This is a genomic window from Abyssibius alkaniclasticus (genome assembly GCF_020447305.1).
Taxonomy (GTDB): Bacteria; Pseudomonadota; Alphaproteobacteria; order Rhodobacterales; family Rhodobacteraceae; genus Abyssibius; species Abyssibius alkaniclasticus.
This window is the reverse complement of record NZ_CP095732.1, coordinates 2,881,456-2,937,890: the sequence shown is the minus strand read 5'-3', so window position 1 is coordinate 2,937,890 and position 56,435 is coordinate 2,881,456. Positions and strand designations below refer to the sequence as shown.

At 62.1% G+C, this 56,435-nt stretch carries 54 protein-coding genes and 4 tRNA genes (1 of these 58 running past the window's edge); 40 read left to right on the top strand and 18 right to left on the bottom strand.

The window, feature by feature from the left end; all coding sequences use genetic code 11:
• Positions 1–66: 66 nt before the first annotated feature.
• Entirely contained in the window at positions 67–1,095 is a 1,029-nt protein-coding gene (gene cobT, locus LGT41_RS14620; RefSeq protein ID WP_274127653.1) for a nicotinate-nucleotide--dimethylbenzimidazole phosphoribosyltransferase, read from the top strand.
• 228 nt (positions 1,096–1,323) lie between these two features.
• Here cobT and LGT41_RS14615 read toward each other — a convergent pair.
• Positions 1,324–1,397: transfer RNA gene (locus LGT41_RS14615), tRNA-Cys, on the bottom strand.
• Between the two features lie 143 nt (positions 1,398–1,540).
• On the opposite strand from LGT41_RS14615, the gene LGT41_RS14610 reads away from it, so the two are divergent.
• From LGT41_RS14610 to oppF, 7 genes are all read left to right on the top strand, one after another.
• Complete coding sequence (locus LGT41_RS14610) at positions 1,541–2,194, top strand: protein-L-isoaspartate O-methyltransferase family protein (RefSeq protein ID WP_274127652.1); 654 nt, start codon at positions 1,541–1,543, stop codon at positions 2,192–2,194.
• 64 nt (positions 2,195–2,258) lie between these two features.
• Positions 2,259–3,626 carry a TolC family outer membrane protein gene (locus LGT41_RS14605; RefSeq protein ID WP_274127651.1) on the top strand — a complete coding sequence of 456 codons (1,368 nt, stop codon included), beginning with the start codon at positions 2,259–2,261 and terminating at the stop codon, positions 3,624–3,626.
• 304 nt (positions 3,627–3,930) lie between these two features.
• A complete protein-coding gene (locus tag LGT41_RS14600) occupies positions 3,931–5,559 on the top strand; it encodes a peptide ABC transporter substrate-binding protein (protein ID WP_274127650.1) in 1,629 nt (542 codons plus the stop codon).
• A gap of 67 nt (positions 5,560–5,626) precedes the next feature.
• Positions 5,627–6,550 carry an oligopeptide ABC transporter permease OppB gene (oppB, locus tag LGT41_RS14595; RefSeq protein ID WP_274127649.1) on the top strand — a complete coding sequence of 308 codons (924 nt, stop codon included), beginning with the start codon at positions 5,627–5,629 and terminating at the stop codon, positions 6,548–6,550.
• A gap of 9 nt (positions 6,551–6,559) precedes the next feature.
• Entirely contained in the window at positions 6,560–7,477 is a 918-nt protein-coding gene (locus tag LGT41_RS14590; protein WP_274127648.1) for an ABC transporter permease subunit, read from the top strand.
• Between the two features lie 9 nt (positions 7,478–7,486).
• Positions 7,487–8,452: an oligopeptide/dipeptide ABC transporter ATP-binding protein gene (locus tag LGT41_RS14585; protein WP_274127647.1), complete on the top strand. Its 966-nt coding sequence runs from the start codon at positions 7,487–7,489 to the stop codon at positions 8,450–8,452.
• Positions 8,449–9,438, top strand: coding sequence for a murein tripeptide/oligopeptide ABC transporter ATP binding protein OppF (gene oppF / locus LGT41_RS14580; protein WP_274127646.1), 990 nt, complete (start codon positions 8,449–8,451; stop codon positions 9,436–9,438). Before LGT41_RS14585 ends, oppF begins: the two co-directional genes overlap by 4 nt.
• Positions 9,439–9,602: 164 nt before the next feature.
• Here oppF and LGT41_RS14575 read toward each other — a convergent pair whose 3' ends face one another.
• From LGT41_RS14575 to moaA, 5 genes are all read right to left on the bottom strand, one after another.
• Positions 9,603–10,469, bottom strand: coding sequence for a glucosamine kinase nucleotide-binding domain-containing protein (locus LGT41_RS14575; protein WP_274127645.1), 867 nt, complete (start codon positions 10,467–10,469; stop codon positions 9,603–9,605).
• 131 nt (positions 10,470–10,600) lie between these two features.
• Positions 10,601–12,148 carry an ABC transporter substrate-binding protein gene (locus LGT41_RS14570; protein ID WP_274127644.1) on the bottom strand — a complete coding sequence of 516 codons (1,548 nt, stop codon included), beginning with the start codon at positions 12,146–12,148 and terminating at the stop codon, positions 10,601–10,603.
• A gap of 149 nt (positions 12,149–12,297) precedes the next feature.
• Positions 12,298–13,200 carry a c-type cytochrome gene (locus LGT41_RS14565; protein WP_274127643.1) on the bottom strand — a complete coding sequence of 301 codons (903 nt, stop codon included), beginning with the start codon at positions 13,198–13,200 and terminating at the stop codon, positions 12,298–12,300.
• A 6-nt stretch (positions 13,201–13,206) separates the two neighbouring features.
• On the bottom strand, positions 13,207–13,653 hold the full coding sequence (locus LGT41_RS14560) for a c-type cytochrome (protein WP_274127642.1): 447 nt from the start codon (positions 13,651–13,653) through the stop codon (positions 13,207–13,209).
• 121 nt (positions 13,654–13,774) lie between these two features.
• On the bottom strand, positions 13,775–14,794 hold the full coding sequence (gene moaA, locus LGT41_RS14555; RefSeq protein WP_274127640.1) for a GTP 3',8-cyclase MoaA: 1,020 nt from the start codon (positions 14,792–14,794) through the stop codon (positions 13,775–13,777).
• 95 nt (positions 14,795–14,889) lie between these two features.
• Between moaA and LGT41_RS14550 the strand changes: the two genes are divergently transcribed.
• A complete protein-coding gene (locus LGT41_RS14550; RefSeq protein WP_274127639.1) occupies positions 14,890–16,506 on the top strand; it encodes an AMP-binding protein in 1,617 nt (538 codons plus the stop codon).
• 3 nt (positions 16,507–16,509) lie between these two features.
• Positions 16,510–18,333, top strand: coding sequence for a cation:proton antiporter (locus LGT41_RS14545; RefSeq protein ID WP_274127638.1), 1,824 nt, complete (start codon positions 16,510–16,512; stop codon positions 18,331–18,333).
• Here the strand turns inward: LGT41_RS14545 and LGT41_RS14540 are convergent.
• Both LGT41_RS14540 and glmU read right to left on the bottom strand, forming a co-directional pair.
• Positions 18,330–19,001, bottom strand: coding sequence for a DNA alkylation repair protein (locus tag LGT41_RS14540; RefSeq protein ID WP_274127637.1), 672 nt, complete (start codon positions 18,999–19,001; stop codon positions 18,330–18,332). The two genes, LGT41_RS14545 and LGT41_RS14540, sit on opposite strands and share 4 nt — an antisense overlap.
• Positions 18,998–20,350, bottom strand: a complete 1,353-nt coding sequence (gene glmU, locus LGT41_RS14535) for a bifunctional UDP-N-acetylglucosamine diphosphorylase/glucosamine-1-phosphate N-acetyltransferase GlmU (RefSeq protein WP_274127636.1) — start codon at positions 20,348–20,350, stop codon at positions 18,998–19,000. The genes LGT41_RS14540 and glmU overlap by 4 nt, the downstream gene beginning before the upstream one ends.
• A gap of 80 nt (positions 20,351–20,430) precedes the next feature.
• On the opposite strand from glmU, the gene LGT41_RS14530 reads away from it, so the two are divergent.
• Positions 20,431–21,096 (top strand): HAD-IA family hydrolase, encoded by a 666-nt coding sequence (locus LGT41_RS14530; RefSeq protein WP_274127635.1) that lies wholly within the window; start codon positions 20,431–20,433, stop codon positions 21,094–21,096.
• Here the strand turns inward: LGT41_RS14530 and LGT41_RS14525 are convergent.
• Positions 21,093–21,761, bottom strand: a complete 669-nt coding sequence (locus LGT41_RS14525) for a hypothetical protein (protein WP_274127634.1) — start codon at positions 21,759–21,761, stop codon at positions 21,093–21,095. The genes LGT41_RS14530 and LGT41_RS14525 overlap by 4 nt on opposite strands.
• A 119-nt stretch (positions 21,762–21,880) precedes the next feature.
• On the opposite strand from LGT41_RS14525, the gene LGT41_RS14520 reads away from it, so the two are divergent.
• Positions 21,881–21,954 (top strand) — tRNA-Gly (locus LGT41_RS14520).
• A gap of 28 nt (positions 21,955–21,982) precedes the next feature.
• Positions 21,983–23,008: a DMT family transporter gene (locus LGT41_RS14515; RefSeq protein ID WP_274127633.1), complete on the top strand. Its 1,026-nt coding sequence runs from the start codon at positions 21,983–21,985 to the stop codon at positions 23,006–23,008.
• Here the strand turns inward: LGT41_RS14515 and LGT41_RS14510 are convergent.
• Entirely contained in the window at positions 23,005–23,466 is a 462-nt protein-coding gene (locus LGT41_RS14510; protein WP_274127632.1) for a hypothetical protein, read from the bottom strand. The genes LGT41_RS14515 and LGT41_RS14510 overlap by 4 nt on opposite strands.
• Before the next feature lie 134 nt (positions 23,467–23,600).
• On the opposite strand from LGT41_RS14510, the gene LGT41_RS14505 reads away from it, so the two are divergent.
• The 3 genes from LGT41_RS14505 (at position 23,601) to LGT41_RS14495 (ending at position 28,164) form a co-directional block, all read left to right on the top strand.
• Positions 23,601–24,329 (top strand): SDR family oxidoreductase, encoded by a 729-nt coding sequence (locus LGT41_RS14505; protein WP_274127631.1) that lies wholly within the window; start codon positions 23,601–23,603, stop codon positions 24,327–24,329.
• 85 nt (positions 24,330–24,414) lie between these two features.
• On the top strand, positions 24,415–26,187 hold the full coding sequence (locus LGT41_RS14500) for an ABC transporter transmembrane domain-containing protein (protein ID WP_274127630.1): 1,773 nt from the start codon (positions 24,415–24,417) through the stop codon (positions 26,185–26,187).
• 75 nt (positions 26,188–26,262) lie between these two features.
• Positions 26,263–28,164, top strand: coding sequence for an acyl-CoA synthetase (locus tag LGT41_RS14495; protein ID WP_274127629.1), 1,902 nt, complete (start codon positions 26,263–26,265; stop codon positions 28,162–28,164).
• 50 nt (positions 28,165–28,214) lie between these two features.
• Here the strand turns inward: LGT41_RS14495 and LGT41_RS14490 are convergent.
• Positions 28,215–28,289, bottom strand: a tRNA-Thr gene (locus tag LGT41_RS14490).
• Positions 28,290–28,456: 167 nt separating this feature from the next.
• On the opposite strand from LGT41_RS14490, the gene LGT41_RS14485 reads away from it, so the two are divergent.
• The 12 genes from LGT41_RS14485 to LGT41_RS14430 all read left to right on the top strand — a co-directional run bounded on the left by LGT41_RS14485 (position 28,457) and on the right by LGT41_RS14430 (position 36,270).
• A complete protein-coding gene (locus tag LGT41_RS14485) occupies positions 28,457–28,630 on the top strand; it encodes a hypothetical protein (RefSeq protein WP_274127628.1) in 174 nt (57 codons plus the stop codon).
• Positions 28,630–29,901: a UDP-N-acetylglucosamine 1-carboxyvinyltransferase gene (gene murA, locus LGT41_RS14480; protein WP_274127627.1), complete on the top strand. Its 1,272-nt coding sequence runs from the start codon at positions 28,630–28,632 to the stop codon at positions 29,899–29,901. Before LGT41_RS14485 ends, murA begins: the two co-directional genes overlap by 1 nt.
• Complete coding sequence (locus LGT41_RS14475; protein ID WP_274127626.1) at positions 29,898–30,371, top strand: DUF2948 family protein; 474 nt, start codon at positions 29,898–29,900, stop codon at positions 30,369–30,371. The genes murA and LGT41_RS14475 overlap by 4 nt, the downstream gene beginning before the upstream one ends.
• A 22-nt stretch (positions 30,372–30,393) precedes the next feature.
• Positions 30,394–31,707, top strand: coding sequence for a histidinol dehydrogenase (hisD, locus tag LGT41_RS14470; RefSeq protein ID WP_274127625.1), 1,314 nt, complete (start codon positions 30,394–30,396; stop codon positions 31,705–31,707).
• On the top strand, positions 31,700–32,188 hold the full coding sequence (locus LGT41_RS14465) for a UPF0262 family protein (RefSeq protein WP_274127624.1): 489 nt from the start codon (positions 31,700–31,702) through the stop codon (positions 32,186–32,188). Before hisD ends, LGT41_RS14465 begins: the two co-directional genes overlap by 8 nt.
• 3 nt (positions 32,189–32,191) lie before the next feature.
• Positions 32,192–32,656, top strand: a complete 465-nt coding sequence (locus LGT41_RS14460; protein ID WP_274127623.1) for an arsenate-mycothiol transferase ArsC — start codon at positions 32,192–32,194, stop codon at positions 32,654–32,656.
• 48 nt (positions 32,657–32,704) lie between these two features.
• Positions 32,705–33,946: a DUF3754 domain-containing protein gene (locus LGT41_RS14455; protein ID WP_274127622.1), complete on the top strand. Its 1,242-nt coding sequence runs from the start codon at positions 32,705–32,707 to the stop codon at positions 33,944–33,946.
• A 126-nt stretch (positions 33,947–34,072) separates the two neighbouring features.
• Positions 34,073–34,291 (top strand): translation initiation factor IF-1, encoded by a 219-nt coding sequence (gene infA / locus LGT41_RS14450; protein ID WP_274127621.1) that lies wholly within the window; start codon positions 34,073–34,075, stop codon positions 34,289–34,291.
• Complete coding sequence (locus LGT41_RS14445; protein WP_274127620.1) at positions 34,291–34,860, top strand: Maf family protein; 570 nt, start codon at positions 34,291–34,293, stop codon at positions 34,858–34,860. Before infA ends, LGT41_RS14445 begins: the two co-directional genes overlap by 1 nt.
• The gene (locus tag LGT41_RS14440; RefSeq protein WP_274127619.1) at positions 34,857–35,906 is read left to right on the top strand and encodes a ribonuclease E/G; all 1,050 of its coding nucleotides are present in this window, start codon (positions 34,857–34,859) and stop codon (positions 35,904–35,906) included. The genes LGT41_RS14445 and LGT41_RS14440 overlap by 4 nt, the downstream gene beginning before the upstream one ends.
• Positions 35,903–36,070, top strand: a complete 168-nt coding sequence (locus LGT41_RS14435) for a DNA gyrase inhibitor YacG (RefSeq protein WP_274127618.1) — start codon at positions 35,903–35,905, stop codon at positions 36,068–36,070. The genes LGT41_RS14440 and LGT41_RS14435 overlap by 4 nt, the downstream gene beginning before the upstream one ends.
• A 125-nt stretch (positions 36,071–36,195) precedes the next feature.
• Positions 36,196–36,270: transfer RNA gene (locus LGT41_RS14430), tRNA-Phe, on the top strand.
• 30 nt (positions 36,271–36,300) lie between these two features.
• Here the strand turns inward: LGT41_RS14430 and LGT41_RS14425 are convergent.
• From LGT41_RS14425 to LGT41_RS14405, 5 genes are read right to left on the bottom strand one after another with little or no spacing between them, the layout of a single operon-like run.
• Entirely contained in the window at positions 36,301–37,089 is a 789-nt protein-coding gene (locus tag LGT41_RS14425) for a dimethylarginine dimethylaminohydrolase family protein (protein WP_274127617.1), read from the bottom strand.
• 60 nt (positions 37,090–37,149) lie between these two features.
• Positions 37,150–37,926, bottom strand: coding sequence for an ABC transporter permease (locus tag LGT41_RS14420; RefSeq protein WP_274127616.1), 777 nt, complete (start codon positions 37,924–37,926; stop codon positions 37,150–37,152).
• On the bottom strand, positions 37,923–38,675 hold the full coding sequence (locus tag LGT41_RS14415; protein WP_274127615.1) for an ABC transporter permease: 753 nt from the start codon (positions 38,673–38,675) through the stop codon (positions 37,923–37,925). The genes LGT41_RS14420 and LGT41_RS14415 overlap by 4 nt, the downstream gene beginning before the upstream one ends.
• 11 nt (positions 38,676–38,686) lie before the next feature.
• Positions 38,687–39,457, bottom strand: coding sequence for a transporter substrate-binding domain-containing protein (locus tag LGT41_RS14410; RefSeq protein WP_274127614.1), 771 nt, complete (start codon positions 39,455–39,457; stop codon positions 38,687–38,689).
• Between the two features lie 19 nt (positions 39,458–39,476).
• Positions 39,477–40,256, bottom strand: coding sequence for an ABC transporter ATP-binding protein (locus tag LGT41_RS14405; RefSeq protein WP_274127613.1), 780 nt, complete (start codon positions 40,254–40,256; stop codon positions 39,477–39,479).
• A gap of 215 nt (positions 40,257–40,471) precedes the next feature.
• Here LGT41_RS14405 and LGT41_RS14400 point away from each other — a divergent pair, with 215 nt between their 5' ends.
• The 8 genes from LGT41_RS14400 (at position 40,472) to LGT41_RS14365 (ending at position 49,939) form a co-directional block, all read left to right on the top strand.
• On the top strand, positions 40,472–41,686 hold the full coding sequence (locus LGT41_RS14400; RefSeq protein WP_274127612.1) for an ROK family transcriptional regulator: 1,215 nt from the start codon (positions 40,472–40,474) through the stop codon (positions 41,684–41,686).
• Complete coding sequence (locus LGT41_RS14395) at positions 41,683–42,951, top strand: M20 family metallopeptidase (protein ID WP_274127611.1); 1,269 nt, start codon at positions 41,683–41,685, stop codon at positions 42,949–42,951. Before LGT41_RS14400 ends, LGT41_RS14395 begins: the two co-directional genes overlap by 4 nt.
• Positions 42,948–43,994, top strand: coding sequence for a substrate-binding domain-containing protein (locus tag LGT41_RS14390; RefSeq protein WP_274127610.1), 1,047 nt, complete (start codon positions 42,948–42,950; stop codon positions 43,992–43,994). The genes LGT41_RS14395 and LGT41_RS14390 overlap by 4 nt, the downstream gene beginning before the upstream one ends.
• Before the next feature lie 62 nt (positions 43,995–44,056).
• The gene (locus tag LGT41_RS14385) at positions 44,057–45,010 is read left to right on the top strand and encodes an ABC transporter permease (RefSeq protein WP_274127609.1); all 954 of its coding nucleotides are present in this window, start codon (positions 44,057–44,059) and stop codon (positions 45,008–45,010) included.
• A gap of 15 nt (positions 45,011–45,025) precedes the next feature.
• Positions 45,026–46,237: an alanine racemase gene (locus LGT41_RS14380; RefSeq protein WP_274127608.1), complete on the top strand. Its 1,212-nt coding sequence runs from the start codon at positions 45,026–45,028 to the stop codon at positions 46,235–46,237.
• A complete protein-coding gene (locus LGT41_RS14375) occupies positions 46,234–46,974 on the top strand; it encodes an ATP-binding cassette domain-containing protein (protein ID WP_274127607.1) in 741 nt (246 codons plus the stop codon). The genes LGT41_RS14380 and LGT41_RS14375 overlap by 4 nt, the downstream gene beginning before the upstream one ends.
• 151 nt (positions 46,975–47,125) lie before the next feature.
• Positions 47,126–48,442, top strand: a complete 1,317-nt coding sequence (locus LGT41_RS14370) for an acetylornithine deacetylase/succinyl-diaminopimelate desuccinylase family protein (protein ID WP_274127606.1) — start codon at positions 47,126–47,128, stop codon at positions 48,440–48,442.
• 12 nt (positions 48,443–48,454) lie between these two features.
• A complete protein-coding gene (locus tag LGT41_RS14365) occupies positions 48,455–49,939 on the top strand; it encodes an ABC transporter substrate-binding protein (protein ID WP_274127605.1) in 1,485 nt (494 codons plus the stop codon).
• A 107-nt stretch (positions 49,940–50,046) separates the two neighbouring features.
• Here the strand turns inward: LGT41_RS14365 and LGT41_RS14360 are convergent, their stop codons facing one another.
• Both LGT41_RS14360 and LGT41_RS14355 read right to left on the bottom strand, forming a co-directional pair.
• The gene (locus LGT41_RS14360; RefSeq protein ID WP_274127604.1) at positions 50,047–51,267 is read right to left on the bottom strand and encodes a bifunctional alpha/beta hydrolase/OsmC family protein; all 1,221 of its coding nucleotides are present in this window, start codon (positions 51,265–51,267) and stop codon (positions 50,047–50,049) included.
• 190 nt (positions 51,268–51,457) lie between these two features.
• Positions 51,458–52,666, bottom strand: coding sequence for an aminopeptidase P family protein (locus LGT41_RS14355; RefSeq protein WP_274127603.1), 1,209 nt, complete (start codon positions 52,664–52,666; stop codon positions 51,458–51,460).
• A 240-nt stretch (positions 52,667–52,906) separates the two neighbouring features.
• On the opposite strand from LGT41_RS14355, the gene LGT41_RS14350 reads away from it, so the two are divergent.
• The 4 genes in view from LGT41_RS14350 to LGT41_RS14335 are tightly spaced (each overlapping or abutting the next) and all read left to right on the top strand, a layout consistent with a single transcriptional unit that may run on beyond the window.
• Entirely contained in the window at positions 52,907–53,854 is a 948-nt protein-coding gene (locus LGT41_RS14350) for an ABC transporter permease (protein WP_274127602.1), read from the top strand.
• Positions 53,851–54,669 (top strand): ABC transporter permease, encoded by an 819-nt coding sequence (locus LGT41_RS14345; RefSeq protein WP_274127601.1) that lies wholly within the window; start codon positions 53,851–53,853, stop codon positions 54,667–54,669. Before LGT41_RS14350 ends, LGT41_RS14345 begins: the two co-directional genes overlap by 4 nt.
• Entirely contained in the window at positions 54,666–56,270 is a 1,605-nt protein-coding gene (locus LGT41_RS14340; protein WP_274127600.1) for an ABC transporter ATP-binding protein, read from the top strand. The genes LGT41_RS14345 and LGT41_RS14340 overlap by 4 nt, the downstream gene beginning before the upstream one ends.
• Positions 56,251–56,435, top strand: the beginning of a protein-coding gene (locus LGT41_RS14335) for an aldehyde dehydrogenase family protein (RefSeq protein ID WP_274127598.1). 1,264 nt of this gene lie beyond the right edge of the window; the window shows 185 of its 1,449 coding nt (coding positions 1–185); the start codon lies at positions 56,251–56,253; its stop codon lies off the right edge, out of view. The genes LGT41_RS14340 and LGT41_RS14335 overlap by 20 nt, the downstream gene beginning before the upstream one ends.

Genomic DNA, 56,435 nt, shown 5'->3' with positions numbered 1-56,435 from the left:
CGTTTTCAGGCTAAACTTTGTTCGGGTAATCCATTAGGTATTGGCCAACAGTATAAGGCAGGACCAATGCAAACAACGATATTTTCATCTCTTCAGCAATTTCGCGCCGCATTGGCGCAGCAACCCGGGCCGGATGCCGCCGCCAGCCAGGGCGCGGCAGACCGCAATGGCCAGCTTACCAAACCGCCCGGCGCGCTGGGGCGGCTTGAAGACATTGCCATTTGGTATGCTGGCTGGCGCGGCGAGGTGGCCCCACGCATCACGGCCCCGCACGCCGTTGTTTTTGCTGGCAATCACGGTGTAGTGGCGCAAGGCGTTTCGGCCTTTCCTGCCGAGGTGACGGCGCAGATGGTTGCGAATTTCGAACATGGCGGTGCGGCGATCAACCAGCTTTGCGAAAGTTTCGGCACGGTGCTGGATGTTGTCGCGCTGGACCTTGAAACACCGACCGAAGATTTTACCATTGCCCCGGCAATGGATGAGGCGGCGGTATGTGCGGCGCTGTCGGCTGGCTGGAATGCGGTCGACCCCAAGGCCGATTTGTTCCTGACCGGCGAAATGGGCATTGGCAACACCACCAGCGCGGCGGCGATATTTGCAGCCCTGTTCGGTGGCGGCGCTGCGGCCTGGGTCGGGCGCGGCACCGGGGTGGATGATGACGGGCTTGGCCGCAAGGCCGATGCCGTGGCCCGTGGCCTGGACCTGCACGCATACCATCTGGATGACCCGCTGATGGTTCTGGCCTGCCTTGGCGGGCGCGAACTTGCAGCAATGGCCGGGGCCATTGCGCGGGCGCGCAGCTTGCGCATACCGGTGATACTGGATGGCTTCATCTGCTGCGCCGCCGCGGCCGTGCTGGCCAAGGCGCAGCCCGGCGCGCTTGACCATTGCATCGCCGGGCATGTCTCGGCGGAATCGGCGCATGGCCCGGCGCTGAAACATTTGGGCCTGACGCCGCTAATGTCGCTCGACATGCGGTTGGGCGAAGGCTCGGGCGCGGCGCTTGCCGTTGGCATTCTGAAGGCCGCGCTTGCCTGTCATAGCGGCATGGCAACCTTTGCCGAGGCGGGCGTTTCGGCAGGCAGCGGCGCATGACTGAGACCCGGTCGTCGCGCAGTGCGTGACGATCGGTCGGGCGATGCGCGCAAGTTGGCGTGCGCAAAGCGGCGAAGGTCAAGCGCTGCGGTCAGCCAAAACCAAGGCCGCGCGCTTGTGGCCGTGTATATTGCTTGCAGGCGGCCGCCGGGAGGCAGGCAAAGCCCTGGCCCGGATTTGCGCACCGGCACAGGCTGTCGCCCCGATAAACCGAATTCATGGCGGATATGGAGGCGTCATCCGGAATCGAACCGGAGTTCACGGATTTGCAATCCGTTGCATCACCACTCTGCCATGACGCCCTGCGCGCCTTCAACCATAAGGCGGTGGAATCGTCAAGCTGTCTCATCGGGGGCAATTGACGCCGGTGCGGCAATTCCAGGCGTTGCCCCTGCTGCACGAATCTGGCATTAGTTCAACCTGTTCTATCACAAGGAATCTTCACATGACGGATTTTGTCGCAGCCCGCAAAGCTATGGTCGATTGTCAGGTGCGCCCCTCCGATGTGACAAGCTATCCGATCATTGCCGCCATGCTGGCCGTGCCGCGTGAAGAATTCGTGCCGCGCGGCGCGCGCGAAACCGCCTATCTGGGCGAGCATATCACGCTGGCGCCGGGCCGGGCTCTGCTGGATGCGCGCAGCTTTGGCAAAATGCTTGAAGCCCTGAACATCCAGCCCAGCGAAATGGTTCTGGATATTGGCTGCGGCTATGGCTATTCCACGGCGGTTCTGGCGCATATCGCCGAGTTTGTGGTTGGTGTCGAGGCCGATGAGACGATGGCCGCCGAGGCTGAGACCAATTTGGCCGCACAATCGATTGACAACGCCGTGATCGTTGGCGGTGCCTTGGCCGAAGGGGCGCCAGCACATGCCCCATATGATGTGATCGTGTTGCAGGGCGCGTTCGAAACCATGCCACCGGCGCTGCTTGATCAGCTCAAACCCGGAGGGCGGATTGCGGCAATCCGGGCCGAAGGGGCCTATGGCACCTGTCAGCTTGGCCTGAAAACGTCTGCCGGGGTGAGCTGGCGGCGCGCATTTGATGCGGCAGCGCCGGTTCTGCCAGGATTTGCGGCAGTTCCGGCATTTGTTTTCTAGACCAGCGGGTTGAAACGCGTAAATGTCGCGCCTAACTCGACATCATATTCCCAAGGAGCGGCACATGAAGCGAAAATTCTGGCAAAGGCTGGCAAGCACAAGCGCAGTCTTGGCGCTGGTTGGCAATCTGGCCCAGGCCGACAGTCTGGCCGATGCGCTGCGCCTGGCTTATGAAACCAATCCCAGCCTTTCGGCCACACGCGCCGCGCTGCGTGCGGTGGATGAAAACGTTGCCCTGGCCCGCGCGGCGATGCGCCCGCAATTCAGCCTTTCGGGCACCGCGAATTTTGCACAAAGCCCGGCCTTTGACAGCACGGTGACCGATACCTATTCGGCGGCGCTCAATGCCTCGCTGACGCTTTATGATGGCGGGCAGTCGCGCATTGCGATCGAGGCGGCCAAACAGGCCGTGCTGGCCAACCGCGCCGGGTTGCGCAGCACCGAACAGCAGATCATGCTTGCTGCGATCATTGCCTATGTCGATGTGCAGCGCGATGCGGCTGCCGTGCAACTGGCGCGCAACAACTTGCGCTTGCTGGAAGAACAGGTGCAGGCCACGCGCGACCGGTTCAATGTTGGCGCGGTCACCCGCACCGATGTAAGCCTTGCCGAAGCGCGCGCTGCCGGTGCGCAGGCCAATCTGGCCGCCGCGCAGGGGATGCTGGCCGCCTCGAACGAGAATTACCGTGCGGTTATCGGCGTGGCCCCCAACAACCTTGCGCCGCGTCCGCCATTGCCCCCCTTGCCCGCCTCGCTGGAGGCGGCTGAGGCCGCGGCACAGGCCAACCATCCCAGCATTCTTGCCGCGCTCTATGGCGAGCGCGCCGCCGTGCTGGACATGCAGCGCGCCCGCGCCGCGCGTGGCGTAAGCGTGGATGCGCGCGCCAGCGTCGGGGTTTCCACGGGCAGTTCGGGCTCGTCGAACTCGGTTACGATCACCGGCGCGATTCCGCTTTATACCGGCGGCTCGCTGGTGGCGCTGGTGCGCCAGGCCGGCAGCGTGCTGGAGCGCCGCATGGCCGAAACCCAGGATGCCCGCCGTTCCGTCAGCCAGAACACCGCCGTGGCCTGGGCCAATCTGCGCGTGGCCCGTGCCGCGATCGAGGCGAACCGTTTGCAGGTTGCCGCCGCCCAGCTTGCCTATGAAGGCACGGTTGAAGAGGCGCGGCTTGGTGCGCGCACAACGCTGGATGTGCTGAATGCCGAGCAGGAAAAGCTGAACGCACAAAACAGCCTGAACTCTGCGCAGCGCGATGCCTATGTGGCCGGTTATAACCTGCTGGCCTCGATCGGTGCGCTTACCGCCGATCAGCTGAATATCGGCATTACACCCTATGACCCGGAGCAGCATTACAACCAGGTGCGCAATGCCCCGGCCACCGATCTGGGGGCCAGCCGCACGGTTGATGCAATTGCCGACCGCTGGCGCTAGGCCAGCAGCCGAATCAGGTTATATATAAGCTCTGCGCAATTTGCCGATGCATTTCGTCATATCGACGAATGGGCTGCGCAGGGCGACGAAGCGCCCGTCACTAAATTGCGCCGAAACCATAGAAAAATCCCGCATATTTCACGCCGCGCTGCGCTTGCAAAGTGACGCTTGGTTATGCCCGCTATTGTCGTTGATTGTTGGGCGCGGCTATGTCAGCCTTCGGCATTGCCCGCAGTAATCGGTGACACAAAACGCCGAAAAGCGGGCCTTGCGGCGTTGAGTCGTGATAACAGAGGAGAGATCTATGACCCTTAGCTTCAAATCCCTAACAGCCATGCTGGCCGCCACAACCATGTTGGCCGGCCCGGTTCTGGCTGCTGGCACACATCCGGAAACCGGTGAGCCGCTGTCAGACAACCAGACCTTCACCTATCGGATACTGGACGAGTTCAGCGCGGTCGATCCGGGCATTGCCGAGGATGTATCCGGTGCTGAAGTCATTCGTGACCTGTTCGAAGGCCTGATGAACCAGGATGAAAACGGCAATCTGGTGCCCGGCGTTGCCACTGGCTACACCACCAATGACGCGAAGAACGTCTACACCTTCACGCTGCGCCCCGAAGCCATGTGGTCCAACGGCACACCCGTTACCGCAAACGACTTCGTTTATGCCTGGCGCCGTGCAGCCGACCCGGCAACCGCCTCGCCCTATGCGTGGTATATCGAGCTGATGTCGATTGAAAACGCTGCGGCGGTCATTGCCGGTGAAATGCCGACCGATGCGCTGGGCGTGACCGCGATTGACGATTATACGCTTGAAGTGCGCCTGTCCGGCTCTTTGCCCTATTTCCCGCTGATGACCACGCATACCACAACCTTCCCCGTGCCGCAGGCCGTGGTTGAGGAATTTGGCGCCGACTGGACGAAGCCGGAAAACATCGTTTCCAACGGTGCCTATGTTCTGACCGAGCATATCCCGCAGGAGCGTTCGGTGCGCGAGCGCAACCCGATGTATTGGAACAATGACGCGACGATCATCGAAAAAGTCGTGGCGCTGGTCATCAATGATGATGATACCGCGCTGACCCGCTGGAAAGCCGGCGAGCTTGACCGGACCGAAATTCCGACAGGCCAGTATCCGAGCCTGAACGAGGAATATCCCGGCGAGGCTTTGGCCTTCCCGCGCCTGTGCAACTATTACTACACCTTCAACCTGTCGGAAGACGGGCCGGAAGCCTTCAAGGATGTGCGTGTGCGTCAGGCGCTGTCCTATGCGGTTGACCGTTCGATCATCACCGATCAGGTGTTGCAGGGTGGTCAGGTTGCGGCCTTTACCTTTACACCGGGCGCAACCGCCAACTTCTCTGTGCCGGATGTGGCCTTTGGCCAGATGACCCAGGCCGAGCGGAATGCCGCAGCCGTTGAACTGCTGGCCGAAGCCGGTTACGGCCCGGACAACCCGCTTGCCTTCGAGCTGGTTTACAACACCTCCGAAGCCCATGCCCAGATCGCGACCGTTGTGGCGCAGATGTGGAAGCAGACGCTTGGCGTTGAAGTGACCCAGAACAACATGGAATGGCAGGTCTTCCTGGAAGAGCGTGGCAGCCAGCGTTTCGAAATGGCGCGCGGTGCCTGGTGTGGCGACTATAACGAAGCCTCGACCTTCCTCGATCTGCTGAACTCCTCGTCGGGCTATAATGACGGGAAATACAGCAACCCCGAGGTTGATGCGCTTCTGGCCGCCGCAAAAACGATGGATGATCCTTCGGCGAACTACACCCAGATCGAAGAGATCCTGGCCAACGATATGCCGGTTATCCCGGTTTACCACTATTCGGGCAACATGATGCTGAACGACGAGATCCGCAATTGGCCGATCAACAATGTCGAGCAGAACTGGTACTCGCGCAACCTTTACCGGGTTGACAACTAAGACCTGTTAGGTCGTCAGACACCGCGCCCCGGCTTGGGCGCGGTGTCGCATTTGCGGGTGGCAAACCATGATCAAGTTTATCTTGCGACGCATTGCCGTTGCGATCCCCACATTGTTCGTTCTCAGCGTCGTGACTTTCTTTCTGATGCACGCAGCACCGGGCGGCCCGTTCAATTCCGAACGCCCCCTGCCAGCATCGGTGATGGCGAATATCAACGCAAAATACGGGTTGGACCAGCCGCTTTGGCACCAGTTGTTCACCTATCTGAAGGGCGTTGTGACCGAATTTGACTTCGGCCCCTCGTATAAATTCAAGGACCGCACGGTGAATGACATCATCGCGCAGGGCTTTCCGGTCACGCTCACCTACGGGTTCTGGGCCTTTCTGGTTGCCACAACCGTTGGCATATCGCTTGGTGTTGCCGCCGCTGTGCGCCACAATACCGTGCTGGATTACTTTGCGGTTGGCATTTCCATCGGCGCGCAGGTGCTGCCGAATTTCGTTATGGCCCCGCTGCTGGTCTGGCTGTTCACGCTTGGCCTTGGCTGGCTGCCCGGCGGGGGCTGGGATGGCGGTGGCTTCAAGAACCTTGTGATGCCGGTGATCGCGCTTTCCACCAGCTACATGGCCTCGATCGCGCGGCTTACGCGCAGCTCCATGCTGGAAGTGCTGAACTCCAACTTCATCCGCACGGCGCGCGCCAAGGGCTTGCCGAACCGCAAGATCATCTTTTCGCACGCGCTCAAACCCGCGCTTTTGCCGGTTGTCAGCTATCTGGGTCCGGCCTTTGTGGGCATGGTCACTGGTTCGGTGGTGATAGATACCTTCTTCTCCACCGGCGGTATCGGGCAGGCTTTTGTGAACTCGGCCTTCTCGCGCGACTATTCGGTGATGATGGGCATAACAATTCTGGTGGGCACGCTGACCATCGCCTTCAACATGCTCGTCGATATCCTTTATGCGTGGATCGACCCCAAAGTGCGGCTATGAGGTGAAACCATGCTGATTACTGACCAGATTGTTGGCAAAGACCTGGGCGAGGTTGAAATCGCCGGCCGCTCGCTGTGGAAAGACGCGCGCCAGCGTTACATGCGCAACAAGGCGGCGGTGTTCTTTACCGTGGTGCTGATACTGATTGCGCTGTTCACCGTGCTGGGCCCGCTGATCGCGGTGACAGACTATGAAACGATCGATTTTTCGATGATCGGTCAGGCCGCGGAAAAGGGGCAGCCCAGCATCGCCAACGGCCATTATTTCGGCTATGACGACGAGGGGCGCGACCTGTATTCCCGCGTGATCCAGGGCACATGGATTTCCATGCTCGTGGGTGTGGTGGGCGCGGCGGTGGCCGTGGTCATCGGCACGCTTTATGGCGCGATTGCCGGCTATTTCGGTGGCCGTGTCGACAGTATCATGATGCGTATCGTCGATATTCTCATGGCGATTCCCTTCATGTTCGTGCTGATCCTGCTGCTTGTGGCCTTCGAGCGTTCGGTGACAATGCTGTTTGTCGGCATCGGAATGCTGTCATGGCTTGGTATGGCGCGCATTGTGCGCGGGCAAACCATCAGCATCCGCAACAAGGAATTTATCGAGGCGGCACAGGTCAGCGGTGTGGGCAGTTTCACCATCATCCTGCGCCATATCGTGCCCAACCTTCTGGGCGTGGTCACGGTTTATGCAACCCTGCTGGTGCCCGAAATGATCCTGACGGAAAGCTTCATTTCCTTTGTCGGGCTTGGCGTGCAGCCCCCCGATACCAGCCTTGGCCAGCTTATCAATGTGGGCGCGGGCAATCTGCAATATGGCACGATCTGGCAGTTGCTTTTCCCGCTCGGCTTTTTCGTGGTGCTGATCTTTTCGCTGTTTTTTGTCGGTGACGGGCTGCGCGACGCGCTTGACCCGAAAGACAGGTAGGGGGCAGGAATGCTGTTGGATGTGCAGGACCTTTCGGTCGAATTTTCCACCCCTGACGGGCAGGTGCAGGCGGTCAAGAATGTCAGCTTCACGCTGGATAGGGGTGAAACGCTGGCCATTGTGGGCGAAAGCGGCTCGGGCAAAAGCCAGACAGTGTTCGCCATGATGGGGCTTTTGGCGCAGAACGGCCGCGCCACGGGTTCGGTGCTGTTTGAAGACAAGGAAATTCTGAACGCCCCGCTGAAAGAGCTGAACAAGGTGCGGGCGGCGGAAATCGCGATGATTTTCCAAGACCCGATGACCTCGCTCAACCCCTATCGGCGCATTTCCGAGCAGATGGCCGAAGTGTTGATGCTGCATAAAGGCATGGGCAAAAGCGATGCGCTCAAGGAAAGCGCGGCCATGCTGGATGCTGTGCGCATTCCCGAGGCCAAGGCCCGGCTGCGCCAGTATCCGCACGAATTTTCCGGCGGGATGCGCCAGCGCGTGATGATTGCCATGTCGCTGCTTTGCCGCCCCAAACTGCTGATCGCCGATGAGCCGACCACGGCGCTGGATGTGACCGTGCAGGCGCAGATCATGACCTTGCTGGCCGAAATTCAGGCCGAATTTGGCATGGCGATTGTGCTGATCACCCATGATCTTGGCGTGGTGGCCGGGGCCTGCCGCGACACATTGGTGCTGTATGGCGGGCAGGTGATGGAGCAGGGCGCGACCGAAACCCTTTTCGAGGCCCCGACCCACCCCTATACGATGGGCCTGCTTTCGGCCATTCCGCGGCTCGATACCGATGGCGAAGATCTGGCGACCATTCCCGGCAACCCCCCGAACATGATGAACATGCCCGAGGGTTGCCCCTTTAGCCCGCGCTGCCCGTTTGTTGTGGATAAGTGCCACCATTTGATGCCGCTACTGATGGGCGAGCGCGACCATCGGCGCGCCTGTCATCGCAAGGTCGAGGAGTTGGTTGCATGAGCGAACGCGAAAAACTGCTCTCCGTTTCAGGGCTGAAGGTGACATTTGATGTGTTCCCGCAGGGCGCGATGCCCTGGACCAAACCACGCAAGCTGAAGGCGGTCGACGGGGTCGATTTCGACCTGTTTGCTGGCGAGACTTTGGGCATTGTCGGTGAATCCGGCTGCGGCAAATCCACTTTGGCCCGCGCCGTGGCCCGCATGGTGCCGGCCAGTGCGGGCGAAGTGCTGTGGCTTGGCAAGGATTTGCTGGGCATGGGCAACCGCGAATTGAAAGATGTGCGCTCGGATGTGCAATTCATCTTTCAAGACCCGCTGGCCAGCCTCAACCCGCGCATGACCATTGGCCAGATCATCGCCGAACCGCTGAAGACCCACGCGCCGGGCATCAGCAAGGCCGATATCAAGACCCGCGTGAAGGCGATGATGGACCGTGTGGGCCTGCTGCCCAACCTCATCAACCGCTACCCGCACGAGTTTTCGGGCGGGCAGTGCCAGCGTATCGGCATTGCGCGCGCGCTGATCATCAACCCCAGGCTGATCATCTGCGATGAACCGGTTTCGGCGCTCGATGTCTCCATTCAGGCACAGGTGATCAACCTGCTGATGGAATTGCAGCGCGAACTTGGCATTGCGCTTATTTTCATTGCGCATGATCTGAGCGTGGTGAAGCATATCTCCACGCGCATCATGGTGCTGTATCTGGGGAATGTGGCCGAGGTTGCGACCTCCAAACAGCTTTATGCCGACCCGCGCCACCCCTATACGCAGGCGCTGATTTCGGCGGTGCCAATTCCCGATCCGAAAATCGAGAAGGGCAAGAAGATCATCCTGCTGGAGGGCGATTTGCCCTCGCCGCTGAACCCGCCCTCGGGCTGCGTGTTCCGCAGCCGCTGCCCGCGCGCCCAGGCACTATGCGCCGAGAAGCGCCCGGTGCTGGAGGTGCTGGAAAACGGCCATGAGGTGGCCTGCCACTTCCACGACTAGACAAGAAGTTGCGCTTGCACCTTGCCTTGGTTTGCGCCTTGCCTTGGTTTGCGCTGACGCGTTGCCTTGGTTTGCGCTTGCGCGTTGCCTTGGTTTGCGCTGACGCGCGGGGGCGGCGCGGCCAGGGCAGTGCCTGCTGGTGGCATTGTGCCCGCGCCGCGCTGCTAGGGCGCGCCAAACTGCCGATGGGCCAGCGCCACAGCGCCGCTGAGCGCGTTGCCTTTGGGGGGTTGGGCTGCGGCCTGATATTTCGGGTCGAGCAATTCCAGATAGACATGGCCAAGCCCGCCAAGCATACAAAAGGCCTTGTCGGGTGAGAAGCCAAGCGCATCGAGACTGTCTTGCACAAGATCGGCATGATGGCCCAGCACGGCGGTCGCATGGGCGTCGCCCTGCCGCCAGGCTTCGACCACGCGCGGGGCGAGTTTGCCAAAATCGCCGGGCGACCATGTTTTCGCGGTTTCCACAATCACATCCGGGCGGTTGCTGAACTCGGCCAGCAGGTCGGCGGTCAGCGGGCTATGGGGGCGCACACCGTCATGGGCCAGCACGGTGAGGTGCAGGATATCCTTGCCCAGCCGCGCGCCAGACCCGTCATCGCCCAGCAAGAAGCCCCAGCCGCCCAGCATATGCACGCCCTGCGCGTCGCGCGCTGCAAAGACCGAGCCGGTGCCAATGGCGGCGATGCAGCCTTCGACCCCGCCAATCGCGCCTTCCAGTGTGATGATCGAGTCATTCACGATTTCATTGGCCGCGAAGGGCAGGTCGGCGCCAAGCCGGGCGGCATAGTCGCCAAGATTGGAGCCTGCAAGCCCCAGCACGGCATGGCATTGCCCGAGCGCGCCTTCCGGCAGGCCGGCTGCGGCAACAGCCTCGGCACAGGCGGCAATGATATTGGCGCGGGCTTGCGTGTAATTCGTGGCGATATTGGCGGCACCACCCCGGCATTCGGCCAAAACGGCGCCATGCATATCGGCAATGGCCACGCGGCACCCGGTGCCGCCACCGTCAACTCCCAGAAGATAGCGCATAGCTGTTTTTCTTGTCCATCGGGTTTGTCATTGGGGCCATGCCGTGTTTTAGCCAATGCAGCGCGCTTGGTATAGCGCAAAAGAAAGGGGCGGCCACACCGGGCCGCCCCAATCGCACAATTCTGCGGTTATCAGACGAACCACCACCGTTCGATGCTGCGCTCGCTATCCATATCCATGTTCGAGCCAAGCTGCTCTTCATGGCCCACGGCTGTGGTCATGGCGATGACGTAGTTGGCAAACATCGGCACGACAACGCCGCCATCGGTGCTCAGAATGGTCTGAAGCTCGATATACATATCGCGGCGCTTGGCTTCATCCAGCTCGGCGCGGGCCTCGACAAGGATGCGGTCAAACGTCTCGTTCGACCAGAAACTGTCATTCCAGGCCGCGCCCGTGGCATAGGCGGTGGAGAGCATCTGGTCTTCGGTCGGCCGGCCGCCCCAATACGAGGCCGTCCAGGGCTTCACCATCCAGACGTTGGACCAATACCCGTCATTCGGCTCGCGGATGACATTGATATTGATGCCCGCAGGCGCCGCCGAATTGGCGATCAGCAGGGCGGCATCGACCGCGCCGCCAAAGGCGGCATCGGCTGCCGACAGATCAAGGTTGAGCGATTCCATGCCCGCCTGCTGCAAATACCATTTGGCCTTGTCCGGGTCATAGGTGGTTTGCGGCAGATCGGCGGCATAGTAACGCTGGCCCTTGCCGATCGGGTGGTCATTGCCAACCGAGCCATAGCCCGACAGCACCTTGTCGACCAGTTCCTGACGGTTCACGGCGTGTTTGATGGCGTTGCGCACGTTATTGTCGTTGAACGGGGCAATGCGTGTATCCATCGGGAACACGAAATGCTGGTTGCCGTCGATGGTTTGCAGCTTGATATTGGGGGCCGCGTCGAACAGCGATGCGGTTTTCACATCGACGCGGTCGATCACATCGACCTGGCCGGACAGCAGCGCGTTGGTGCGCGCGGTCGGGTCGGTGATGGAGAGCATCTCGACCGTGTCGAAATGCGCGCGGCCTTCCTTCCAGTAATTTGGGTTCTTGGTCAGCGTCAGGCGCACGCCGGGCTCGAAATTGTCGAGCATGTAGCCGCCGGTGCCATTGGCCGACTGCCAGTCGACCTTGCCATCATCGCCCGCCTTGCCGATGGCAAGGTGATAGTCGGACAGGATGAAGGGGAAGTCGGCATTGCCGCCATCAAGCGTGAAGACGATCGTATAATCGTCGGGCGTTTCCATGTTGTTGATCGAGGCGACGATGACCTTCGCTGCCGATTCACTGTCTTCACCCATATGGTGGCGCAATGATGCGATGACATCGGCTGCGGTCATGGTCGAACCATCGTGGAACTGAACGCCCTGGCGCAGTTTCAATGTCCAGACCGACGCGCCCTCGGAGCCTTCCCATTCGGTGGCCAGTTCGGGCACAAGGTTGCCATCGGCGCCGACTTCGGTGAGAAAGTTGTAAAGCGCAAAGCCCATTGCCTGCACGAAGCCGTTTTCCCAGGTTGCCGGGTCATGGCTGTCGGATGTCGAGCCGTGGCCCTTGCCAATGCGGAAATGGCCACCGGATTTTGCCTGGGCAAAGCCCGGTTTTACGCCTGCGCCCAAGATCAGCGCGCCAGCGGCGGCACCTTGCATCAGACTACGGCGGTTCAGGTTGAATGACATAGAATCCTCCTTGTTTCAATCGGCGTTACATCCCCGATTTTCTTGCGCAATTGTAGGGCGGGGCGCACAAGAGTCACCCATAAACTTCGGGGCCAATCGTCGCAATGCAGCGGCGAGATGTCGATTTTGGCGCTTTGAGCGAAAAGTGATCAGGGTGACGGGGCGTCAGTGAGCGCGGGGATGGATTTGAGATAGGCGGCAATCGCCTCGCGATCGGCGGCGGGCAGGGTGGAGAGATTGGCGATCACCTCGACCATTTCGCCGCCTGCCGTGTCAAAATCGGGCGTGAAGCCAGTTTCAAAGTAAAAGACCATCTCGGCCACGCTCCAATTGCCAACATCGCGCGCACCGGGGGTAATGTTGGGAATGCGCCCTGTGCCAGCGGGGTTTGGCGCGCCGGCCAGCCAGCGGTTGCGGTCCAGCCCGCCCATCAGGTTGCGCGGGGTGTGGCATTCGGCGCAATGGCCAAGCCCTTCCACCAGATAGCGCCCGGCTGCGGGTGCCTCGGGCATGATGGCATCATCATTCAAGAACAGCAGTTTCCACAGGCCAAGGCCGCGGCGCAGACGAAAGGGCAGGGGCAGGTCGTGCGGGGCATTCACCTGGCTTACGGCGGGTAGCGTGGCCAGATAGGCGCGCAGATCGACCACATCGGCCGGGCGCATCCGCGCATAAGAGGCATAGGGCAGAACCGGGTAATAGTGGCTGCCTTCGGGGGAAATGCCGCGCAGCAGCGCATTCGCCAGATCATAGGCCGACCAGCCGCCAATGCCGGTGTCCACGTCGGAGGATATGTTCGGCGCCACGAATGTGCCAAAGGGCGAGACGAATTCCTGCCCGCCGCCCAGCAGAAGCTTTGCCTCACCCGTGGCGCCCTTGGCCATGTGGCACGAGGCGCAGCCGGCAATGCTGAAGATGCGCGCACCGGCCTGAACATCGCCTGGCAGGTCATAAATCGGGTCCGGCGGCAGGCGGTTGGGGGCTGTCAGGTAAAAGAAGGCCGCCGCCGCCAGAACGGCGGCAACGGCGCAGAATTTGATGACTCGGCGCAAGCGGCTTTATTCGGTCGGCTGGCGATAGTTCTGGTGGCAGGTTTGGCATTGCGGACCAACCTGACCAAGCAGCGCACCCAGCGCGGCGGCATCGGCCGGCGGGTTGGCTGCGGCGGTGGTGAATGTATCAACCAGCGTTTGCAGGCGCATGTCGAAATCTTCGCGGTCTTCCCAGATTGCGGCAAGCGCCTTGGAGTTCTCGCTTACATCTGGCTCGGCGGGGAAGGCGCCCTGCGCGGTTTCAGCCGCTGCCTGCATCGTGGCCAGGGTGGTGGCAAGCGTATCGGCATCAAACGGCACTGCACCCTGGGCCATGCCGCCGACCACGCGCAAACTGCCGCCCATTGCTTTCATCGCCGCCTGGCGCTGCTCATAGGCCAGATGTCCGCCCGCAAACACCACGCCGGCAACAAGCGAGGCGGCGACGGTTGATGTAATGACTGAAAATTTCATATTTTTCTCCAAATTGGCTGCATTGCGAACAAGACTAACACTCGCAAATTGAAACACAGATCACGGATTGCAAAAACAAATTGTTTCCACAATTCAGATAATTTTCACGCGATTGTGTCTTTTAGCCGCCAGTATGGCTCATATGGCGCGACATTTCGCCCGCAACCTTCTGGCGCGAGTAATCAAAGTCATGGCCTTTGGGTTTGCGCGCTATGGCGTTGCGGATTGCCGCATAAAGCGGGGCATTATCGGGGTTGGCACGCAGCACGGCGCGCAGATCGGCATCGTCCTCCTGCCCAAGGCACATGTAAAGCTGGCCTGTGCAGGTCAGCCGCACGCGGTTGCAGCTTTCGCAGAAATTATGGGTCAGCGGGGTGATAAAGCCGATACGCCCGCCGGTTTCGGCAACCTGCACATAGCGCGCGGGGCCGCCGGTATTCAGCGCGATATCCGTCAGCGTCCAGCGGCGCGCCAGTTCGGCGCGCACATCCGACAGGGGCCAATACTGGTCGAGCCGCATTTCCTCGCCCATATCGCCCATCGGCATGACCTCGATAAATGTCAGATCAAAGCCACGGGCGCCGCACCAGGCCACCATGTCGTGAATCTCGGAATCATTGGTGCCTTTCAGGGCTACGGCGTTGATTTTTATGGAAAGTCCGGCAGTAACCGCCGCCTCGACCCCTTCCATGACCTGGCTGAAGCGGCCCCAGCGGGTGATGGCCTTGAACTTGGCATCATCCAGCGTATCAAGCGAAACATTGATGCGCTTCACCCCGCAATCGGCCAAATCCTGCGCATATTTCGCAAGCTGGCTGCCATTGGTGGTCAGGGTCAACTCGCGCAGCGCGCCACTGGCCAGATGGCGCGACATGGCTTCGAAATAGGTCATGATTCCCTTGCGCACCAAAGGTTCGCCGCCGGTAATGCGCAGCTTTTTTACGCCGAGCGAAATAAAGGCGCTGCTCAGCCGGTCCAGCTCCTCAAGGCTAAGCAATTCGGCCTTGGGCAGAAAGTTCATGGTCTCGCTCATGCAATACACGCAGCGAAAATCGCAGCGGTCGGTGACCGATACGCGCAAATAGTCAATGCTGCGCGCGAACGGGTCGATGAGCGGTGCCTGTGTCTGTGCCTGTGTCATGGCCAAAACCTATGCCCGCGCGGGGCCAAGGGCAAGCGGCAGATATGACGCAGCAAATCACTTTACCTTCATGTGCCATAAGATAAGGTGCCGCGATGATAAGCCGACCCCTTGTAACCCCTGGCCGTGACTGGGCCGAAATGCGCGCTGGTTTTAGCTGGCCGCGCCCGGCATGGTTCAACCTGGCCGAGGTCTTGTGTGACCGTTGGGCGCGGGCAGAACCCGAGCGCCGCGCATTGACCTATCTGCGCCCCGATGGCGAGGTGCGGCACTATAACTACATCCAGCTTGCGCGCGCCTCGTCGCGCTTTGCCAATGCGCTGGCGGGCCACGGGCTGAAGCGCGGCGACCGTGTGGCGCTGCTGTTGCCCCAAACCCCCGAGGCTGTTCTGACGCATCTGGCCGCCTATCGGCTGGGCGCGGTTGTGGTGCCGCTATTCACCCTGTTCGGGGCCGACGGGCTGCAATTCCGTCTGGCTGATAGCGGCGCGCGGATGCTGGTGACAGACGGGGCCAACCTGCCCAAGGTTCTGGGCATACGCGACCAGCTTCCGGCGCTTGAGGCGGTGTTTTCCATTGATACCCGCGAGGGTGGCGCGCATGGCTTCTGGCAGGAACTTGGCAAGGCGGCCGATACCTGCCCGCTGGCCGATACCACGCCCGATGATCCGGCCTTCATCTCCTATACCTCTGGCACAACCGGCCCACCCAAGGGCGCGCTGCACGGCCACCGTGTTTTGCTGGGTCATCTGCCCGGCGTCGAAACCCACCACAACTTTCTGCCCCAAAAGGGCGATTGTATGTGGACGCCCGCCGACTGGGCCTGGATGGGCGGGCTGACCAATGTCATGATGCCCGCGCTTTACCACGGTGTGCCGCTGATCGCGCATCGCAAGGCCAAGTTTGACCCCGAGGCCGCCTTTGCGCTGATGCGCGATATGGGCGTGCGCAACACCTTTCTGCCGCCCACCGCGCTGAAGCTGATGCGCAGCGTTGCAAATCCACCTAAGGTGAACCTGCGCAGCGTGGGTTCGGGCGGCGAGGCGCTGGGCGCCGGTCTGGCAGATTGGGGTCGCGCGGTGCTTGGCACCACCATCAACGAGTTTTACGGCCAGACCGAATGCAACCTTGTGCTGGGCAACAGCCACACGGTATTTTCCCCGCGCCCCGGCTCTACCGGCCGGGCGGTGCCGGGCAGCGATGTGGCCATTCTGAACGCGGCAGGCGCGGTGCTGAGCGCCGGGCAGTCTGGCGAAATTGCCGTGAAGCGCGGCGCTTTGCAAATGTTCCTTGGCTATTGGAACCAGCCCGAAAAGACCGCAGCCAAATTCAGCGGCGACTGGATGCGCACCGGCGATGAGGGGCGGATGGACAGCGAAGGGTATTTCTTTTTTGAAAGCCGCAGCGATGATGTCATCACCTCATCGGGCTATCGCATCGGCCCGAGCGAGATTGAAGATTGCCTGACCGGCCATGACGATGTGGAAATGGCCGCCGTGGTTGGTGTGCCCGACCCTGTGCGCACCGAGATTGTCAAAGCCTATGTCGTGGCGCGGCGCAATGCGGGCGATGCTTTGGCCGCCGCGCTTATCGCGCGCGTGCGGCTGCGCATTTCGCCGCATGTGGCCCCGAGAACGGTTGAATTCGTCGAAAGCCTGCCAATGACCGCGACCGGCAAGATCATGCGCCGTGAACTTAAAGCCAGGGGATAGAACATGGATACAGTTTTGATGTTTGCCACGATTGGCGCGCTGGGTGTGGGCGCGCAATGGCTGGCCTGGCGGCTGCGCCTGCCCGCCATCGTGCTGATGCTGGGCGCCGGGCTGATAGCCGGGCCCGTGCTTGGCCTGCTCAACCCGGCTGAAGACTTCGGCGAGCTGCTCGGCCCGATCATCGCCATTGCCGTGGCCATGATCCTGTTTGAAGGCGGGCTCACGCTCGATTTCAAGGGCCTGCGCGATGCGCGCCCCGCCGTGCGCCGGCTGGTGTTTCTGGGCGCGCCATTTGCATGGGTCCTGTCGGCCGCCACGGGCCATTATGCAGCCGGGCTGTCCTGGGAAAGTTCTATCGTCTTTGGCGGCATTCTCATTGTCACCGGCCCCACGGTTATTGCGCCCATGCTGCGCCAGGCCAAGCTGGCCCGTCGCCCGGCAGAGGTTTTGCGCTGGGAAAGCATTTTGAACGACCCGGTCGGCGCGCTGGCCGCGGTTCTGGCCTTTGAAGTGATCACCGCGCTCAGACGCAGCGAAAGCCTGCTGGAAGCCGCCGAGCGGCTTGCGCTGGGCATCGTGCTGGCAACGGTTGCGGGCTATATCGGCGGATGGGTCATCGCGCGGGCCTTCCGGCGTGGCTGGGTGCCGGAATATATGAAAGTGCCTGTGCTGCTTGTGGCCGTTCTGGGCGTTTATGCCAGCACGGATTCCGTTTTGCATGAAAGCGGGCTTCTGGCGGTAACGGTCATGGGGGTGTTCATTGGCAATGCCCATCTGCCCAGCGCCAACGAGATCAAACGGTTCAAGGAACATATCACCGTGCTGCTGGTCAGCGGGGTGTTCATCTTGCTCGCCGCCGGTCTGAATGCCGAAATGATGGCCGCGCTCGACTGGCGTGCCGCGCTGTTTGTGGTGCTGATCGTGTTCGTCATGCGCCCGGCCAGCGTGCTGCTGGCGCTTTTGGGCAAGGATATGCCCTTTCGTGAAAAGCTGATCGTGGGCTGGCTGGGGCCGCGCGGCGTGGTCGCCGTGGCCGTGGCGGGTCTGTTTGGCACGCGGCTGGTCGAGCTTGGGGTAGATGATGGCGCTGCACTTGCGCCGCTTTCCTTCGCCCTTGTGGCCACAACCGTTGTGCTGCACGGGTTTTCTGCCGCGCCCTTTGCGCGCTGGCTGGGGCTGACAAGCTCTGAAGTTCCGGGCGTGCTGATCAGCGGGGCGACACCCTGGTCGGTTGCTCTGGCCAGGGCGCTACATGATCAGCAGATTCCGGTGCTTGTGGCCGATCGCAACTGGTTCCATCTGCGCCCGGCGCGCGCCGCGCAGGTGCCAACCTTCTTTGGCGAAATCCTGTCGGAAGCCGCCGAACATACCATCGAGCTTGACCGCTATAGCACGCTGATCGCGGCCAGCGACAATGATGACCATAACACCCTGATCTGCACCGATTTTGCCCCCGAATTCGGCCGCAGCAATGTGTTTCAGATCGGTCGGCACGATATGAAATCTGACAGTCGTGCCGTGCCGAACACGCTGGGCGGGCGGGCGCTGGCGCTGGCGCAATCCAGCGATGTTCTGCGCCAGAAGCTCGATGATGGCTGGCGCTTCACGGTCACCGAACTGGGCGAGAATTACACGCTCGACACCTATCTGGCCGACCGGCCCGAAGCAACAATTCTGGCGGTGATCAGGGGGGCGGGGCTGCAATTTCTCAAGCCCAACCAGCCGATCAAGGCGCCGGATGGCGCCAGGGTGCTGGCCTTCGTGCCAAAATCCGCGCAGCCGGGCGCCGCCGCGCCAAAGGATGAGGCCAAAGCCACACCGACCTAGGCCAGATGGCGCGCCGCATCCTTGCGGGCAAAGGCTTTCATCGCCGCGCCATGCGTGGCCAGAAAGGCGCGCACGGGGGCTGCGTCGTGCTTTGAAAGCTCGCGCAGCCACCAGGCGATGGCCTTCTGGATGAACCAGTCCCGATCCGGCACATAGCCCGCCGCCCAGCCCAGCACGCGGGCACGAATGGCGCGGTCGGCATCGCTCGGGTGGTTTTGCTTGGTCCAGGGCAGGGTGGCAACAAGTGCTGCGCGCCGCACCCACATGTTTTCATGGCGGGTCCAGCTTTCAACCTCGTCCAGCCGTGCGGGCTGTGCCACCAGCCGCCGCCCGATGGCGCTGCAGGCATGGTCGGCCAGCGCCCAACTGTCAAACCCCGGCACCCAGCGGGCAAGCTCGGCCCAGGCCAGCGGCTCGCCCTCTTTCATGCGCGCTTGCGTCAGCAGGCTGGCAGCCGCAAGGCGGGCCTCGAAAATATCGCTGTCCCACAGGCTTGCGGCCAAATCGACGCGCGCGGCCAGGCTGCGGCTGGTGCGCCATGTGCGCGCAAGCTCATGCACCTCGGCATTGGGCAGGCCCAGCACGGGGCGCGTGGCCTTGTGATAGGCCGCCATCTGCGCGGCGCGTTCGGGGTTGGCGCGGGCTTTCAGCTCTTCCAGCGGGGTCATGGGCGCTTGCCTGCCGCCTTCATATCGCGCAGCCGCGCCATGAGCCGCGCACCCAGGCCGGGCTTGTTTTCCTGGCGTGCGCGTGACAGGGCCAGATCGCCCGCCGGCACATCGCGGGTGATGACGGAACCGGAACCAACCATCGCGCCCGCCCCGATGCGCAGGGGCGAGACCAGGGCCGAATTCGAGCCGATGAACACATCCGCACCCAGAACAGCCTGATGCTTGAACACCCCGTCATAATTGCAAAAAATAGTGCCGGCGCCGATATTGCTGCGCGGCCCGATCACGGCATCGCCAACATAAGACAGGTGGTTCACCTTCGCGCCTTCGGCAATTTCGGCGGCCTTGATTTCCACAAAATTGCCAATGCGCGCATCAACGCCAATATCGGCCCCGGGGCGCAGGCGGGCATAGGGGCCAACCACGGCACCGCTGGCCACATGGCAGCCTTCAAGGTGTGAAAAGGCGCGAATGCGCGCGCCGCTTTCCACGCTGACACCGGCTGCAAAAACCACATTCGGCTCCACCACCACATCGCGGCCAAGCGCGGTGTCTTGCGAAAACAGCACCGTGTCGGGGGCTTGCAGGGTAACGCCGTCTTCCAGCGCGTTGCGCCGCGCGCGGGCCTGAAAGGCGGCTTCGATTGCGGCGAGGTCGGCGCGGGTGTTCACGCCTTCGGTTTCATCGGCAGGGCATTCGACCACAGCGCAGGCATGGCCAGCAGCACGGGCCAGCGCCACGATGCTAGTGAGATAAAGCTCGCCGGTCTGGGCCGAGGGCTCAAGCGCGCCAACTAGTTCAGCCATAAGGCGCGCATCGCCCAGCATCACGCCGCTGTTGCACAGGGTCAGCGCATAGGTTGCGGCATCGGCATCCTTGGCCTCGACAATCGCCTCCAGCCTGCCATCATCGCCCAGCACCAGGCGCCCATAGCCGCCCGGCGGGTTCTGAAAGCCAAGGACGACCAGCGCCGCACCCGCCGCGCGCGCCGCCTGCATTCGGGCAATGGTTTGCGGGGTAATCAGCGGCGTGTCGCCATACAGAACCAGCGTATCGCCCTCGAACCCAGCAAGGGCGGGCAGGGCCTGGGCCACGGCATCGCCGGTGCCAAGCATGTTTTGCTGCGTGGCGATCAGCACATCGGGGTCGATATCCCGGGCCGCGGCGGCCACCTGATCGCCGCCATGCCCGACCACAACCACGATGCGCGCGCTGTCAAGCTGGCGGGCCGTGGCCAGAACATGCGCCAGCATCGGGGCGTTGCCCACCTCGTGCAGCACTTTGGGCAGGTCCGATTGCATTCGTTTGCCTTGCCCGGCGGCCAGAATAATGGTTGCGAGTGCCATTTTACCTCTCCCTCACTTGTGGCGGTTGTAGCAGGGGTGCCGGGCAACTAAAAGCATCTGCAAACGGGCAAGGAGAAATCATGCGCAGCGCGATATTTGACCTGGACGGCACCTTGGTTGACACCAGCGCCGACCTAATGGCCGCCGCCAATGCGGTATTTGCCGATTGGGGGCTGGCCGCGCGGCTGGGGCCCGAGGATGCGGTAACCGCCTTTGGCGGCGGCCGCGCCATGCTGCGCGCCGGGCTGGCGCGCGCGGGCCTTTCGGCAGACGAGACGCGGGTAGATGCGGGATTTGCACCGTTTGTTGCGCATTACCGCGCAAAAATAGACCGGTTCAGCACTGTTTACGAGGGGGTGGAAGACACGCTGGCCAGCTTGCAGGCACAGGGCTGGAAGCTGGGCATTTGCACCAACAAACCGCAGGATCTGGCCGATATGCTGCTTGGCCGTCTCAAGCTTGCGCGTTTCTTTCCGGTGGTCATCGGGGCCGATGCGCTGGCCGTGCGCAAACCCCACCCGCTGCATTTGACCGAAACCATTTCCCGGCTGGGTGGCGATGCGCGCCGCGCGGTGCTGGTGGGCGATACGGTAACGGATTATGACACCGCAAAAGCCGCCAACCTGCCCAGCATTCTGGTAACGTTCGGCCCGAATGCCGCCGCCTGCCGCGCGCTCAACCCCACGGCCCTGCTGGAAAGTTACGCCGACCTGCCGCCGATACTGGAACGGCTGGTGCCCGCCTAAGGCCCGGTGCGCTTGAAATCGACCACGGCGTTTACATCGCAAATGCCCAGAATATCCATAACCACTTCCGAGCGGACATAATCCTCGGTTTTCAACTCGGAGACCCAGTTGACACTGACCTGGCCTGCCGCACCCAGATCGGGCATGGTCATCACGCCGGTGAAGTAATTCTCATTCACCATAGTCCATTGAATGGGATTCGGCCCGAAACCGGATATCTTTCGGGGGTGGAATTCCTGCTCCCAGCGCATCTGCCGCTGTTCGGCAACGCCGTCGAGCATGGGGTTCACCATCGTCTCAACCCCTGCCGGGCAATTGGCGCCAATGCTGCGCGCCCCCACCGTGCCCAGCCATGTGCCATCGGCCGGGATGATCGCCGGAAACAGTGCAAGCTCGCATTCGCCCGAACCACCATAAAGCAAATCAAGGTCTTCAACCGACATCCGCGTCCAGCTTAGCGTGCCTTCAGACCCTACCAAAACCGCCTCGCCTTCGCCTTCCGGCGGATCTTCGCCAAGGGTGATGCGCGCCTCCTCTTCGGTGAGGTCGGTCAGAAGGCAGCTACAGCCGCCCTCGCCGCATTCGGCAAAAACCACATTGCCTTCGGCCCAAACGGGCAGGGCGAAAACCGTAAAAATGGCACTGATGCTCAAAAACTTCTGCATTGTTTTCACCTTTTCTGTTCAATCCGCAAAAGCTACACCATTTTGCCGCCCGCTGGCTACTTGCACGGCGCGCATGGCCTTGACCATTGAAGCGTTGTGAAATATCCACCGCCCTGAGCGCGGGTGTTGTGTAATGGTAAGACCCTAGCCTTCCAAGCTAGAGACACGGGTTCGATTCCCGTCACCCGCTCCAATCTGTTTACTGACAAAGGTGTCGCGATTTGGCGCGACAGGTCGGCTTTGGGCTGCGCCTGTGGGTGCAAAACATACAGGTCTTCATGTCTTCCGCCCTTGCCACCGATAATGCACGCTTTGCCATTACCTGCGCGCTTGGCGCATCTTTGGTGTTTTCCATCAACGATATTGCCGTGCGCTCCTTCTCCTCGACACTGCCCTTGCACGAGGTTGTGTTTGTGCGCAGCATCGTCGGGCTGGCCTTTATCATGCTGGTTCTCTCACCGCGCGGCATGTGGCTTGGCATGTTCCGCACCAAAAACCTGCGCCTGCAACTTGTGCGCGGCATGTTTGTCGTGACCTCGAATTTTGCATTCTTTGCCGGGCTTGCCGTGTTGCCAATGGCCGATGCCAGCGCGATATTCTTTGTTGCGCCATTGGTCATAACCGGCTTTTCGGCCATTTTTCTGCGCGAGGCGGTGGGCATTCGCCGCTGGTCGGCGCTGCTGGTCGGGTTGTTTGGCGTGATGCTCATCATCCGCCCGGGCACAACCAGCTTTCAATGGGCGGTGCTGTTGCCGCTTAGTGCGGCGGTGGCCTATGCGGGGCTGCACACGCTTACCCGCAAGATTGGCCAGCGCGATACGGCGCTGACCATGTCGGCCTATATCCAGCTTGTGTTCATAATCACCTGCATCGGCATGGGGCTGGTCTTTGGCAGCGGCTGGATGGATGGCAGCGGCGGGCGTGTCGGCGCGTTCATCTTTCGCGCCTGGCAAATGCCCACATTGGGTGAATTCGGGATCATGGCCATTGCCGGGGCCTGCAGCGCCTTTGGCGGCTATCTGATCACCCAGGCCTATCGTAGCGCCAGTGCGGGGATTGTGGCGCCGTTTGAATATTCCGCACTGGTGCTGGCCACCGTCTGGGGCTTTGCCTTTTGGGCCGAGGTGCCGGGCTGGCTGTCGATTGCCGGGATCGTGCTGATCATCTGTTCGGGGGTGTTCATTGCGCTGCGCGAGGCGCGCCAGGACCTGCCCGCAAGTGCGCGCCGCGCCGCTGGCCGCCGCTAACGCACAACACCACAGGTGTAAACCGTGCGCGTGCCTTCGTGCTGCAACAGGGCCACGCCGCTGACCCTGTCAACCGTATAGGTCCATTCGCGCACGGGGGCATCGCCATCGCCCGTGCCCTGACCGCCCCAGAATTCAATGGTCAGCGGGGCGATGCGCATATAGGTAATGCCACCGACATTGCCAAAGGCCTCGGCCTCGGAATTGGTGACGCGTTGCAACCGCCCGGTGGAAAACTCTGACAGGCCATAGCCGCTATCGGGTGCGCAGGGGGTCAGGCCGCGAATGAAACGCGCGTCGATGCAATGCAGTTCAACCCCGAACACCGATTGGCGCCACAAATCCAGCGTGATCGGCGCGGCGTTATTGGCAAGGCAAACCACAACAATCGCGCGGCTTTGTGCAGTGACCAGAAGTGGTAAAAGCCAAAGAAACAATACCGAAAAAACCAAACGCACGCCAATTCTCCTGCTTAACACCCCAAAGCCGCGCCGCGCGGGGGCATTGACCAGCCGCTATTGTGCGTGGATTGTAGCCCGCTGATCAATGTATAACCCGCCGCATCGGCGGCTCTTGGCCGAAGGAGAGGCAAATGAATCGCCTGAAGGGAAAAACCTGTCTTGTAACCGCCGCCGGGCAGGGGATTGGCCGCGCCGCGGCGCTTCGGCTGGCCGCAGAAGGTGCGCGCGTTATCGCAACCGACATCAACACCCGCCTGCTTGACAGCCTGACGGCGCTTGAAACCGCGCAGCTGGATGTGACCCGCCCCGGCGAAATTGCCGAATTCACCGCCGCCATTGGCCCGGTCGATGTGCTGTTCAATTGCGCGGGCATTGTGCATCGGGGCAACGTGCTTGACTGCAGCGAAGCGGATTGGGATTTTGCCTTCGATCTGAATGTAAAGGCTATGTTCAGCATGATCAAAGGCTGCCTTCCGGGCATGGTGGAACAAAAAAGCGGCTCCATTATCAACATGTCATCGGTTGTATCAAGTCTGCGCGGTGTTTTGAACCGCTGCGCCTATGGGGCCAGCAAGGCGGCGGTGATCGGGCTGACCAAGTCTGTCGCCGTCGATTTTGCAAGCCGGGGCATTCGCTGCAACGCCATCTGCCCCGGCGCGATTGACAGCCCCAGCCTGCATGACCGGCTTGCAGAGGCCGGGGATTTTGACGCCGCAAAGCGCGATTTCACCGCCAGCCAGCCCATGAAGCGGCTCGGCACGGTTGACGAGGTTGCCGCGCTGGTTGCCTTTCTGGCCAGCGACGAGGCGGCGTTCATGACCGGCCAAACCCATGTGATTGATGGCGGCGGGGGCAACTAAGCCCGGTGCCCAGGTTGTGCTTTCGCCAATCGCGGCATAAATGTGCTGCGGATCACAGCAACAAGCAGCACAGGCGGGGCGCGGGATGAGCGATATTTCGGATGACGGGGCATCGCGCCCGCGCGCAAAATCGGTGCGCCCGTTGCGCCAGCTTGCCCCGTTCCTGTGGCCCTATCGCGGGCTGATGTTTGCCGCACTTTTTGCGCTGTTGCTCACGGCCGGGCTATCGCTTGCCATGCCGCAGGCTGTGGGTTTGGTCGTCGATGGTTTCGGCGCCGATGCCGCCGCCGCGATTGACCGCTATTTCATGCTGGCCATTGCCGTGGCCGCCCTGCTGGCGCTGGGCACGGGCTTGCGGTTTTACCTTGTCACGCGGCTGGGTGAACGGGTCATCGCCGATATTCGCCGCGTGGTTTATGACAAGGTCATCGGCATGTCACCGGCGTTTTACGAGCGTCTGATGACCGGCGAAGTGCTTAGCCGCCTGACCACCGACACAACGCTGGTGCTGTCGGTCATCGGCTCGTCGGTTTCGGTTGCGCTGCGCAATGTGCTTATTTTCTTTGGCGGGGCGGGGTTCATGCTGGCCACCTCCACCAAGCTCAGCGCCATTGCGCTGCTGCTGGTGCCCCTGGTCATCATCCCGATTCTGACGCTTGGCCGGCGCTTGCGCAAACTGTCGCGCGAAAGCCAGGACCTTATTGCCGAAAGCTCGGCCATCGCCTCGGAAACGCTGCAAGCCGCGCAAACCGTGCAGGCCTATACGCATGAAACCGTAAGCCGTGGCCGGTTTTCCGATGTGACTGAGCGCGCCTTCGGGGCGGCCAAGCGCCGCATTACCACGCGCGCGCTCATGACCGTCAGCATCATCTTCATGGTGTTTACCGGCATTGTTGGCGTGCTGTGGCTTGGCGCGCGCGATGTGCGCTCGGGCGTCATGTCGCCCGGTGATCTTACGCTTTTCGTGATCTACGCGGTCATGGTTGCGGGCGCGGTTGGGGCCCTGTCCGAGGTTTGGGGCGAATTGCAGCGCGCAGCAGGTGCCACCGAACGGCTGGTTGATCTGCTCACCGCCGAAGACCCGATCAAAGACCCGCAAGCCCCCGCCAAACTGCCCGCGCGCATTGCCGGGGCAATCGGGTTTCAGAATGTCAGCTTCCGCTACCCGGCCCGGCCCGAAGCCCCCGCGCTGAGCGGCTTCAACCTGAGCATCCAGCCCGGCGAAACCGTGGCGCTTGTTGGCCCTTCGGGTGCGGGCAAATCGACCGTATTCCAGCTTTTATTGCGGTTTTACGATGCGGATCTTGGCGAAATCACGCTTGACGGCGCCCCGCTTGCCAGCCTGCTGCGCCATGACTTTCGCCAGCAATTCGCGCTTGTGCCGCAAGATGCGGTGATCTTTGCCACCTCGGCGCGCGAGAACATCCGCTTTGGCCGCCCCACGGCCACTGATGCCGAGGTTGAAGCCGCCGCCAAAGCCGCCGCTGCCGATGGGTTCTTGCGCAAGCTCCCCGAAGGCTATGACACTTTCGTGGGCGAGCGTGGCGTGATGCTTTCGGGCGGGCAAAAGCAGCGCATCGCCATTGCACGGGCCATCTTGCGCGATGCGCCGGTGCTTTTGCTCGACGAGGCCACCTCGGCGCTGGATGCCGAAAGCGAAGCGGCGGTGCAGGTCGCGGTTGATGCGCTGGCGCAGAACCGCACGACGATTGTCATCGCGCATCGTCTGGCGACCGTAAAGAAGGCCGACCGGATTGTCGTGCTTGAAGACGGGCAGATCGTGGCCGAGGGCACGCATGATGCGCTGGTCAGCCAAGGCGGGCTCTATGCACGCCTGGCGCGGCTTCAATTCACCTAACGCTGCGATAGACTTGCACCATCGGGAAATTCTCTCCATCCTTGAAAGAAAAAGGAACCTTGGGAGGGGTAACCGGTGCAGAACCACATTTCCACAATGGCCGACGTGCGCGCTGTCGAGGCTGAAAAGACCTATGCCGAACGTGTGGGCGAGCGCACGCTGTTTGAACAGATCACCAGCACCGAAGCCGCGCATGGCGCGCGCCCGGCGGTGACATTCCAGCTCCGCTCTGGCCCAAAGGAGCCGGCGGAAACCCTGAACTGGACCCAGCTCAAAGCCAGGGTTGCCCAGACCGCCAACCTGTTTCGCAGCCTTGGCGTGGGCGAAAAAGATGTGGTCGCCTATATTCTGCCCAATTGCAACGAGGCGGTTCTCAGCTTTCTGGGCGGGGCTACGGCGGGCATTGTGAACCCGATCAACCCCACGCTTTCGCCCGAGCATATTGCCGCCATTCTGCGCGAAACCAAGGCCAGGGTCGTGGTCACGCTGGCCCCGTTCCCCAAGGCCGATGTCGCCCAGAAGGTGGATGCGGCCGTGGCGCTTGCCCCCAATGTGCAGACCGTTTTGCAGGTGGATCTCAAGCGATACGCAAAGCCGCCTTTATCGTGGATTGTCAGCCTTATACGGCCAAAACTTCAGGTAACACACAAAGCAAATATCGCCAGTTTCGAGGCCGAGGTCGCCCGCCAGCCCGAAACACTGAGCTTCGCGGAAAACCTGAGCGACCGCATTGCCGCCTATTTTCATACCGGCGGCACAACCGGAATGCCGAAGGTTGCGCAGCACCGGTTTTCGGGGATGCTCTATAACGGTTGGTGCCCGACAGACCAGATCATCGCAGAAGACGATGTCATGTTCTGCCCGCTGCCCATGTTCCATGTGTTTGCCGCCTATCCGATATTGATGACCTGCGTGCGTTCCGGCGCGCATATGGTCATGCCCACGCCAGCGGGCTATCGCGGCGACGGGGTTTATGACAATTTCTGGAAGCTTCTGGAACGCTATGGCGTGACCTTCATGGTGACGGTGCCAACGGCGGTGGCCAAGCTGGTGCAGGTGCCGGTCAATGCCGATGTGAGCAGGCTGAAATACGCGCTGTGTGGTTCGGCCGCGCTGCCGGTGGAATCTTTCCGCAAGTTCGAAAAGACCACCGGCGTCAAAATTCTCGAAGGCTATGGCATGACCGAGGCGACCTGCCTTGTGTCCATCAACCCGGCTTTTGGTGAAACGAAAATCGGCTCGGTCGGGCTGCCCTTTCCCTATTCAAATGTGCGCATTCTGCACTGCGCCCCCGATGGCAGCATCATCAAGGACTGCGCCACCGACGAGGTGGGTGAGATTTGTGTGCAAAACCCCGGTGTGATTGCGGGTGCAACCTATCTTGATGCCGACAAGAACAAAGGCCTGTTTGCGGGTGGCACGCATTTGCGCACCGGCGATCTGGGCCGCATCGATGCCGATGGGTTCATCTTCATTACCGGCCGCGCCAAAGACCTGATCATTCGCGGTGGCCATAACATCGACCCGGCGGTGATTGAAGAAGCCCTTGCCGGGCATGATTGTGTGGCGCTGTCCGGCGCAATCGGCCAGCCCGACGCGCATTCGGGCGAGGTTCCATGCGTTTATGTTGAACTGGCTGCCGGTAAAACCGTGACCGAGGCTGAATTGCTGGAATTCGCCACCAAACATATCGACGAGCGCGCCGCCGTGCCGAAACATGTCGAAATACTGCCCGAACTGCCCAAAACCGCCGTGGGCAAGGTGCTGAAGAACGAACTGCGCAAACTCGCCATCGCCCGCATCTATGCCGGGGCGCTGGAAAAAGCCGGTGTCAACGCCAGGCTGGTCGAGGTCTACGAGGATAAGAAACGCGGCCTCGTCGCGCGCCTGTCACGCACCGGCGAGGATGTCACCGACGAGGCTGTTACAGCCGTTCTGGGCAGTTTCGCCCGCCCGTGGGAATGGCAGGACGGATAGAGGCAACCAGACACGCCCCCAAAAGGCCGGCTGCTTCAAATGTCCGGAACTGGTGCTGCCGGAGAGATTTGAACTCTCGGCCTCTCCCTTACCAAGGGAGTGCTCTACCCCTGAGCTACGGCAGCATCGAGCCGCGTTTTACTGGATGCGCCGCCAAGTGCAAGAGCTTTTATCGGCTGCCCTTGGGGAAAAGTGCAGATAGCGCGCGCCTGCCTATAGGCATGGGCTGTCTTGTGCCTTATCTGCTTTGCTTGACTGGACCAATCCCAATGGCTTGCGCTAGAAGGGCGGCATGAGCAGCAAAAAACCGGATCAGGGGCAGAATGATGCCGCAGCGGCCCGCGAAGCGCGGCTGGCCGCCGCCTTGCGCGCAAACCTGCACCGCCGCAAGGCACAGGGGCGTGCGCGCAAAGCGGAAAGCGCGGATGACGCCCCGAATGACCCTATAAAGAAAGATGACACCTGATGGACCGAATCATAGTCACCGGCGGCAAAGAGCTTTCGGGCCAAATTCCCATTGCGGGGGCCAAGAATGCCTGTCTTGCGCTGATGCCGGCCACGCTGCTCAGCGATGAGCCGCTGACGCTGACCAACGCGCCGCGCCTGTCGGACATCAAAACCATGTCGGCGCTGCTCTCCAGCCTTGGGGCCGAGGTCTCGTCCCTGCAAGATGGCAAGGTGCTGGCGCTGTCCAGCCATGACATCCACAACCATACCGCCGATTACGAGATCGTGCGCAAGATGCGCGCCTCCAACCTTGTGCTTGGCCCGATGCTGGCGCGGCTTGGCCATGCGATTGTATCGCTGCCCGGCGGCTGTGCGATTGGCGCGCGGCCGATGGATATTCATATCGACGCGCTGGAAATGCTGGGCGCCGTGATCGAGCTGAAAGACGGTTATCTGCACGCCAAGGCCCCGAACGGGCTGAAGGGCGCGACCATTCCTTTGCGCTTTGCCTCTGTCGGCGCCACCGAAAACGTGGTCATGGCCGCAACGCTGGCCAAGGGCACGACCGTTTTGCAAAACGCCGCGCGCGAGCCGGAGATTGTCGATCTGGTTTCCTGTCTGCGCAAAATGGGTGCGCAGATCGAGGGCGAGGGGACAAGCACCATTACCATTCAGGGCGTCGACCGGCTGCACGGCGCCACGCATCCGGTTGTGACCGACCGGATCGAGCTTGGCACCTATATGCTGGCCCCGGCCATTGCGGGGGGCGAGGTTGAGCTGCTGGGCGGGCGGCGCGCGCTGGTGGGTGCTTTTGCCGACAAGCTGGAGGCCACCGGCATCGAGATTACCGAAACCGAAGCGGGCCTGAAAGTGCGCCGCGCCAATGGTCGCGTGCAGGCGGTGGATGTGAAAACCGAGGTTTTCCCCGGCTTCCCGACCGATTTGCAGGCGCAGATGATGGCGCTGCTCTGCACGGCCAACGGCACCTCGGTGCTGGAGGAGACGATTTTCGAGAACCGTTTCATGCACGCGCCTGAACTGATGCGCATGGGCGCCGATATCGAGGTGCATGGCGGCCATGCCACGGTGAAGGGCGTGGACCGGCTGAAAGGTGCGCCGGTCATGGCGACCGATCTGCGCGCCTCGGTCAGCCTTATCCTTGCCGGGCTGGCGGCCGAAGGCACCACCATTGTCAGCCGCGTCTACCATCTGGATCGGGGCTATGAGCGGGTCGAAGCCAAGCTTTCGGCTTGCGGTGCGCAGATCACCCGTGAAAAGGAGCCACAATGAGCGACGACGCACGATTTGAAGACGGTGCCGAAAAGCCGCTTGCGCTGCGCGCCGAAGCGCCGGATGACCTGGCCGTTATGGCCGCCCTGTTGCAAGACGCGGTTGGACAGCTTGCCGAAGTCAGCTGGCAACCGAAGCGCCACCGCTTCGCGCTGCTGCTGAGCCGGTTTCGCTGGGAGGACAGCCCCCGCGCCAAACGCGCCCGCCGCAGCTTTGAACGTGTGCGCAGCCTGCTGGTGTTTGACGGCGTGCTTGCCGCGCGCAGCGATGATCTGGCGGCCAGCGGCAAGGATACCGTGTTCGCGCTGCTCGACATCACCTGGCAACCGGGCGCAGAGGGGGCAGGCCAGCTTCAGCTTATCCTGTCGGGCGATGGCATCATCGCGCTGGACTGCGAATGCCTCGATGTGACCCTGACCGATGTGGCCCGCCCGCACAAAGCCAAATCCCTTCCCGACCACGACGGCTGACCCCGCAACTGGAACCCTGCCAATGCCGCTGCACCTTTCCGCTGCCGACCCCGACTTCGCGCAACGTTTTACCGCCTTTCTGAACGCCAAGCGCGCGCAGGAGGCCGATGTCGATGCCGTGGTCGCGGGCATTCTTGCCGATGTCGAGGCGCGCGGCGATGCGGCCGTGCTGGAGCTGACCGCGAAATTCGACCGCTTGCAGCTTCGCGCCGAAACGCTGGCCTTTACGGCGGCTGAAATGGAGGCCGCCATTGCCAGCGTGCCGGCCCCCGAGCGTGCAGCACTGGAGCTTGCGGCATCGCGCATCCGCGCCTATCACGCGCGTCAGCGGCCCGAGGATGCAAGCTGGACCGATGCGGCTGGCGCCACGCTGGGCTGGCGCTGGTCGGCCGTGTCGGCCGCCGGGTTATATGTGCCGGGCGGGCTGGCCAGCTATCCGAGTTCCGTGCTGATGAACGCCATTCCCGCACAGGTGGCCGGGGTCGAGCGCCTGGTCATTTGCGCGCCCACGCCCGGCGGGCAGGTCAACCCGCTGGTGTTGCTGGCCGCCCGGCTTTCCGGCGTGGAAACGGTCTATCGCATAGGCGGTGCGCAGGCGATTGCCGCCTTGGCCTATGGCACCCAAACCATTGCCCCGGTTGATAAAATCACCGGCCCCGGCAATGCCTATGTGGCTGCGGCCAAGCGCCGGGTCTTTGGCCGTGTGGGCATTGACATGATCGCCGGGCCAAGCGAAATTCTGGTCATTGCCGATGGCGACAATCACCCCGACTGGGTGGCGCTCGACCTGCTCAGCCAGGCCGAGCATGACGAAAGCGCGCAAAGCATCCTCATCACCACCGATGCCGCATTTGGCGCGGCGGTGGCGGCGGCGGTCGATGCGCGGCTTGAAACGCTCGAACGCCGCAAGGTGGCGGGGGCAAGCTGGCGCGATCATGGCGCGATCATCACCGTGGACTCGCTTGATCAGGCGGCGGACCTGTCCAACCGCATTGCGCCCGAACATCTGGAATTGCTTGTGGCCGACCCCGAAGCACTGGCCGCCAAAACCACCCATGCGGGCGCAATTTTCCTTGGGGCTTACACGCCCGAAGCGATTGGCGATTATGTGGGCGGGCCGAACCACGTGCTGCCGACCGCCCGCTCGGCGCGGTTTTCATCGGGCCTGTCGGTGCTGGATTTCATGAAACGCACAACCCTGGCGCGGATGACACCCGCCGCGTTGCGCGAAATCGGGCCAAGTGCCGAAACGCTGGCCATTTCCGAGGGGCTGGAGGCGCATGGCCTGTCGGTGCGCGCGCGGCTGAATGTTTTGAACGAGGGGCAGCATGACTGAAACAAACCGCCTGATGGATCTGGTGCTGGATGAGTCCGGCCTGCCAGCCCCCACGCCCGAAATCGAACAAGAACGGCGCATTGCCATTTTCGACCTTTTGGAGCGCAATCTGTTCGGCCTGCCGGGCCGCGACGGGGCAGAGGGGCCAGTTGGCCCGTTCCGCCTGACCCTCTCCATCCGCGAGGGGCGACTGGCCTTCGAGGTTGCTACAGAAGATGGCAGCCAGCAGGCGGCGTTCTATCTGTCGCTCTCGCCGTTGCGGCAGGTCATCCGCGATTATTTCCAGATTTGCGAAAGCTATTATGACGCCGTGAAACGCCTGCCGCCCAACCAGATCGAGGCGATTGATATGGGCCGCCGTGGCATCCATAACGAAGGCAGCCGCGTGCTGATGGAACGGCTCGAAGGCAAGATCATCACCGATATGGAAACCGCCCGCCGCCTGTTCACGCTGATCTGCGTTCTGCACTTCAAGGGCTGAGGCATGAGCAGCCACGCCATCAGCGCGGTTCTGTTTGCCTGCGATCATAACGCGGTCCGCTCGCCTATGGCCGAGGCGATCATGAAGAAATTCTACGGCCAGCGGATCTATGTGCAAAGCGCGGGCGTGCATCATGATATGGAGGTCGATGGTTTTGCCATTGCGGTATGCGAGGAAATCGGCGTGTTTCTGGAGCAGCACCGTTCGCGCAGCTTTGAGGAAATGGAGCAATGGGGCGATGATATCGACAGCTATGACCTTGTCATCGCGCTGTCACCCGCCGCACAGCGCCATGCGCTGGAATATACCCGCATTCATGCCGTGGCGGTGGAATACTGGCCCATTTTCGACCCGACAAATATTGGCAAGGCCCGCGAAGACAAGCTGGCCGTCTATCGCCAGACACGCGACCAGATCATCGCCGAAATTCTGAAACGCTTCGGCCCGGCGGATATGCCCAACGATTAGGCGGCGCGCACCCTTGTGCGGGCGGGGTGCTGCGGGCATTCTGGCGCGATGAACGCCAGCAGTCTTGACCATTACATCCCGATCGCCAAGCACGAGCTGATTGCCGCAATCGTTGGCGAAAACCCCAAGGAAGGGGCGCAGTGCCGCCGGTTGCTGCATTGGCTGGGCCTGCTTTACCATGTGCAGTTTTTCGAACATCAAGAGCAACTCAAAACCAGCTACGAGGCGTTTGACCCGGATTCGCGCTATGGCGCTATGGTCCAGCCCGACCCGGCCGCCTATCGCCGACTGCGCGCCGAATTGGAAGAAACGCTCGATGCCGCCAATTTCAAACGTCTCAGCCGGGTAGAGCTGCGCACGGTCGACCCCAATACCGGGCGGCTTGGCCAGAAGGTGAGCCTGCCCAAAGGCGTGTTTCGCGACATCCGCTTTTATGCGCGCGGCGCGCGAATGCGCAAGATCACCACGCCGGGTTTTCTGGGCCTGCCGCTGTTTCGCCGCAAGATCGAGGTGCTGGGCTATGACCATGTGCTGCTGGCCGCCACCGCCAGCTATGGGCTGAAGGACAAATTTGTCACCACGGCGCGGCTGCGCCCCGGCGCGGTTTATCTCAAGCTGTTTCGCGACATTCCGCAGGGCGATCTGATGACCCTCATCCCCCATGCCCGCATTTCAATGCTCTGGCGTGACCGGATGTTTCTGGGCGTGCCGGCACTTGTTGCCGGCATTCCGCTGCTGCTCAAGGTCGTGCCGGCGCTGTCGGTCATGCTGCTGGTCAGCGGCGCCTATCTGGGCATTTCGGGGCAGGTCGAGGAAGATACCTCCAAGAAAGCCATTGCCGCCGCCGTGGTGCTGGGCGGGCTGATCGGCTTTCTCATGCGGCAATGGACAAGCTATGACCGCCGCGCGTTGCGCAACCAGAAACAGGTGATCGACAACGCCTATTTCAACAAGCTCAACACCAATGCGGGCTGTTTTGACTACCTTGTCGGAACGGCGGAAGATGCTGAACTCAAAGAGGTTTTCCTTGCCTATATCATGCTGGCGCGCAGTGACGGGCCGCTATCCGCGCACGCGCTTGACGCGCTGGTCGAAGACTGGATCGCCGCGCATTTTGATACCTCGATCGATTTTGAGATCGACGATGCGGTGCAAAAACTCCGCAAGCTCAAGCTGGTTTCCGGCCCCGATACGGCGCTGCTTGCCGTGCCGCTGGCCGAGGCTCTGGCCCGCGCCGCGCGTGCATGGCATGATCAGGCACATCGGCTGGGTATGGGGCCACTTGTGTAACATTGCCGCCTATTAAAGCCGCAACCGCCGAATTCACTTGAACTTTGTGCCATTTGGGGCCATTTTCCGCGCGCGCCCGATTGGGCGGCCCCGAGACGGGGCAATTGTAACAAAATCGGAGACCACATGGCCAAGGAAGAGCTTATCGAATTCCCAGGTGTCGTGACCGAGCTTTTGCCGAACGCGACGTTCCGGGTCGAGCTCGAGAACGGCCATGTCATCATTGCCCATACTGCGGGCAAGATGCGCAAGAACCGCATTCGCGTGCTGGCAGGCGACAAGGTGCAGGTCGAGATGACCCCCTATGACCTGACCAAGGGCCGCATCAACTACCGCTTCAAGTAATGCGTCTGGTTCTGGCTTCGGCCAGCCCGCGCCGCCTTGAACTGCTGGCGCAGGTCGGCATTGTGCCCGACGCCGTGCGCCCCGCCGATATTGACGAAACCCCGCTGGCGGGCGAGTTGCCGCGCCCCTATGTGGCGCGGGTGTCACTTGCCAAGGCGCAGGCGATTGCGGCCGACGGCACCATCGTGCTTGCCGCCGATACCACCGTTGCCGTTGGCCGCCGCATTCTGGGCAAGCCCGCAACAGCGGCCGAGGCGGTGGCGTTTTTGCAGCTTATGTCGGGCCGTCGCCACAGGGTGACAACCGGCGTCGCCATTGTGGCCGCTGGCCGTATCTGGCAGCGCGCGGTGGAAACTTCGGTGCGCATGAAGCGCCTGTCCGATGCCGAAATCTCTGCCTATATCCGCTCCGATGAATGGCGCGGCAAGTCGGGGGGGTATGGCATTCAGGGGCTGGCGGCTGCGTTCATTCCCGCCATCAACGGCAGTTATTCCAACGTGGTCGGCCTGCCGCTCACCGAAACGCTGGGCCTGCTGGCCGGCGCTGGCTATCAGGGGGCGCATATATGATCGGGCGCGTTGCAGCAATCGAACGTGGCGAAGGGCGCGAGATGGCCGCGCTCATGCTCGATGGTGAATTGCACGATCTGCTGGTTGATGCAAAGCCAGATGACCTGACCCCGCGCCCCGGCGCCATTTACCGCGCCGTGCTGGACCGCACGCCAAAAGGGATGCATGGCGCATTGGTCAAACTGCCCGATGGCCAAAGCGGATTTCTGAAAGAAACCAAGGGGATTGCGCCCGGCGCTCATCTTTTGGTTCAAGTCAGTTCCACTGCCGAGCCGGGCAAGGCTACACCCGTAACCCGCCGCATTCTGTTCAAAAGCCGCTATGCGATTGTGACGCCGGGCAAGCCGGGCCTGAACATCGCGCGCTCGATCACCGAGTCCGATGCCCGCAGCCAGTTGGGCGATATCGCCAGCGCCGCGATGCAGGGGGTTGATGATGGGCTTGGTCTCATTCTGCGTTCGGCCTGTCTGGAGGCTGAGCCCGACGAGATTGCCGCCGATATTGCCGAAATGCGCGACCTGGCCGTGGCGGTGCTGGCCGAAGAAAAAGCCAAAGGCACCGCGCTGCTGGTCGATGCGCCAAGCGCCGGCCATCTGGCCTGGCGCGACTGGTCCAGCCCCGACCCTGACATTGTGGCCGATCACGAAGGCGCCTTTGCCGCCCATAATGTTTGGGAGGCGATCGAGGCGCTGAAATCGCCGCGCGTCGCGCTTGGCAACAGCGCCTGGATGAGCATCGAGGCCACCCGCGCGCTGGTCGCGGTCGATGTGAATACCGCGGGCGATTTTACCCCCGCCGCCGCCCTCAAGGCCAATATCGCCGCCGCCCGCGCCCTGCCGCGCCAGTTGCGGTTGCGCGGGCTTGGCGGGCAGATCGTGATCGACTTCGCCCCCGGCCCGAAGCGCGACCGTGCCATCATCGAACAATCGCTGACCGCGTCGCTGCGCAACGAGGGCACCGAAAGCCATATCGCCGGATGGACCCCGCTGGGCCATTGCGAGGTGCAAAGAAAGCGCGACCGCCGCCCGCTGGCCGAGCTTCTATGACCTGCCCGATCTGCAAGAAACCGGCCGATGCCGCCTATCGCCCCTTCTGCTCGCGCCGCTGCGCCGATGTCGATCTCGGTCGCTGGTTCAACGAATCCTACACCATTCCCGTGCCCGCCGAAGAGGCGGAGGATGACGCGGAAAGCGGCACGACCGAGACCTGACACCACCACCCGAACCGCCTGTTTCACCACCCGCGAAATTGGCTGCGATATTTAGCTTTTTGACTCTGGACAGCGCGCAACATCTCCCCTAAAACCCCCACACCCAAGGCGATCAGCCTTCCCGTGCCCGGGTAGCTCAGGGGTAGAGCAGTGGACTGAAAATCCTCGTGTCGGTGGTTCAAATCCGCCCCCGGGCACCATTTTCCAGATGTTTGCGGCAACGCGCCCGCCTATACCGAAAACCGCAGCGACATGCAGGACAGGCCGCCATCGACCTTGGCGGCCTCGGTCACGCTGAGGGTGGCCACGTTGTAACCCTCGGTTTCCAGCAGCGCCCTGGTTTTTGGGAAGCCTTTGGCGCAGAACACCTTGTCGTTGAAGCGGATCAGGTTGGCGGCGGGCTCTTCGCCCGCGGGGCAGGTGATGGTGCGGTAGCCGGGGAAGCATCCGGCCAGATCCTGCACCGCGAAGATGGTGGTATCATCCAATATCGCGCAGCCGGTTTTGAAATGCAGGATATGGGCGGGCGTGTTGACCACGCGCAGCGCAAGGCCAAGCGGTTCGACAATTCCGCGCAGCAGATCGACACCCGCTTGGTTTGTCCGCGCCGACAGGCCGACCAGAACCTCGTGGCCGGAAACCAGAATATCGCCGCCATCCACCAGGCCGCCCTCGGGCAGGTCGATTATGTTGTCCGGCCCCAGAATGCGCGCCAAAGCCGCGCGTGCGCCGTCACGCTCGCCAAAGCGGCTGGGCGCACCGGGGCGCAGGATGATCGCCTTGCCCATGATGCACAAAGCCGGGTCTTCCACGAAGACGCTGTCGGGAAAGTCTTCCTGTGCGGGCTCTACCACCACGGTGGCCCCCGTGGCGCGCAAGGCGGCCACATAGGCGGAATGCTCGTCCAGAAAGGCCTGTGCAACCGGGTCGCCACCATCTACCGCGCGCAGCCCGTGGGCCACGCTTTTGCCGGGCTGGCGGCACAGGGCATGGGTGAATTTATACGATGAATGCGGCATGGGCTGGCTCCGTTGAAACTGGGTGAAGGCTACAGGCTAAAGCGGCGCGACACAATTGCGCTAACGCTGGCTGGGCACGCGGTTTTCCACCAGCTTGAAGGCCAGCGCAATCACCCCGGCGATAAGCATATAGACCACGGCCAGCAGCAGCAGGGGTTCGTAAATGATGAACGTATCCTGCCGCACGCGCGAAGAGACCGAGAAGATTTCGACGACCGTGATCGTCGCCACAAGCGGGGTGGCTTTGAGCTGCAAAATCGTCTCACCGCCCAGCGTGGGCAGCACGTTGTGCACCGCCAGCGGCAGCCAGATGCGGCGGAAGATCATGAAGCGCGGCATCCCGAAGGCACGGGCCGCCTCCAGCTCGCCCTTGCGCACGCTCAGGAAGGCGCCGCGCATCACCTCGCCCTCATAGCCCGCAAAAGACAGGGTCAGCGCCAGAACCGCATAGGGCCATGCGGCGCGCAGGTAGGGCCAGAACACGCTGTCGCGGATCCCGTCGATATAGGGAAAGACCGAGCCGAGCCCGTAATAGAGCAGCCAGATTTGCAGCAAAAGCGGCGTGCCGCGGATGATGGTGCAAAACAGCCGCGCGGGCCAGGCCAGATACCACGGCCCCACCGCCTGTGCGAGGCCAAGCGGCACGGCCAGCAGAAACCCAAGCACCACGGTTGAAACCAGCAGCAGCAGCGTTGTCCAGATGCCCTGAACGGCCAGTGGCAGGTATTTGGGCAGCCATGTCCAGTTCAGCGCCACGGCGCACCACACGACAAGGGCGGCGAACAGCACCAGCATGACCAGCCGGTGCGGCAGGAAAAAGGCGCGCAGCTTCATCATGCGCCGCCCCCCTTCATAGAAGGCTGGCCGCGCCGCGCCCATTTTTCGATCCGCCCGAAAAACAGCGCCGAGAGCAGCGTGACCACCAGATACAGCCCGCCCGCCGCCAGAAAGAAGGTGAAATAGGCGCGGGTGCTGCTGGCCGCCTGCCTGGTTTCAAGCGTCAATTCGCTAAAGCCGACAACGGCCAGAAGTGCCGTGTCTTTCGTGGCAATCAGCCACAGGTTGGCTAGGCCCGGAATGGCGAAGGCCATCATCAGCGGCAGGGTCACGCGGCGCATGGCCAGAAACGGGCGCATCCCATAGGCGCGCGCCGCCTCGATTTGCCCCGGTGGCACGGCCAGCATGGCGCCACGCAGAATTTCGGTTGCATAGGCGCCCTGCACAATGCCCAGCACCCAGATGCCCGCCGCCACGCCGCTGATTTCAACCCGCCCATAGCCCCAGGCCAGCGCAAGCTGGTTGATCAGGTCGGTTCCAATGAAATACAGAATGAGAATCAGCACCAGTTCGGGCACGGCCCGCACAACAGTGGTGTAAATGGCGAGCAGATCGCGCGTGATCGGCCCGCCATAAAGTTTTCCATAAGCCCCGAACAGCCCGATGATCAGGCCAAAGCCAAAGGCCCCCAGCGCGATTTGCAGCGAATTTGCCAGCCCGCGCAACAGGTTCATCCCCCAGCCGGGGGAGGAGAGCGACAGCAGGGCAATGCTGTCGCCCAGGCCTAGCCATTCAATCAGGGCCTCCAAGCAGCGGCCCCTTAATTGGCCAGAATGCTTGTGGTGAAGTAGCGCGCGGTAATTTCCTCATGCGTGCCATCGGCGATGATGGCGGCAATGCCCGCATTCAGCGCGGCCAGCAATTCAGAATCGCCCTTGCGCACACCGGCGCCAATGCCAAGGCCGAGAATCGCCTCGTCATTGGCGACAGGGCCAAGGATTGCGCAGCAATCGCCCATGTCCGAGGCGATGAAATCGGCCATTGCAAGGCTGTCGGCCTGGGTTGCATCGATGCGACCGGCAAACAGGTCCTGGTTGGCCTCATCCTGGGTTTGATAAACGCGAATCTCGGCATCGGTGAAATAGGCCTGCGCATAGGATTGATGCGTGGTCGAGGCCTGAACCCCAAGGATTTTTCCGGCCAGACCTTCGGGTGTCGGCGCGAAATCGGCACCTTTTTCAGCCACGATCACCGAAGGCGTGTTGTAATACGGGTCGCTGAAATCGATGGTTTGCAGCCGTTCATCGGTAATCGACATCGACGCCATGATCGCATCGATCTGGTTGCCGGTCAGCGAGGGGATGATCCCGTCCCAGGCCACGGGCACAATCTCGCAGTCCAGTTCGGCGGCGGCACATACAGCGCCGATTATCTCAACCTCCCAGCCTTCCCATTCACCGCTTGCGGTGGGGGCGGCGAAGGGCGGGTAGGGTTCGGCGGCAATGCCAATGCGCACGGTTTGCGCCTGGGCGATGCCCGCCATTGCGACCAGCGCGGTGGCACAGCCAAGCATTATGGATTTGATATTCATGTTAAGACCTCGTGTTGGGTTAGGTGACGGATTGCAGGAATTTTTTCAGCCTGTCGGTTTGCGGGTTGCCCAAAACCTGTTCGGGCGGGCCCTGCTCCTCGATCTGCCCCTGATACAGAAAGAGGACATTTGACGCGACATCGCGCGCAAAACTCATTTCGTGGGTGACGATGATCATCGTGCGCCCTTCGGCGGCCAGGTCTTTGATCACCTGTAAAACCTCGCTTACCAGCTCCGGGTCAAGCGCGCTGGTCGGCTCGTCAAACAGCATCACATCGGGGTTGACCGCCAGTGCCCGCGCAATGGCGGCGCGCTGCTGCTGCCCGCCCGACAGGAACAGCGGATAGGTGCTTTCCTTCTCGGCCAGCCCGACGCGCGCAAGCAACGCGCGGGCCTGTCTGATCGCCTCGGCGCGCGGCACTTTCAGCACATGCACGGGCACTTCGATGACATTTTCAAGCAGGGTGCGGTTGGACCACAGGTTGAAGCTTTGGAACACCATCGCCAGTTTCGTGCGGATCCGCTCGATCTGGCGGCGATCGGCGGGGCTGCCATCGGGGCGCATCTTGACGGTCTCACCGCCAACGATAATCTCGCCAGATGCGGGTTTTTCAAGGAAATTCATACAGCGCAGCATGGTCGATTTGCCCGAGCCGCTGCCGCCGATAATGGCAATGACATCGCCACGCCTGGCGGTCAGGCTTACGCCTTTCAGCACTTCGAGCTGGCCGAAAGACTTGTGCAAGTCACGCACCTCAATGGCGATCTCGTCTGCGCGGCCGGTCTGCCTGCCATCCATCCCTGGGCAATTCCTGTCTGCGTTGTGTCTGCGAGTCTGGCACTCTGCGCGCCCGACACCCCAAGTGAACACTTTTCGCGCGGCGATGTCATGCCATAAGTTTCGTCGTTTTGCATGGCGGCCCGGGGCTTTTTGCCGGTGGGTTGCAATTTTCCTTGACTCAATCGGGAGTCCATAGTTAGTTCGGTCACTAGACGAACAAAGTAGGACACCGCATGGCTGACCCATCAAACATTTCGCGGCGCATTACGCTCAGTGCTGTTGTGCAGGCGATTACGACCTATGGGCCGGTGTCGCGCGCCAGCGTGGCCAAGATGACCGGGTTGTCAAAACAGACCGTTTCGGAAGTCGTTTCCAGCCTCGAACAAGATGGCTGGGTGCAAACCGTGGGCCGCACCGAGGGCAATATCGGCCGGCGCGCCGTGGTTTATGAAATCGTGCCCGATGCGGCAATGGTTGCCAGTGTCGATCTGGGCGGCACCAAGGTGCGGGCCGCGCTGTGCAATCTTTCGGGCGCTGTCGTGTCTGAAGCGACGGAGCCGACAAGCCGGGCAGGCGGGGTCGAGGTGATCAGCCAGATCGCCGCGCTGATCGCACAGGCCGCCAGACAGGCCGATATCCCGGCCGAAAAAATACGTGTTGCCGTGGTGGGTGTGCCGGGCGTGCTTGAGGCGGCGACCGGCAACATCCGGCTTGCGCCAAATATTTCGGGCATTGACAGCATCGACTTCCCCGCATTGCTGCAAGCCCGCCTTGGGGTTGAAGTGCTGGTCGAGAATGACGTGAACCTTGCCGCTCTGGGCGAACATTGGATGACCCATCAGGGCGAGCGTGATGATCTGGTTTATCTGTCCATCGGCACCGGCATCGGCGCGGGTCTGGTGATTGGCGGCCAACTTGTGCGCGGCGCAAATGGCGCGGCGGGCGAGGTTGGCTATCTGCCGCTTGGCGCCGATCCGTTCGAGCCGGAAAGCCTGAAGGTCGGCGCGCTGGAGCGGATGTCGGCGACAAGCGCCATTGTCGGGCATTATGCGGCACTGACCGGTCAGGTGGCAAGCGTGCCGGAAATCTTTGATGCCGCCACTGCCGGCAGCGCGGCGGCGGTGCAGGTGCTTGAACGCGCGGCCAGCTATATTGCCCGCGCCATAGCCGCAATTGCGGCGGTGGTCGACCCGGCTTGTGTTGTTATCGGCGGTTCGATCGGTGCGCGTGATGAGCTGATGCGCATGATCATCCCCGAAATCCAGCGCTGTTTTGCCCGCCCGGTCCCGGTCGAGGCCTCGGTGCTGGGTGATCATGCCGCTCTGGCCGGTGGCGCGTCGATTGCGCTGTCGCGCCTGCATGTCGCGCTCTTTTCGCAAGGTTTGCCGGGGGCGGAAATTACCGTGCCGCCCCCGAAGCTCGCCTCATATCAGGAGGATGTCGCATGACCCTTGCGTCGCAACTCCTGGCCGCGCAGGATGTTCAGGCCGATCTTGCCCTGCTGCGCGCCGCCATTGGCGTTGAAAGCATAACCGGCAACGAGTCTGGCTTTGCCCGCTTTTTGCACGACACAATGAAAGATCTGGGCCTGACCGCCGACATGGCCGAATTTTTGCCCGGTCGCAGCAATGTCTGGGGCCGCAAACCGGGGGCGGGCGCGGGCCAGAGCCTGATGTTTGTCGGCCATACCGACACTGTGCATGTGCGCGGCTGGGCCGAGCATTGGAAGGGCGATGCCCGCGAAAACCCCTTTGCCGCCATGCTGATGGATGGCGAAATCTGGGGGCGCGGCGCTTGTGATCTGAAGGCCGGTATCTGCGCCGCACTTGCCGCCTATCGTCTGCTTGGCAGGCTAGGTATTGCGCTGAACGGCGATATTTCCTTTGCCTTCATCGGTGATGAGGAAAGCGGCGAGCCCGGCACAGGCGTAAGCGCCGGTGCCAGGGACATGGTGCAGCGCGTGGCGCGCGGCCAGATCGCCAGACCGGATTTTGCGGTTTATGTCGAGCCGACCAAGCTGAATGTCTATACCGCGCAGATCGGCTTTTTCATTGCCGATATCGCTGTCATTGGCAAATCGGCCTATTTCGGCACGCCCGAAGACGGGGTCGATGCGCTCAGGGCCACATATGCCATTCTTGGCGCGATCTGGGCGCATGGTGCTGAACTTGCCGCAGGGCCGCAGCACCCGCTTCTGGGGGCATCGAACATTCTTGTCACCGCACTCAACGGCGGCGGCTATATTGCCGTGCCGGGCGAATGCTCGCTATCGCTGATCCGCAAGCTTTGCCCGAGCGAGGGCCTCGATGATGCGGTTGCCGCTTTTGAGGCGGCGGTGCATTCCGCCCCGCTGGAACCGGGCATTTCGCTCAAGATCAGCTATCCGGCAGGGCGTGACCACAGGTTCGGCGGCTCGCCCATAGAGATTGACCCGCGACACCCGGCGGCGCAATTGCTGGCGGGCAGTGTGGCCGAAGCCGGGGGCACGGGCGGTGCCATAGGCGGTGCGCCCTACTGGTCTGAAACCCCGTTTCTTGTCAACGAAATAGGCTGCCCGGCAGTCTATTGCGCACCGGGTGACATAAGCGTTGCCCATACTTTTGAAGAGCGCGTGAAGCTGGATGACTACCTTGCCGCTATCCGGGCCTTTGCGCTGTTCATGATGCGTTACTGCGGCACTGAAAATAGCAACCCAACAGGAGAACCCCAATGAATCCGATGCTCAAAACCCTTGTGTCTGGCGCGGCCATCGCGCTTGCCAGCCTTCCCGCCCTTGCCCAAACCGTGGGCCCGCAGGGCGAAACCGCAACGCCGACCTCGGCCATTGTCGTGCCCGAAGCCAGCGCCGACGCCGTGCGCGCCGGTGGCTATACCGCGGCCCTGCTCTGGCATGACCAGTCCGATTTTGTGAACGCGGTCAGCGCCGGTGCAACCGCCGAGTTTGCGCGCTTCGGCATAGAGGTTGTGGCCACGACCAGCGCCGCCTTTGACGCGGCCCAGCAGCGCAGCGACATCGAAACCGCTCTGGCCAAATCTCCCAGCATCATCCTGTCGTTGCCGCTCGACCCGGTTACATCGGCTGCCGCCTTTGCCGAGGCGCGCGACATGGGCGTGAAGCTGGTCTTTCTGTCCAACCTCCCCGCCGGCTATACCCACCCCGACGACTATGCGGCCATCGTGACCGATGATCTGTTCCAGATGGGCAAGCAGGCCGCCGATGCGCTGGCCGCCGCTATGGGGGGTGAGGGCACGGTTGGCTGGATCTACCATGATGCCGAATATTACGTAACCAACCAGCGCGACAACGCCTTTCGCACGACAATCGAGAACGACTATCCGAATATGACGATTGTTGCCGAACAGGGCATTTCCGACCCGGCCCGCGCCGAGGAAATCGCCAATGCCATGCTGCTGCGCAACCCCGATATCGGCGGCATCTATGTCACATGGGCTGGCCCGGCCGAGGGTGTTCTGGCCGCGCTGCGCGCCAATGACAACACCACCACCAAAATCGTCACGCTCGACCTGTCCGAGCCGATTGCGCTGGATATGGTCAATGGCGGCAATGTCGTCGCAATCGTGGCCGATGAAGCCTACGAGCTTGGCCGCGCGATGGCCGCAGCCGCCATTCTTGACCTGCTCGACCAGGATATCCCGCCCTTCATCGTTGCCCCGGCGGTAACGGCGACGGCTGAAAATGTAAGCGAGGCCTGGATGCGCTCGCTGAATATCGAAGCCCCTGCAAGCCTGCGCTAAGCCGGATCAACCCAGGCGCGGGCGCGACTGCCGCCCGCGCAAACTTTCAAAGGAAGCCCGAAATGGAGCGACTCAAATCACGGCTGTTCGGCCTGGATGTCCAGCAACTGGTTGTCTATGTCGGGTTTCTGGCGATCTTTCTGTTCTTCGCCGCCACCTTGCGCGATGACGGGTTCCTGACCCAGCGCAACCTGACAAATATCGTGCTGCAAACCGCACCGGCCACAATCATGGCCATCGGTCTGGTCTTTGCGCTGTCGGCGGGCGAGATCGACCTGAGCTTCGGCTCGATCGTCGCGGTTGCGGCACTGACGGCCGCCGTTACGCTGCAAAGCTACCCAATGGTGGTGGGCGTGGCTGCGGGCCTGGGCGCCGGCCTGCTGATCGGCGCGCTCAACGGGGTGCTGGTCGCCTATTTCAAGCTGCCGTCATTCCTTGTAACCCTTGCCACGATGGGCCTGTTTGCGGGTATCGCACGCTCCATGACCAATCTGCGGTCCATCCCCGTTGTAAACGACAGTTTCACCGGCATTTTCGGCTCGGGCAAGCTGTTCTCCGTGCCCTCGCTGGTGTTCTGGACGGTGATCGGCGTGGCCATCGGGCATCTGGTCTACAAGCATACGAAATTCGGCGCGCATGTCGTGGCCACGGGCGACAATCCGCGCGCTGCGCAGGTTTCGGGCATCAGGGTGCCGCGTGTGCGCTTTTATGTGCTTACACTTTGCGGCGGCTGTGCCGGGCTTGCCGGGCTGCTTTATGCGGGCCGTTTGCAGGCTGCCAAATATACGCTTGGCGAAAGCGATCTGATGACCGTGATCGCGGCCGTGATCGTGGGGGGCACTCTGCTCAATGGCGGCAAGGGCTCTGTCATCGGGGCGCTCGTCGGCTCTTTGCTGATGGGGATGCTCAATAACGGGCTGATCCTGATGAACCTCGCCGTGTCTGACCAGATGATCGTGCGCGGGCTGATCATCCTGCTTGCCGTTGCCGTGTCGCTGCGCGACCCCAGCCGTTAAAGGAAAGGGCAAACCATGTTTCTCGATGTGTTGATGCGCCGCAATCCGCGCTTTATCGAAGCCGCGATGGCGCTGCACCAGGCTGGCAAAATTCCCGCCAATGCCTATGTGCTGGATCTGGATGCGGTCGAACGCAACGCGCGGCTGTTTTCAAAGGCGGCCAGCGCGCTGGGCCTGAAAGCCTTCGCCATGACCAAGCAGGTCGGCCGCCATTCCGGCTTTTGCGCGGCAGTTTTGCGCGGTGGCATCAACCGTGCCGTGGCCGTTGACATGGATTGCGCGACGGCCTGCCATACTGCCGGGCTGAAAACCGGCCATCTGGGCCATCTGGTGCAGGTGCCCCAGCGCGATGCCGATTTTGCCGCCGCAACCCTGAAGCCGGATTTCTGGACCGTGTTCAGCCCCGAAAAGGCAGCCGAAGCCGCGCGCGCCGCAGCCAAAGCCGGACGTGTCCAGAACCTGCTGGCGCGCATTCAAACGGCGGGCGATACATTCTATCGCGGCCATGAGGGCGGGTTTGAAGCCGATGAGATTTGCGCCGTTGCCGACCGGCTCGACGCGCTTGACGGCGCGGTGTTTGCGGGCATCACCACCTTTCCTGCGCTGCTCTTTGACCTGGAAAGCCGCAAGGTCAGGCCCACGCCGAACCTGGCCACATTGGCGCGCGCCGCCGAGGCTTTGGCCAGATCCGGCCGCAGCAATATCGAGATCAACGCACCGGGCACAAATTCCACCGTCATGCTCGACGCGCTGGCCGATGCCGGTGCCACCCAGTGCGAACCGGGCAATGCGCTGCATGGCACAACGCCGCTCCACGCGGTTCAGGACCTGCCCGAAGACCCGGCCGTGCTATACCTGTCCGAGGTTTCGCACCGGCATGGCGATTCGGCCTATTGCTTTGGCGGCGGGCTGTATATTGACCCGGTTTTCCCGAAATATCAGGTCAAGGCGCTTGTCGGCGCCACGCCGACCTCTGGCGCCAATGCGCTGGCCAATGTCGAAATCCCCGATTATTCGGCGATAGATTACTATGCGATGATCGACGCGACCGGCCCCGTGAAACCCAAAACCGGCGATACCGTGATTTTCGGTTTTCGCGGCCAGGCCTTTGTTACGCGCGCCAGCATTGTCGGGGTTGCGGGCGTGGCACAGGGTGCGCCGCGCGTCACCTCCATTGAAAACATCTTCGGACAGGCCATAGACTGGCCGGAAAGGGCGCGCTCATGACCACCGATCATCCTGTCCTGTCGCTTCAGAATATCCACAAATCCTTTGGCGGCATCGTGGCCATACAGAATTTCTCGCTCGATCTGCGTGCCGGCGAAATTGTGGCGCTCGTGGGCGATAATGGCGCTGGCAAATCGACGCTCATCAAAATCATCTCGGGCGTTTACACCCCGACCTCGGGCACGATCAGCCTGGACAATGCGCCCGCATCCTTCAGCGATGCCAGCCAGGCCCGCGCGCGCGGAATCGAGGTTGTGTATCAGGATCTGGCTTTGGCCGACCAGCAGCCGGTTTACATGAACATGTTTCTGGGCCGCGAGCTTACAAAACCGCCCTTCGGCCTGCTCGACAAGGCACGGATGCGCCGCCAATCACAGGAACTGGTCGACGAGCTGGATGTGCGCATTCCATCCGCAAGTTCCACGATCTCGGCGCTTAGCGGCGGGCAACGTCAGGGCATTGCCATTGCCCGCGCCACCCATTGGGCCAGTAAGCTCATCCTGCTCGATGAGCCAACCGCGGCCCTTGGTGTGGCTGAAACCGCCAAGGTCGAGGCGCTCATCGCCAGCCTGCGCGCCAAGAACCTTGCGATACTCATCATCAGCCACAGCCTCGATCAGGTCTTTCGTTTGTCCGACAGAATTTGCGTGCTGCGGCGCGGTGCGCAGATCGGCGTGCGCGAAACCGCCAAAACCGACAAGAATGAAATCGTGTCGATGATCACCGGCGTGTCCTGATCTGCCAAAAGCGGCAGATCAGCCCTGACCGGCGGGAAGGGGCGGCCCCGGGGGTGGCCGCGGGGGTGGCCTGGCCTTCCGCCGGGCAGATGTGCAGGCTTAATGCCGCAACCCTATTGACGCCGCCCCAGCTTTCGGGCTGCATGGGGCGATGAACAAGCAAGCCGAATTTCTGTCCCGCATCTGTGCCAAGCGCGACGAGCTTGTTGCCCTGACGGGCGATCTGATCCGCATTCCCACGCTCAACCCGCCGGGCGAGAATTACCGCGATATCTGCGCGTTTCTGGACAGGCGGCTGAAGGCAAGCGGCTTTGAGACCGAGCTTTTGCGCGCCATCGGCACGCCGGGCGATTCTGAACGTTACCCGCGCTGGAACATCATTGCGCGGCGCGACGGGGCCAGGCCCGGTGCCTGTGTGCATTTCAACAGCCATATCGACGTGGTCGATGTCGGCCAGGGCTGGAGCCTGGACCCGTTCGGCGGTGCGCTGATCGATGGCAAGGTCTACGGGCGCGGTGCTTGCGATATGAAAGGCGGGCTTGCCGCCAGCATCATCGCCGCTGAAACCTTCATCGAGGTCTGGCCGGATTTTGAGGGCGCGATCGAAATTTCCGGCACGGGGGACGAGGAATCGGGCGGCTATGGCGGTGTTGCCTGGCTGGCGGAACGCGGCTATTTCAGCCCCGAACGCGTGCAGCATGTCATCATCCCCGAACCGCTCAACAAAGACCGGATCTGCCTTGGCCATCGCGGTGTGTGGTGGGGCGCGCTGGAAACGCATGGCCGCATCGCCCACGGCTCCATGCCGTTTCTGGGTGATTGCGCCGTGCGCCATATGGGCGCGGTCATTGCCGAAATGGAAGCCAGCCTTTACCCCGCCTTGGCCGCGCGCCAGACCGAAATGCCGGTGGTGCCCGAAGGGGCGCGCCAGTCCACGCTCAACATCAACTCGCTGCATGGCGGGCAAAGCGAGGGTGCGGCCGATTTCACCGGCCTGCCCAGCCCCTGCGTGCCGGATTCCGCGCGCATGGTGCTGGACCGGCGTTTCCTGATGGAGGAGAATCTGGCCGATGTAGAGGGTGAAATTCGCGACCTGCTCGAAAATTTGCGCAAGACCCGCCCAAATTTCCGCTATGATCTGCGCGAAATGCACCATGTTCTGCCCTCCATGACCGACCAGAAGGCGCCGGTTGTCACCTCGGTGGCCAGCGCGATTGGCGCGGTTCTGGGGCGTGCGCCCGATTACGTTGTCTCCCCCGGCACCTATGATCAAAAGCATATTGACCGGATTGGCCGCATGAAAAACTGTATTGCCTACGGGCCGGGAATCCTCGACCTTGCGCATCAGCCCGATGAATATGTCGGGGTTGATGATATGATCGACTCGGCCAAAGTCATGGGGCTGAGCCTGGCGCATCTGCTGGCGGGCGAGACCCTTGACGATAACAGCGGGCCCGCCCGCACCTGACAGGAGGACGTGATGTTTCAGAAATTTCTGCCGCTGGTGGCGGCCAGTATGCTGGCGCTTGGCGCGGGCGCGGCTTGGGCGCAAAGAACCACAATCACCGTGGGCGGCCAGCTCGAACCCCCGCATCTGGACCCGACAGGCGGTGCCGCCGCGGCCATTGACAACGTGGTTTATTCCAACATCTACGAGGGGCTTACCCGTTTTGCCGCCGATGGTTCCGTCATTCCCGGCCTTGCCGAACGCTGGGATATTTCCGAAGACGGGCTTGGCTATACCTTTTATCTGCGCCAGGGCGTCAAGTTTCATGATGGCAGCGACATGAACGCCGCCGATGTGGTCTTTTCGCTCGACCGCGCGCGCGCCGAAGACAGCACCAATGCGCAAAAGGGCCTGTTTGCCGCCATTGCAAGCGTCGAGGCGCTGGATGAACTGACCGTGCAGGTCACGCTGAGCCAGCCAACCGGCGCCTTCCTGTTCAACATGGCCTGGGGCGATGCGGTCATCCTGCCCGAGGAAGCCACGGAAGACCAGCTCAAGACCGCGCCGAACGGCACCGGTGCCTTTGTGTTCGGCAACTGGGTGCAGGGCGATCAGATCACGCTTAACCGCAACCCGAATTACTGGGGCACACCGGCAATGCTGGAGAGCGCGACAATCAAATACATCTCTGACCCGAGCGCCGCCTATGCCGCACTCATGGCTGGCGATATCGATGCGTTTCCGGTTTTTCCGGCCCCCGAGAACCTGGCGCAATTCGCTGCCGACCCGCGCTTTTCGGTCATCGTCGGCTCAACCGAGGGGGAAACCATTCTGGCCATGAACAACGCCCAGCCCCCGCTGGACAATGTGCTGGTGCGCGAGGCGATTGCACATGCGATAGACCGTCAGGCCATCATTGATGGGGCGATGTTTGGCTATGGCACGCCGATCGGCACACATTTCGCCCCGCACAACCCCGATTATGTCGACCTGACCGGCATGTCGAATTATGACCCCGAGCGCGCCCGCGCGCTTTTGGCCGAGGCGGGCTTGCCCGATGGGTTTACCACCACGTTGAAGCTGCCGCCGCCATCTTATGCGCGCCGGGGGGGCGAGATTATCGCGTCTCAGCTGCGCGAGGTTGGCATCCAGACCGAAATCACCAATCTGGAATGGGCGCAATGGCTGGAAGAGGTGTTCAACGGCAAGGATTTCGGCCTGACAATCGTGTCCCATACCGAGCCGATGGATATCGGCATCTATGCCAATCCGGATTACTATTTCCAGTATGACAACCCGGATTTCCAGGCGCTGATGGAGACATTGAACGCCACGACAGACCCGGCCAAACGGTCGGCGATTTTGCAGCAGGCCCAGGAAATCATCGCCGCCGATTATGTCAACGGCTACCTGTTCCAGCTTGCCAAGACCGGCGTGGCCGATGCGCGCATCCGCGGGCTGTGGGAAAACGCGCCCACACAGGCGATAGACCTGACCGGGGTCTATTGGGAAGAGTAAGCGCCTCAAAAAGGTGCGCAATGAATGCGACCAAAGTGGTGCGCAATGAATGCGCACCCTACGGGTTTATGAAAATGTAAGGTGCGTATTTATTGCGCACCTTTTTTTTACGCGCCGCCCATCTCAACGCTCACAATCTCCGCGCTTTGGTGCAAGGTCTTATGCACCGGGCATTTATCGGCAATTTCCATCAGCTTTGCGCGATCCTCGGCGCTCAAATCGCCCTCCATGCGGATTTCGCGGCGAAACACATCAACCTTGCCACCGGATTTTTCCGCCTCATCGGCATGTTGTTTGTTATGCGTCACATCCACCACCACATGCTCCAGCGGCATTTTCTTGCGCCGCGCATACATGCGCATGGTCATGGATGTGCAGGCGCCAAGCCCGGCTGAAACAAGCTGGTAAGGCGATGGCCCCAGATCGGTGCCGCCAAAATCCTTCGGCTCGTCGGCGCGCAGCTCGTGGCGGGCGTTGATGATGATATCCTGCAAAAACCCCGCGGCATCGGCCTCGCGCACCCGCACCACGCCTTCGGGCGCATCTTCGGGCACGGGGCAGGGGGCAAGCGCCAGATAGCGCCGCGACCAGGTTGAGATCAGCTCGGCGGCATAGGTGGCATCGGCCTGCTGGCTGACCAGATGGTCGGCCGTGTCGAGGGTTACAAAGCTTTTGGGGTGTTTGGCGGCCAGAAAAATTTCCGCGGCATTTTCGATCCCCACAACCGCATCCAGCGGTGCGTGCAGCACCAAAAGCGCGCGCTTGCCGAAATTCCCCAAAGCCTCGGCAATGTCATGGCCCGAAATATCGTCCAGAAATGCCTTGCGTATGGTAAAATTCCGCCCGCCCAATGAGACTTCGGCCGCGCCCTGATCGCGGATTTTGTCCAGCGCCGCGCCGAAATTGTTGGTCACATGCGCCGGGTCGGCGGGGGCGCCGATTGTGGCCACGGCGCGCACCAGGGGCAGGCGCGTGGCCGCGCGAATTACCGCCGCCCCACCCAGCGAATGGCCGATCAGCAGTTGCGGCGCGCCATGTTCGGCTTCCAGAAACGCCGCCGCCGCAACCAGATCTTCGATGTTGGAGCTGAAATCGGTATTGCCGAACTCGCCATCCGAATGGCCAAGCCCGGTAAAGTCGAACCGCAACACCGCAATGCCCTGTGCGGCCAGATGGCCGGAGATCTGCCGCGCGGCGGCAATGTCCTTGGAGCAGGTAAAGCAATGCGCAAAAATCGCACAGGCGCGCAGCGGCCCGTCGGGCGTATCAAGCCGCGCGGCGAGCATTTCACCGGAATGGCCGGGAAAGGTGATTTTCTGGCTGGGCATAGGGCCTCCTGTTTTCTGGGCACAGGGGCAGCCTAGCGCGGATTGGCCACGGGTGCAAAAAGGGTGCGCAATGAATGCGACCACAAAGGTGCGCAATGAATGCGACCACAAAGGTGCGCAATGAATGCGCACCCTACGGTTCTTGAAAATCTATGATGCGCATTTATTGCGCACCGTTCGCCGCCTCAATTCACCCCACCACGTTAAACTCCGGCCCATAGCGATATTTGGTAATGTTTTCAGCGCCATCGGCCCCCACAAGCAGAATATCATGCTCACGATATCCGCCCGCCCCCGGCGCGCCATGCGCAATGGTCAGCATCGGTTCCATCGAAACCACCATGCCAGGCTCCAGCACCGTGTCGATATCCTCGCGCAACTCCAAGCCCGCCTCGCGGCCATAGTAATGGCTGAGAATGCCAAAGCTGTGCCCGTAGCCAAAGCTGCGATATTGCAGCAAATCCTGCGCCTCCAGCATTTCGTTGATCGCCGCCGTTATGCCCGAACAGGTCGCGCCCGGCTTGATCAGGCTGATCCCAAGCTCATGCGCCGCTACGTTGGCCTGCCAGTATTTCAGGCTGGCGGCATCGACCTCACCGGCAAACATCGTGCGCTCCAGCGCGGTGTAATAGCCCGAGATCATCGGGAAAGTGTTGAGGCTGAGGATATCGCCCCGCGCCACCTTGCGCGCGGTAACGGGGTTATGCGCGCCATCGGTGTTCAGCCCCGACTGGAACCATACCCATGTGTCGCGATATTCGGCTTGCGGAAAGCGGCGGGCTATTTCACGCTCCATCGCGTCGCGCCCGGCCATTGCAATGTCAAGCTCGCGCGCGCCAATCGCCACGGCATCGCGAATGGCAAAGCCGCCGATATCGGCCACTGCCGCGCCGTGGCGGATCATCTCGATCTCGGCGGCGGATTTCAGCATTCGCTGGCGCATGGTCGCGCCCGCAATATCGGCAACAGAATTGGGCGCAAGGAAATGCCTCAGCTTGTCCATGCCTTGCAGGTTCAAATGGTCGCCCTCATAGCCCACGGCCTTGCCGGTGCCAATCACATGGGCCGCCGCGCGCCAGTAATTGTCGCGCGCCCAGTCGGTATAGGTGATGTTGTCACCCACAGAACGGCGCCACGGCTGGCCGGCATCAATGCCCGCGCTGAGGGTAACGCAGTCATCGGCCGTGACCACGCAGGCATAGGGGCGGCCAAAGCTGCAATAGAGAAAGCCCGAATAATAGGCGACATTCTGCATCGAGGTCAGCAGCACCGCATCCAGCCCCTGGCTGGCCATAATGGCGCGCAGCCCGCTTAAGCGCGCCTCATATTCGGCAGGGGCAAAGGGCAGGGCGGCCTTGGCGCCATTGTGCTGGCGAAAGAATTCCGGGCGGTTTGTCATCTTGTCTCTCCGGCAGGGGCCCCGCCGGATAGTTACGGCGCGGGCAGCAAACACCCCGGCGTTCAGGGCAATTGCGGCATGTGCCATAGGCTGCGTGCAAGCACGCTGCGCGACGCCATCGCGCGGCCTGCCGCATCTATGCGCGAAACCCCGAATTTTGGCAAATGATTTTCGCAATCATCGCTGGAAAGCCGCGCGCCCCTTGGCTAGCATCGGGGCAAAGGGCAACAAGAGGGGCTTATGGCAGTTTACACCGCGCGGCGGCTCGTCTCGCTCATCCTCAGCCTGTTTGCCGCCAGCCTTGTCATTTTCGCGGCGATCGAGGTGATACCGGGCGATCCGGCCAGCTTCATGCTCGGCATCAATGCCCGCCCCGATACCGTGGCCGCCTTGCGCGCCGAAATGGGGCTCGACCAACCGCTGCTCATACGCTACGGCGCCTGGATGGGCGGAATGCTGAGCGGCGATTTCGGCATCAGCTACACCTATCGCACGCCGGTGGTCGATATGGTTGCCGGGCGTATGTGGGTGTCGATCCCGCTGGCCATTTACGCGCTGGCGCTGTCCACGCTCATCGCCTTTCCGGTGGGCATTCTCGCGGCCGCGCGCCGTGGCGGCTGGGCCGACAAATCCATCATGGGGGCCACGCAGCTTGGCATTGCCGTGCCGAATTTCTGGTTTGCGGTGATCATGGTGCAGATTTTCGCCATCAAATACGGCTGGTTCCGCGCGGGCGGCTTTCCGGGATGGGATGAACCGCTGCAAGCCATACGCGCGCTCACGCTGCCCGCCATTGTGCTGGCCCTGCCGCAGGCGGCCATTTTGGCGCGCATCATGCGCTCGGGCCTGATCGACACGATTGAGGCCGATTTCATGCGCACCGCGCGCGCCAAGGGGCGCACGGCGGGCGGGGCGCTGTTTCACCACGCGCTGCGCAATGCCATGATTCCCGTGCTGACCATCCTTGGCCTGCAATTCTCGTTCTTGCTGGCCGGGGCGATCATCATCGAAGAGGTGTTCTTCCTGCCCGGCCTTGGACGGCTGATCTTCCAGGCCATTTCCCAGCGCGACCTGATCGTCGTTGAAAGCGTGGTCATGCTGCTGGTCTTCGCGGTCATCCTGCTCACCTTCCTTGTCGACCTCGCCTATGCCTGGGTCGACCCGCGCTTGCGCAGGCGCGCGGCATGAGGCGCGCACCGCTCATCATTGGCGCGGCCCTTGTGGGGCTGTTCATCATGCTGGCGCTGGTCTCATTGGTCTGGACGCCCTATAATGTCGAAACCCTTGAAATTGCAAACAAACTCAAGCCGCCCAGTGCCGCCAACTGGCTTGGCACCGACCATTTTGGCCGCGATATCTTCAGCATGATCATGGTTGGCGGGCAGGTTTCCATTGCCGTGGCGGTGGTTGCCGTCGGCCTTGGCATGGGGCTTGGCGTGCCGCTCGGCCTGGCGGCTGCGGCGCGCCGCGGCGGGCTGATGGATGAGATCATCATGCGCAGCAATGACCTTGTTTTCGCCTTTCCGGCCCTGCTCATCGCCATCCTCATCACCGCCATTTTCGGCCCTTCGGCCATCAACGCGATCATCGCCATCGGCATTTTCAACATTCCGGTCTTTGCGCGCATGTCGCGCGGCGCGGCGCTGGAGCTTTGGACGCGCGACTTCATCCTTGCCGCGCGCGTGGCCGGCAAGGGGGCAATGCGCATATCGGCCGAACATATTCTACCCAACATCGCCAACCTGCTGATCGTGCAGGGCACCATCCAGTTCTCGCTCGCCATTCTGGCCGAGGCGGCTTTGTCTTATGTCGGGCTTGGCGCGCAACCCCCCACGCCAAGCTGGGGGCGGATGCTGTCCGACAGCCAGACGCTGGCATCGCTTGCCCCGCATCTTGTGCTGGCCCCCGGCCTGTCGATTGTCGCAATGGTCATGGGGCTGAACATGCTGGGCGATGCCTTGCGCGACGCGCTCGACCCGCGCCTGAACAGGGCCGCAAAATGAGCCTGCTGCGCGTTGAAAACCTGAGCCTGTCCATCGGCCCCGTGCCGATTCTGCACAAGGTCAGCTTTGCCGCCAAAGCGGGGCGCATCACGGGGCTGATTGGCGAAAGCGGTTCCGGCAAGTCGATGACCGCCTATGCCATAACCCGCCTTCTGCCCAAAGAGGCCACGGCAAGCGGGCGCATCCTGCTCGACGGCGCCAACCTGCTCGACAAATCCGAACGCGCGATGTGTGCGTTGCGCGGCGATGATATCGGGCTGGTGTTCCAGGAACCGATGACCGCGCTCAACCCCGTTAAAACCATTGGCGCGCAGGTGGCTGAAACCGTGCGCCTGCACCGTGGCGCCAGCCGCACCGAGGCTGCCGCCATTGCCCGCGACACGCTGAACCGTGTCGGCCTTGCGGCGGCGCAATTCCCGCTTTCACGCTACCCGCACGAGCTTTCGGGCGGCCAGCGCCAGCGGGTTGTCATTGCGATGGCCATTGCGCTGCGCCCCCGCCTGCTGATCGCCGACGAGCCGACCACCGCGCTGGATGTCACCACACAGGCGGGCATTTTGCGCCTGCTCAAGAAACTGGTGGCCGAAGATGGCATGGGCCTTATCCTCATCAGCCATGATCTTGGCGTCGTGGCCGATATGGCCGATGATCTGGTGATCATGCGCAAGGGCGAGGTGGTGGAATCCGGCCCCACCGCGCGGGTGTTCGCAACCCAGGCCCACCCCTATACCCGCGCGCTGATCCGCGCCTCGGCCCATCAGCCCCAGCGCGATGTGCATTCAGGCGAGGTGCCGCTGCTCGACGTGCAGAACCTTGTGCGCGACTATGCCCTGCCGCGCGCCAGCCTGTTCGCCGCACCGGGGCGGTTCCGCGCGGTGGATGATGTCTCCTTCACCTTGAAGAAGGGCGAAAACCTTGGCCTCGTGGGGGAATCCGGCTGCGGCAAATCCACCCTTACCCGCGCCATTCTGGGGCTGGAGGCGGCGCAGGGCGGCACCATCGCCATCAACGGCCAGCCAGTGCGTGCAGGCCAGAAAATGCCCGCCACCTTGCGCCGCCATTTGCAGGTGGTGTTTCAAGACCCCTATGCCAGCTTCAACCCGCGCCACCGCGTCGCCCGCCTTGTAAGCGAGCCGTTTCACCTTATGGACGATGCCCCGCGCGGCGCGGCGCGCGCGCAGGCTGTGGCTGAAGCACTAGAAAGCGTGGGCCTTACCGCCGCCGATGCCACGCGCTACATCCACGAATTTTCCGGCGGCCAGCGCCAGCGCATCGCCATTGCCCGCGCGCTGATCACCAGGCCCGAACTCATCATCCTCGATGAGGCGGTCTCGGCGCTCGATGTTTCGATCCGCGCGCAAATCCTCGACCTTCTGGCCGATCTTTCGGCGCGCTTCGGCCTGTCCTACCTGTTCATCAGCCACGATCTGCATGTCGTGCGCAAAATCACCGACCGTGTTATGGTCATGCAGGCGGGCAGGATTGTGGAATCCGGCGCAACCGAGGCCGTGTTCGCCGCCCCCCAGCACCCCTATACCGCAGCCCTGCTTGCTGCGGCCCCGCATCTGGAGATTGAGGCCCATGACGACGCTCTGGTTTGATACCGATAAATGCCTGATCAAAGGCCAATGGCAGGCGCCGCTTGGCGGGCAAAGCCTGGCGCTGATCAACCCGTCCACCGGGCAGGAACTGGCGCAAATCGCCCGTGGCCAGCAGGCGGATATCGACGCCGCCGTGGCCGCTGCGCAAGGCGCGCTGGCCGGTGA

Coding starts and splice junctions, on each gene's coding strand:
- cobT (WP_274127653.1), top strand. CDS start 67: ATGCAAACAACGATATTTTCATCTCTTCAGCAATTTCGCGCCGCATTG.
- LGT41_RS14610 (WP_274127652.1), top strand. CDS start 1,541: ATGACGGATTTTGTCGCAGCCCGCAAAGCTATGGTCGATTGTCAGGTG.
- LGT41_RS14605 (WP_274127651.1), top strand. CDS start 2,259: ATGAAGCGAAAATTCTGGCAAAGGCTGGCAAGCACAAGCGCAGTCTTG.
- LGT41_RS14600 (WP_274127650.1), top strand. CDS start 3,931: ATGACCCTTAGCTTCAAATCCCTAACAGCCATGCTGGCCGCCACAACC.
- oppB (WP_274127649.1), top strand. CDS start 5,627: ATGATCAAGTTTATCTTGCGACGCATTGCCGTTGCGATCCCCACATTG.
- LGT41_RS14590 (WP_274127648.1), top strand. CDS start 6,560: ATGCTGATTACTGACCAGATTGTTGGCAAAGACCTGGGCGAGGTTGAA.
- LGT41_RS14585 (WP_274127647.1), top strand. CDS start 7,487: ATGCTGTTGGATGTGCAGGACCTTTCGGTCGAATTTTCCACCCCTGAC.
- oppF (WP_274127646.1), top strand. CDS start 8,449: ATGAGCGAACGCGAAAAACTGCTCTCCGTTTCAGGGCTGAAGGTGACA.
- LGT41_RS14575 (WP_274127645.1), bottom strand. CDS start 10,469: ATGCGCTATCTTCTGGGAGTTGACGGTGGCGGCACCGGGTGCCGCGTG.
- LGT41_RS14570 (WP_274127644.1), bottom strand. CDS start 12,148: ATGTCATTCAACCTGAACCGCCGTAGTCTGATGCAAGGTGCCGCCGCT.
- LGT41_RS14560 (WP_274127642.1), bottom strand. CDS start 13,653: ATGAAATTTTCAGTCATTACATCAACCGTCGCCGCCTCGCTTGTTGCC.
- moaA (WP_274127640.1), bottom strand. CDS start 14,794: ATGACACAGGCACAGACACAGGCACCGCTCATCGACCCGTTCGCGCGC.
- LGT41_RS14550 (WP_274127639.1), top strand. CDS start 14,890: ATGATAAGCCGACCCCTTGTAACCCCTGGCCGTGACTGGGCCGAAATG.
- LGT41_RS14545 (WP_274127638.1), top strand. CDS start 16,510: ATGGATACAGTTTTGATGTTTGCCACGATTGGCGCGCTGGGTGTGGGC.
- LGT41_RS14540 (WP_274127637.1), bottom strand. CDS start 19,001: ATGACCCCGCTGGAAGAGCTGAAAGCCCGCGCCAACCCCGAACGCGCC.
- glmU (WP_274127636.1), bottom strand. CDS start 20,350: ATGGCACTCGCAACCATTATTCTGGCCGCCGGGCAAGGCAAACGAATG.
- LGT41_RS14530 (WP_274127635.1), top strand. CDS start 20,431: ATGCGCAGCGCGATATTTGACCTGGACGGCACCTTGGTTGACACCAGC.
- LGT41_RS14525 (WP_274127634.1), bottom strand. CDS start 21,761: ATGCAGAAGTTTTTGAGCATCAGTGCCATTTTTACGGTTTTCGCCCTG.
- LGT41_RS14505 (WP_274127631.1), top strand. CDS start 23,601: ATGAATCGCCTGAAGGGAAAAACCTGTCTTGTAACCGCCGCCGGGCAG.
- LGT41_RS14500 (WP_274127630.1), top strand. CDS start 24,415: ATGAGCGATATTTCGGATGACGGGGCATCGCGCCCGCGCGCAAAATCG.
- LGT41_RS14485 (WP_274127628.1), top strand. CDS start 28,457: ATGAGCAGCAAAAAACCGGATCAGGGGCAGAATGATGCCGCAGCGGCC.
- murA (WP_274127627.1), top strand. CDS start 28,630: ATGGACCGAATCATAGTCACCGGCGGCAAAGAGCTTTCGGGCCAAATT.
- LGT41_RS14475 (WP_274127626.1), top strand. CDS start 29,898: ATGAGCGACGACGCACGATTTGAAGACGGTGCCGAAAAGCCGCTTGCG.
- hisD (WP_274127625.1), top strand. CDS start 30,394: ATGCCGCTGCACCTTTCCGCTGCCGACCCCGACTTCGCGCAACGTTTT.
- LGT41_RS14465 (WP_274127624.1), top strand. CDS start 31,700: ATGACTGAAACAAACCGCCTGATGGATCTGGTGCTGGATGAGTCCGGC.
- LGT41_RS14460 (WP_274127623.1), top strand. CDS start 32,192: ATGAGCAGCCACGCCATCAGCGCGGTTCTGTTTGCCTGCGATCATAAC.
- LGT41_RS14455 (WP_274127622.1), top strand. CDS start 32,705: ATGAACGCCAGCAGTCTTGACCATTACATCCCGATCGCCAAGCACGAG.
- infA (WP_274127621.1), top strand. CDS start 34,073: ATGGCCAAGGAAGAGCTTATCGAATTCCCAGGTGTCGTGACCGAGCTT.
- LGT41_RS14445 (WP_274127620.1), top strand. CDS start 34,291: ATGCGTCTGGTTCTGGCTTCGGCCAGCCCGCGCCGCCTTGAACTGCTG.
- LGT41_RS14440 (WP_274127619.1), top strand. CDS start 34,857: ATGATCGGGCGCGTTGCAGCAATCGAACGTGGCGAAGGGCGCGAGATG.
- LGT41_RS14435 (WP_274127618.1), top strand. CDS start 35,903: ATGACCTGCCCGATCTGCAAGAAACCGGCCGATGCCGCCTATCGCCCC.
- LGT41_RS14425 (WP_274127617.1), bottom strand. CDS start 37,089: ATGCCGCATTCATCGTATAAATTCACCCATGCCCTGTGCCGCCAGCCC.
- LGT41_RS14420 (WP_274127616.1), bottom strand. CDS start 37,926: ATGATGAAGCTGCGCGCCTTTTTCCTGCCGCACCGGCTGGTCATGCTG.
- LGT41_RS14410 (WP_274127614.1), bottom strand. CDS start 39,457: ATGAATATCAAATCCATAATGCTTGGCTGTGCCACCGCGCTGGTCGCA.
- LGT41_RS14405 (WP_274127613.1), bottom strand. CDS start 40,256: ATGGATGGCAGGCAGACCGGCCGCGCAGACGAGATCGCCATTGAGGTG.
- LGT41_RS14400 (WP_274127612.1), top strand. CDS start 40,472: ATGGCTGACCCATCAAACATTTCGCGGCGCATTACGCTCAGTGCTGTT.
- LGT41_RS14395 (WP_274127611.1), top strand. CDS start 41,683: ATGACCCTTGCGTCGCAACTCCTGGCCGCGCAGGATGTTCAGGCCGAT.
- LGT41_RS14390 (WP_274127610.1), top strand. CDS start 42,948: ATGAATCCGATGCTCAAAACCCTTGTGTCTGGCGCGGCCATCGCGCTT.
- LGT41_RS14385 (WP_274127609.1), top strand. CDS start 44,057: ATGGAGCGACTCAAATCACGGCTGTTCGGCCTGGATGTCCAGCAACTG.
- LGT41_RS14380 (WP_274127608.1), top strand. CDS start 45,026: ATGTTTCTCGATGTGTTGATGCGCCGCAATCCGCGCTTTATCGAAGCC.
- LGT41_RS14375 (WP_274127607.1), top strand. CDS start 46,234: ATGACCACCGATCATCCTGTCCTGTCGCTTCAGAATATCCACAAATCC.
- LGT41_RS14370 (WP_274127606.1), top strand. CDS start 47,126: ATGAACAAGCAAGCCGAATTTCTGTCCCGCATCTGTGCCAAGCGCGAC.
- LGT41_RS14365 (WP_274127605.1), top strand. CDS start 48,455: ATGTTTCAGAAATTTCTGCCGCTGGTGGCGGCCAGTATGCTGGCGCTT.
- LGT41_RS14360 (WP_274127604.1), bottom strand. CDS start 51,267: ATGCCCAGCCAGAAAATCACCTTTCCCGGCCATTCCGGTGAAATGCTC.
- LGT41_RS14355 (WP_274127603.1), bottom strand. CDS start 52,666: ATGACAAACCGCCCGGAATTCTTTCGCCAGCACAATGGCGCCAAGGCC.
- LGT41_RS14350 (WP_274127602.1), top strand. CDS start 52,907: ATGGCAGTTTACACCGCGCGGCGGCTCGTCTCGCTCATCCTCAGCCTG.
- LGT41_RS14345 (WP_274127601.1), top strand. CDS start 53,851: ATGAGGCGCGCACCGCTCATCATTGGCGCGGCCCTTGTGGGGCTGTTC.
- LGT41_RS14340 (WP_274127600.1), top strand. CDS start 54,666: ATGAGCCTGCTGCGCGTTGAAAACCTGAGCCTGTCCATCGGCCCCGTG.